The organism is Pseudoalteromonas fenneropenaei, assembly GCF_042643375.1.
GTDB classification, from domain to species: domain Bacteria; phylum Pseudomonadota; class Gammaproteobacteria; order Enterobacterales; family Alteromonadaceae; genus Pseudoalteromonas; species Pseudoalteromonas fenneropenaei.
In genome coordinates this window covers 115344-173014 of sequence record NZ_JBHRSD010000029.1, presented here as the reverse complement: position 1 = coordinate 173014, position 57671 = coordinate 115344, and the positions used below count along the sequence as shown (strand labels likewise).

Below are 57671 nucleotides of genomic sequence, written 5' to 3'. Positions count from 1 at the left end.
TTGTTCCTCTATTCCTGATGCCCAACGGCATACATCACATGGTCATTGTAACCTGTGATCACTTTTATAAAGCCACTTAATTCTTCGTCGAGTGAAGCATCACCTGTATCAGCGATCAGTGGACGGCCATTGAGAGCCTGTAATTTGGTTTTGGTTGCCACCACGATAATATTATCGCGGCCAACTTTGCGAATAAGCGCAGGACTAAGCTGCTGGTTACCACGGCCGAAAATGTGTCCTTGACCACCGATTAAGGTGATCACTAATTTGGTGGGGGCTTTATCCGCAAAGGCCAACAATTGCTGTGCGGTTAAATCGGCGCCAAGCAATTGCTGATCTTGAATAAGGTCAACACCGAGTAACGTGTTGTCCAGACCCAATTCCTCCATAATGGCTGCGACAGTAGAGCCTGAGCCCATAATATATTGCTCGTCCGCTGCCATATTGCCAATGACATACGCAGCAATGTCAGCAAGTACTAACTCGTCGCTTTCCTTACCGCCATTTTTGACGCTCTGCACATAGCGCAATTCACTTGGTACTTGCATTTCACCGTAGCGTTTAGCACGCACGGTACCTTGGCGAAACGCTTGCTCGTCAATGTCCATCACATCCGCTTCGGCGAGGGTAACTAATTCACCTTTGATCAGCATTTCAACCACACGCCCCGCCGCTTTTGGCGTAATAGCGTAGACTCCCGAATGGATTTTACAACCCGCAGGCACACCCAGCACCGCGATACTGTCCTCTATCGCGGCACAGATATTACGCGCAGTGCCATCACCACCTGCAAACAGAATCAAATCCACGCCCTTGGCTTTGAGTGCTTTAGCACAAGCTTCGGTGTCATCCGCTGTAGTCGTAACAGGTGCGTTGTAAATCACTTCAGTTTGAAAGCCAAGCTCAGTGGCAATTCGCTCCCCCATTTCACCGCTTGCAGTGTAGATGGTAAGCTGTGATTGATAGGCTAATAATTGGCTTAACGCCAATGCAGTACGTTGATTTGATAGGGGTGTTGCGCCAAGTGCTAAGGCTTGTGCCGCCGTATCCGCGCCATCACTGCCTTTCAAAGCCACACTGCCACCAAGACCCGCTACTGGGTTTACTATCAAGCCTAACTTAAACTGCATACCGCCACTCCTCGGAAAATCACCTTGTTTGGTGCGCTAATAAAAACTTAGCCAAACTCAAACTACGCACACAGGCCACCTCTGTGGGCGCAGATTGTACGGATTTTCCGAGCGGTTGTAAAAGTTACTCGCCAATAAAATGCTGCATATCTGGGTGATACAATACAGCCTGATTGCGGCCATTAGCCTTGGCTTGATAAAGGGCTTTATCCGCATCTTGCACGCAGATTTGCGGGGTGAGTTTGTCGGTCACTAAATCGTAAGCAGTAACACCAATACTCAGAGTCAGTTTCCAGTCGTTGCTACGCTCATAATCCTCAACCAACCGCAGTGCAAAACTAAGCGCGGCCTGGCGCCCTGTCTCAGGGCAGACCAACATAAACTCATCGCCGCCCCAACGCCCGACTACGTCACTTGGTCGTTTAGAATTGATCAAAAATTCACTGACATGCTGTAGGGCCAAGTCACCTTGTAAATGCCCTTGTTTATCATTTAAAGCTTTAAAGTGATCAAGGTCGATAATAAGCACACCCAGCCTACGATGATAACGATTGGCACGTTGTAGCTCTTCTAACAGCAAATCATCTAAATGGCGGCGGTTAAATACTTGAGTAAGATGGTCTCGTTCCGCTTTTTGCTGCAGCGCTTGCTCTGCCCGAATATCACGTACTATCGCAACGTTATAGGTCTGATGACCAAGCTCCACACTGCTAATGGCAATATCTACTGGGATCTCTTCTCCATTGCGATGCAATATGATCATGCGAAGACCCGATCCTGTAGTACGGCGTAAATTGGTTTTACCACTGAAAGTGCGCCTTTTATGCACATGATCGGCACGAAAACGCGCAGGAATGAGATCTTCCACCGTCATAGATAACAGCTCATGGCGGGTATAGCCGAACATTTTTGCGGCAATGTGATTTACTTCACAAATTTTGCCCTTTTGATTGGAATAAAAGAGTGCGTCCGGTGCGGCATCAAATAACATTTGCCGTTCACCCAAAAGTCGAAACACTTGCCAAAACGCTATCAAATTTAATCCAGCAGCAACCCATAGCAAAGGCACAACAAGCCACGCACCAAGTTCAGAGCGGCTTGTTACGCGCTGCATTATTCCTACTTGATCTTGTTGCGCTTGCACAAAGGCAAGCTCTAACTGTTGACGTAGCATCTGTAACGCATGCTCCGCAGGCGCGTCGTCGACTTTAACTAGCTTATCTAAGTCGTTAGTAGAAAGCATATTGTTTGTCTCTGAACGCGCTAACAGCAGGTTGTCTGTGTATAACATCAGAGTTTGGTGCAGCGCCAGCAAAGCTTCTCTTTCAAGGTCGGTTTGAGTCAATTGCGAGAAAGCATTAAAAGCGACATTTAGCTGTTGAATATCGTTCAATGCAGCTTGGTAATATCTATCATCGCGGCGCAGTATATAGTTTTTAAAGTGGTGAATAAAACCACCATAGCCAAAATGCCGTTCTAACTCAGCTAACCACTTAGCTTTATGCAGCGCATAGCTGGTATCGCTACGCCAAGCATTGTCTAATGTTTCAATGCCGCGGCTGACTTGAGAACTCCAATAAAACACCAGCGAATTTACGCCCAAAGTGAACAATACTATCGCAACTATCAGGGCATACATCCTTTTTTCCATAGCGTTTCCAGAATCCAACCTTTATCCGATAAAGTATAGACATGACTAAGAAAAAAAGAACAAAAAAAGCCGCGCGAGGCGGCTTTTAAATTGACTGCTTATAAATATTACTTAGTAATACTGCTTACCTGCTTGCGCCATTGCCATAAGTGGCTCAGCTGGCGTGAATACTGGATTGTCGGTAGCAAAAGTAGATAGCTCAGAGCACACTTTGCTGATCCCACGCTTATCGATATAGCTAAACGGGCCACCAAGGAATGGCGGGAAGCCAATCCCGAAAATTGCGCCTATGTCGCCATCACGAGCATTCGCGATAATGCCTTCATCCAAACAACGTGCTGCTTCGTTTAGCATTTGTGCCACACAACGATTCGCGATTTCTTGTTTGTTCAAACGTGGTGAAACCGTGACACCCAGTAAGTCATAGACAGATTCGTCCACTTTCTTACCTTTTTGCTCATACTTGTAGAAACCACGACCCGTTTTACGGCCTAAACGTTTGGCGTCGATTAACCGTGAAAACGCCCCTGGTGCCTTAAAGCGTGGACCTAATTCTTGTTCTAGAATTGGCGCTATCTTCGAGCCAATATCAATCCCCACTTCATCTAATAAAGCCAGCGGTCCCACTGGGAACCCAAATTCAACCAAAGCTTGGTCAATTTTCTCAATTGGCTCACCTGCTAGGAGTAAATTGGCGGCTTCATTGACGTATGGCGCAAGAATACGGTTAACATAAAAACCCGCGCAGTCTTTAACCACAATGGGTGTTTTACCCTGTTTGCGCGCAAAACTTACCGTGCGTGCAATGGTGCTTTCACTGGTGCCTGCATGCGGAATAATTTCCACTAACGGCATTTTCTCTACTGGCGAGAAGTAGTGTAGACCAATGACATTTTCAGGACGGGCCGCCTGCGCTGCAATTTGGCCAATTGGCAATGACGAGGTGTTGCTCGCAAAAATAATGTGCTCACCACATTCGCGCTCCACATCAGCCACCATAGATTGCTTCAGTTTTAAATCTTCAAAAACCGCTTCAATCACCATATCCATATGTTTAAAACCGCTATAATCGGTTGCACCAGTAATACGGTTCATCGCCAGTTGCAACTCGGCTTTCGACATAATGCGACGTTTTTGGCGCTTAGAAAGAATTTTATAGCTGTAGTTCAGCGCATTGCTGATCCCTTGCTGCGCAACGTCTTTAATGCGCACTGGGACACCGGCTTTTACCGCACTGACGTGTGCAATACCCGCGCCCATAAGGCCACCACCTAATACCGCCACGCGTGATGTTGGTGTTGCATCATCACTTTGCCACTCTTTTTTCATTTCTGTGGTTGCAAAGAAGATACCGCGCAGTGACTTAGACACCTCACTCATCACTAAGTCAGCAAAACCTTCCGCTTCGGTTTTATAGGCTTTCAATTCGTCTAATTCAACCGACGCACGTACCGCTTTGATAATAGCGAGTGGCGCTGGATAATGACCACCGGTTTTCTTCAGCACGTTATCTTCGGCTTTACGGAAGATAATATTGCGACCAAATGGGTTAGACTCTAGCAACTGCGACAATTTGTCGAGCTTCGGCTTAGTTGGTTTTGGTTTGCCAGCACGCGCTAAACGTACCGCGACATCTAACAAAATACTTTGCGGCACACAATCATCCACCAAACCTGCTTTTCTCGCTTGTTTAGCAAACACTTGTTTACCCGTTAGCATCCACTCTAAGGCTTTTTGAATACCCACTAACTTAGGTAAACGCTGTGTACCACCACCACCTGGCAACAAGCCTAATTGTACTTCTGGTAAACCTAATTTAGTGCTTGGACTGTCAGTACAAACGCGGTAATCACACGCCATCGCAAACTCTAAACCACCACCTAATGCGGCGCCATGAATAGCTGCAACGGTTGGGAATGGCAGCTTTTTCATGGCGAAAAAGGCTTGCTGACACATTTCAGATAACTTTAACGCGTCCGCTCTTGAAGTGGCGCTGTCGAGCATTTTAATGTCGGCACCCGCAATAAAGTTATCGCTTTTACCGCTGATAAACACCAAACCTGTAACATCATCGCTGCGGCTTTGCGTCAAAATCGCTTCTAAATCCGCCGCAAAACTGTCACGTAGGGTATTCATTTTCTCGCCTGGCACATCGATAGTCACGATAGCCACGCGGTGGTCATTCAGTTGGTAACTAAATACTGACATTATGCACTCTCCAATACAAAGGCTGCGCCTAAACCACCTGCCGCACAAGCAGTGGTTAAGCCAAGGCCGCCGCCACGGCGTTTTAGTTCGTATAAAGTTTGCGTGATAAGGCGCGCGCCTGTCGCTGCAAACGGATGACCATAAGCCAATGAACCGCCGTTAACGTTAAATTTATCCATATTAATTTCGCCAATCGCTTTACTGCGACCAAGCTTTTCTTGCGCGAATTTGTCAGATGCAAACATTTTCATGTTCGCTAGTGTTTGCGCTGCAAACGCTTCGTGCATTTCAATCAGATCTAAATCTTGCAGGGTAATACCGGCACGGTCTAACGCAATTGGCGTCGAGTGCGCAGGTCCCATTAGCATGTCTTCATGGACACCAATGGCCGAAAACGCAAAACTGCGGATATAACCTAAAATTTCGTAACCCATAGCTCTGGCTTTGCTTTCACTCATCAGCAGCACTGCTGCTGCACCATCAGTTAATGGCGTTGCGTTAGCTGCCGTTACTGAGCCGTGCTGGCGGTCAAATACCGGTTTTAACTTAGCGTAGCTCTCAAGCGTAGAGTTAGTGCGAATGTTGTTATCTTGATCAATAAAGCTCTTGTATGGCTCAACATGGGCTGCCATGACTTCATCTTTTAACAAACCTTCTGCCCACGCTTTGGCTGCTAAAGTGTGCGAACGGTGTGCGAGAGCATCTTGATCGGCACGGCTGATAGCATGGGTTTTCGCCATTTGTTCAGCTGTTTGGCCCATAGATAAACCGGTTGAGTATTCTGCAACCGCTGGCGGCACTGGCATTAAGTCTTTTAAACGCAGTTTTGAGAGAATTTGAAAACGCTGCCCAAAAGTACGCGCTTTATTTAGGTCAACTAGGCTGCCTGCAAGCTTTTTGCTCACGCCAATCGGCAATACCGAAGAAGAATCGGCACCACCGGCCACACCAACTTGCACGCTACCTGCAATAATAGATTCCGCCACGTTGGCAATCGCTTGGAAACTGGTTGCACAAGCGCGTGATACAGAGTAAGCATCAACCGATACCGGCATCCCTGTACCGAGCACGATTTCACGCGCAATGTTAGGCGCTTCGGGCATTTGCACTACTTGGCCAAACACCACTTGGTCAATTTCGTGTTTGTTGATGTTAAGACGCTCAAGCATCTCATTGACCACGATTTTACCAAGGTCAACCGCTGGCACATGATGAAACGCCGTTGCTTGCTTAGCAAACGGGGTACGTAGACCTGCAACAACCGCAATGCGGTCACCTTTTGTTGTTTTTAGAATATTTTGTTCAGACATTGACTTTGCTCTCCGCTGACAGGTCAGACCTGTTCTGATTTCTCCCGATTCTAAACAACCGCTCGACTAATGCCAATAGCAAATCGCATTTAGTGCAAAAAAACGGCACTCAAACGCTTTATTGCCGCTTTAATAAGCAAGTGTTCAGTGTAGCAAGCTTTTACGGAATTTAATCGGGAACTTTTTGTGGTTATTGAGTCTAATGGAGGCAGAACTCGTTATTGTGTTCATCTGGGAAAACTCTCGTGGCAACGCTTAGCGGCCGGACGATTATTAGTTACAGCGTTTTTTCCTAAGGCATGTTAGCCTTGAACGCAAAGTCTTGAACTCAATCGGGTTAATCCTTATATAAGGTTCACTTAGTTCGATTCATACAAATTAAATTTGTCACAGGGACAAAGCCAATGGCAGTAAATCAATTTATCGCATTAAAAAACTATCTCGATACGCAAATTCTGGGGCAACCGGCGCTGACAGAAGCTTTATTAGTTGCACTGCTCGCCGATGGTCACTTATTGGTTGAAGGCCCACCAGGGCTTGCCAAAACCCGTGCGGTTAACTCGCTAGCAAAAGGTATTGAAGGTAATTTCCAACGGGTGCAATTTACCCCAGACTTATTACCATCGGATATTACTGGCACCGACATTTACCGTCAGCAAACCAGCGAGTTTGTGTTTGAAAAAGGCCCGTTATTTCATAACTTAATCTTGGCCGATGAAATCAACCGTGCACCTGCTAAAGTACAATCTGCCCTGCTCGAAGCCATGGCGGAGCGGCAAGTGACGGTTGGTAAAAACACCTACAAGCTGCCTGAGCTATTTATGGTTATGGCAACTCAAAACCCGCTCGAACAAGAAGGTACTTATCCGCTCCCAGAAGCACAGCTGGACCGTTTCCTATTACATTTAAACATCGATTATCCCAAAGCGGACACTGAACTGGAGATTTTACGCTTAACCCGAGGCGAAGCGTTATCACAACAAGTTGCAGGCTACACGCCAATTAGCCAAAGTGATTTATTCGCGGCCCGCAAAGCTGTTTTATCGATGCATTTGGCCGAGCCCTTAGAGCGTTATTTAGTACAGCTGATCATTGCCACTCGCGATGCTGCCGCCCTTGACAGCAAACTCGGCGCTTGGCTTGAGTATGGCGCGAGTCCACGTGCCACTATTGCGCTCGATAAATGTGCGCGTGCTCATGGCTGGTTACAAGGGCGAGATTTTGTCACCCCAGAAGACATTCAAACTGTGCTACCCAATGTGCTACGCCACCGTATTATCTTAAGTTACGAAGCACAGGCCGATGGCATCAGTAAAGATGAAGTCATCAGTCGTATTCTTAATTTGGTACCAGCGCCGTAAGTTATGATGCACACTCAATCCTCTCAATCCTGGTTTGAAGCAGCCCACTGCAATGGCGTGCAAGTCGGGCTGAAGGAATTACTCTACTATAAAAGTAGAGCGCATTTGCTGTCGTTAAAGCCCAAAGTCAGCATCAAAAGCCCAACCGCTGGCCAATACTTGGCACCCCACAAAGGTCGCGGTATGGAGTTTGCGGAAGTGCGTCAGTATCAATATGGCGACGATATTCGCGCCATTGACTGGCGCGTTACAGCTCGCACCGGTGAAGCCCACACCAAGTTGTTCCAAGAGGAAAAGGAACGCCCAGTATTTGTCTTTTCTGATCTCAGTAACAGTATGGTGTTTGGCAGCCAACTCCTCTTGAAGTCCGTCCAAGCTTGTCACTTAAGTGCGCTCATCGCTTGGTCAGCTTGCAAGCGTGGCGACCGTTTAGGCGGCATTGTGTGCTCTGAGTTTGGTCATCACGAATTAAAACCTGCGGCACGTGATAAAGCAGTATTGGCGCTTTGTCACCAACTGTGCAATATGCACGACCTAGTGTTGACCAAGCGCGAACAAAGCGCGCCCTCTAAGTTTGCTGATAACTTAAAACGTTTGGCACACTTAGCCAAACCAGGCAGCCTAGTTTATTTGGTGTCGGACTTTAGTCAGTTGGATGAGGTGAGTTTAAAGCAGCTGGAACGTTTAAGCCGCCACTGCGAATTGATTGGCTGTCAGATAAGCGACCCGTTTGAACATCAATTACCTGCTTTTCAGCAAGCCATTCGTGTCAGCGCTGGCGCACAAGGTTGGACTTTGCCGTTAATGGACAGCAAGTTCCGTGCTCGCTATGCCGACGACGCTGCAGCACATTACCAACAGCGTTTAGCTCGCTTACGCCGTGCAGGTATGCAAATGCTGACTTTTAGCGCAGCGATACCGTTAGAACAACAACTTCTTGGGTAAAAACACCATGCAATCTTCTCCACTTGATGCATTACACGATGTGTTGCCACCAGAGCAAGTCAGTTGGTGGCCACTCTCTCCTATTGCTTGGCTTATCGTTGTGGCTGTGTTGTTGCTACTAGGCTTAACCGCTTGGTGGCTAATACGCCGCTATCGTTTTACAGCCGCGAAACGTGAGGCCATTAAAGCCAGCACTCAGCTCGATAATGCCCTCGCGTTACATACCCTATTGAAACGTTTAACCAAACATTATTACGGCATTCACTATGCCAGCCAATCACAAGCGCAGTGGCAAAAAATTCTTAATCACTTAGCTAAGGCAGACTTCAGTCATAATGAGTTACAACAGCTTTACAGCCCCTCAGGTGCAGAGTGCCTCAACGCAAAGCTAAAACTCGCCATAAAACACTTTAAGCCGCACGACAAACGTCTTAAGGAGGTGTTAGATGTTTGAGTTTGCTTGGCCTTACGCCTTTTTATTGTTGCCATTGCCTTGGCTTATCGCAAGGTTTCGGCCATTACCAGCCAAACAACCGCTGCGTTTACGCATGCCAAGTTATGCAAGCCGTGCCCACGGCACTGAAACCTTACAAAAAGCGCCAAGGTTATTGTCTTGGCCTGAAGCGGTTTTATGGTTGCTGTTGGTCATCGCTGCGGCCAACCCCACTTGGTTAGATGAACCTGTAGTGGTGCCAAACGAAGGCCGCGATATTATGCTCGCGGTCGATTTATCCGGTTCTATGATTGAAGAAGATATGGCTTACCAAGGCCGCTATGTTGACCGTTTATCGGTCGTTAAGGCCGTATTGAGCGATTTTATCGAAAAACGCGAAGGTGATCGCTTAGGTTTAATTCTCTTTGGCGACACCGCGTTTTTGCAAACGCCACTGACCCGCGACCTAAACACAGTAAGTAAAATGCTCACTGAGGCGCAAATCGGTTTAGTCGGAAAAGCCACCGCCATTGGCGATGCCATTGGTCTTGCGGTGAAGCGTTTTGAACAAAAAGAGCAAAGCAATCGCATTTTAATTCTGCTGACCGATGGTCAAAATACCGCAGGCAATCTGCAACCCGACGAAGCTTTAGTGCTAGCGCGCGACGCGGGCATAAAAGTCTACACCGTTGGCGTTGGTTCTGATGGCCGCGGCGGGTTTAGTTTATTTGGCATGGGAGGGGTCGGCAGTGGCAGCAGTATTGATGAAGCCAGCCTCAAGCGCATCGCCGAACAAACCGGCGGCTTGTATTTTCGCGCTAAAGACGTACAAGGCTTACAACAAATTTATACCGAACTGGATAAGCTCGAACCTATCAGCGATGACAATCAAACGTTTCGGCCAAAACTCGCGCTGTTTTACTACCCTTTGCTAGTTGCGATGGGTTGGTTAGTGTTGGTGCTGTTATGGCGGCAAGGTCAACAACTTTGGCTTAGGAGCAAAGCAGTATGAATGACTTAAGCTGGTTAAACGAGTTTACCCTCATTCGCCCTGAGTTACTGTGGTTGCTTGTGCCTTGGGCACTGCTTGTGGTGGCGCAATTCTTTAAGCACCAAGGGCAACAACAAACTACCCTAATTGCACCGCATTTAGCCGCGATTGTGTTAGAAGGTGAACAGCAAAGCCAACATAGCCAAAGTCATTGGCTGTTAAACAGCTTTTTGCTGGTCGCCATTTTCGCCGCTGCGGGCCCCAGTTTAGAGCAACAAAAAGTACCGGTATTTCAAGCCAAACAGGCCCGCGTACTGGTGTTTGATATGTCTTACTCTATGTACGCCACCGATATTGCGCCTAATCGCCTGACTCAAGCACGCTATAAACTGATGGATATGGTGGAGCAATTTAAAGAAGGTGATACCGCTTTAGTTGCCTATGCTGGCGATGCTTTTACCATCTCACCGCTGACCAACGATGCGGCAACCTTGAAGAACTTAATCCCTAGTTTAAGCCCGCAGATCATGCCTAGTCGTGGCGCGAATGTGATTGCTGGCATTGCCAGTGCTAAAGAGCTGTTAAAACAAGCCAGTTACTTACAGGGCGATATTATTTTAGTCACTGATGAGGTTGAGCAGGACGAACTTGCCGACATTAAAGCGCAGCTAGCAGATACCCAGTATCGTTTAAATGTGTATGCCATTGGCACTGAACAAGGCGCACCAATCAGTTTACCGGAAGGTGGCTTTTTGAAAGACAGTGTTGGTCAGATTGTTATGCCAAAAGTGAATATGGCACGCCTCAAAAGCCTTGCCACCAATAATGGCGGTGATTTTGCCCGTTATACAACAGGCCCAGAGGACATCTCGCATTTTAAACCACGCTTGCAAGTAGAAGCGCTCAGTGAAACACAGCAAAGCGATGTATTGTGGCGTGTTGATGCGGGTCATTTTCTCCTTGTTTTACTTTTGCCCTTGGCGCTATGGTTATTTCGCCGCGGGGTTTTGTCAGTCGTTGTGTTAGTGGTGATGGTGTCGACACCACCGCCCTCATTTGCTTTCGAGCTACCCAGTTGGCTGCAAAATACCGACCAGCAAGCCCTTTCCGCTTATCAAAAAGGGGATTATGCCGCTGCTCAGCAAGCACAGCTCAATGAATTAAAAGGCGCGGCACTTTATCAACAAGGGCAATTTGATAAAGCAGCTGAGCTATTTAAAACTGCACAAACTGCCGACGGTCGTTACAACTATGCGAACGCTTTGGCAAAACAAGGCAAGTTGGACGACGCCATTGCCGCCTATGACGAAGCCCTAAAATTGAACCCAGAGCTACAAGTTGCCAAAGATAATAAGGCTATTGTTGAACAGTTGAAGCAACAGCAAGAGCAACAGTCTCAAGAGCAATCGCAGTCTGAGCAACAAGGTGATAAGAGTCAGCAAGGCGACCAGCAACAACACGGCCAAAATCAGCAGAATAAGGGTGAGCAAGAAGGCCAACAGCAAGCTGGCGATAAATCCTCAAGTGAGCAACAGCAAAGTCAGCAACAAGATGACCAAGCCGGACAAAATGCCGCGGAAAATAACGAGCAGCAGAGCCAAACTGGAGAGCAGCAAGAACAATCCGAGCAAAATGCTGGCAGCAGTGGCGAGCAAAATAACCAACCTGATATGCAAGCGGCGCCAAAACAGCCGCAAGCTGCCAGTGAGCCATCTGCCGCTGATGAAAAACCCGATGCAGAGCCACAACCTGCCTTGGCGCAACCGCAAGGTGAGCCACAAAATGGTGAGCAACCACAACCTGCGGATGTAGCTAGCGCAGAGGCACGTCCGCTCACCCCAGAAGAGCGCGAAAAAGCGCAGCAAATTAAACAACTACTAAGAAAAGTCCCGGATGATCCGGCCATTTTATTGCGCAATAAAATGTTATTAGAGGCCCAGCAACGTGGCCAGCAACGCTATCCTCGAGGAGTTGAGAAGTCATGGTAAACCGCTTGTTTAGCGCGCTTAAAGTTGTCCTGTTAGCGGCGATATTTATCAGCCAAAGTGCAGCCGCTATTGATACACTGACCGCCAGCATAGATAAAAACCCGGTGCTAGTTGGTGAGTATTTTACCCTAAGCATTGAAGCTGACGGCAAAGTCAGTGGCGAGCGCCCTGATATCAGTGAATTGCAAAAATCTTTCACCGTGGGGCCGATGAGCACCAGCTCGCGTACAAACATGATCAACGGCAGCTTTAGCAGTTCAACCACTTGGCAAATGCAAGTGCTTGCGCGTCGTGCCGGTGAAGTGACCATTCCCGCCTTTACGGTTGCCGGCGTGAGCTCTAAACCCATCACAGTTAAAGTCGTAGAGCGCAGCCAAGATGCCGCTGAGCAAAAAAATATTTATGTCACTGGCACACTGGCTGAAGGTCCTTTATACGTCCAACAAGCGGTGTTATATACGGTAAAATTGTTTATTGGTCAGGAGCTACTCGAAGGCCAATTAAGTGAACCACAAGCCACCGATGCTACAATTACACAGTTAGGTAAGCAAAAAGAAGAGTACGAAGTCGTCGATGGCCGCCGCTATTTTGTTGTCACCCGCGAATATTTAGTGCAACCGCAAAAAAGCGGCCAGCTCACTTTAGACGGCGCGGTATTTAACGGCCAAGTTCGTGACGGTTATCGTCGTATGGCAGCATCTGCTATAGCGCCGAGCTTAGAACTTGATGTGCAACCTATTCCAGATACCTACCAAGGTGCTTGGCTGCCAAGCGAGTTAGTGCATTTAGGCGAAGAGTGGAAACCAAGCGACCAACAAGTGACAGTTGGCACTCCTATCACGCGCACCCTGACCTTGACCGCAACGGGTGTGACCCAAGAACAATTACCCGATTTAACTATGCCGCAAGTCAGTGGTTTTCGAGTTTACCCAGACGACAGTGAGCGCAAGCAATTAGCCCGTGATGGTCGTATTATTTCCCAGTTAATCTCATCAATTGCGCTCTTGCCACAGCATCCGGGTAAATACACATTACCTGCGGTAAAAGTCCCTTGGTTCAATACTAAACTGAAGCGCGTGGAGTTTGCCACTGTACCTGAACGTACTATTACAGTCGTTGCCGATCCGAATGCGCCACAGCTTGCAGTACAGCAACCGCAAAGCAGTGCGCCACCGCTCAATACCCAAGACAGTACCGCACCGCAAGCGGCCGCTTCTGTAGCTTCCCCTGCCCCTATCGCCTTACAGCCGACTAATGCAAAAACGTGGCAGGATTGGTTACTTATCAGCGGTGGTTATATTTTATGGCTAGTGACGCTGTTATTGTGGTGGTTTAAACGCCAAGCCCCATTAGCAAGCGCAGCACCAGCGAGCATTAACGTTAAACCTAAGGTGGTCGATGCGCCAAGTGCACTACAAAAAGCGGCAAAACAGCACGATACTCGGGCGTTTTATCAAGCCTTAGTCGCAGGGTGTCAAAGCCATGTAGGGCTCAGCTTAAGCCAATGGAAACAAACGCTACCAAATGACACGCTGAAGGCTGAGATTGCAAAACTAGAAGCCAGTCTCTATAGTTCAGAAAATCAACAGGCCGACCTCACCAACCTTGCGCGTTTGGTCGTACAGCATTGGCAACAACAAACACACAGGCAATCAGGTAAAGACATATTAGACCCTTTATACTGATTGAAATAAAAAAGCCAAAACTAAGGTCTCTTTAGCATGACCATAAAACAACAACGCTATGAACAAATGGTTCACAGCTACCACACGGAATTATACCGCTTTGCGTATTGGCTGTGTAATGACCCAAGCGTGGCAGAAGATCTCGTGCAAGAGACCTTTTTACGCGCTTGGCGCTCACTTGACAGCTTACAAGACGATAATGCAGTTAAATCTTGGCTGTTTACCATTTTAAGGCGGGAAAATGCCCGCCGCTTTGAACGCAAACAGTTTGATTATGCCGATGTAGAGCAAGACACTATAGTGGACAAACACTCAGTGACGCTCGACGAAGAGATGGAACAAATCGTTATTCAACGACATATCAATAAATTAGAGCCTGAATATCGCGAGCCACTGCTGCTGCAAGTTGTGATGGGGTGTTCAGGAGAAGAAATTGCAGAAATTTTAGAGCTGAATAAAAACACGGTCATGACTCGCTTGTACCGAGCACGTAATCAGCTCAAAGAGGCTTTAATGAACGTAAAACAACCAATCACAGGAGCGCGCACCGATGGATGAACTCGAATTTCGTCGCCGTCTTTATGCCGACCCCACTGATCGGGAAGTTCACGACTACGCAAAAAACCATCCAGAGGCACAAGCTCAGCTTGATGACATGCTGGCATTTGAACAAAGCTTACAAAGTGCTTTGCAAGTGCCGGTGCCTGAAGGGCTGGCAGAGCGCATTTTGGCTCACACCCATGCAGCGGAAAATCCAGAGCCCGCAGCTGTGGTCGCCAAAGTAAGCTGGTATCGTCGTCATATTGCACCATTTGCTATGGCTGCTTCGGTGCTTATTGCAACCACAGCTTATTTGTTCAGTGCCACCCAAGCCCCTGTGCACGCCAGTGAGTATGCGCTCAGTCATATTTATCATGAACTGGGGTCATTTAAACGCACTGATGCGATATCGCTGCAATTGGTCAATGAAAAGTTGGCAACGTTAGGTGCTAAACTTCAAGATCTTCCGGGTAAAGTCACCTATGTCACATTTTGCGACTACAAAGGCAAACGCAGCCTGCATTTGGTCTACCAAAGTCCACAAGGTCCTGTGACTGTGTTTGTGGTGCCAAAGCAAGATAGTTTTGGTGAGACTGCACGCGAATTTCAAGATGAGCGTTTTGTTGGCAAAATCAACACTGGTGACAAAGCCGATACCATTTTGGTTGCCAATTTAAACGCCCCAATTGAACTATTCAGTGATGCCTTTAATCAACAACTACATTGGTTGTAAAGATATTTCCACAAGGTGGCAATAACGCCACCTTTTTATTTAGTCGCATCGTCCCCATATTTAGTCCCATGGTCATAGGCATTACCTATCTATTTCGTTAGAATCGCTTCAGCTTTTAAAATTAAGAGGAACTGTATGAAACAGCTAATCGTCGTGTTGTCACTGATGACATTTTTATTTGCGACCAGCTTTGATGCCTTTGCCGCAAAAAAGTTTGGTAGCAAAAAATCTGGAACTACACATAAAACAGAAACCGCACAACCTAAACAACAGGTAGATACTAAAACCTTACCGACTAACACCGCCACTAAACCAACTTCGTCTAAAAAAGGCATTATGGCTGGTGTGTTAGGTGGCTTACTGGCAGGTGGTTTAATTGCCGCTATGTTGGGTGATGACTTTGAAGGCTTCCAATGGCTTGAAATGTTGATCCTTGCTGTGTTGGCTTTTGTAATTTTCAAAGTCATCAAAAGTGCTATGGCAAAACGCCAGCAACCCGCCTACGCGACTCAAGGTGCGTCACCTTTATCTGGACAATTTGGTCAGCAACAGCAACCCGCCTACCAACAGCCACAAGCGTTTACGCCAGCTAGCCAAGCCGGGTTTAGCAGCACCAGTGACGTGCCGTTTAACTTACCACGCGATTTTGATATGAAAGGCTTTTTAAGCATTGCGGAGAACCATTACCGCACCATTCAAAAAGCATGGAATGAAAACGACCTTAACACCGTAAACGAATACCTCAGCCCTGAGCTAATTGAAGAGTTTAAAGCTGAGCGTGCATCACAAGGCGATGTTTCCACTGACGTGTTGTTTGTTAGTGCTGAACTGGTGCGTGCAGATACCAGCCCAGTGTTATGGGAAGTGAGTGTGATGTTCCGTGGTAAATACCGCGACAATATCGCCGCAGAAGAAGCGCCAATTCATGAAATTTGGCATTTAGAGCGTAAAACTGAAGCGAATGCACCATGGCTAATTGTTGGTGTAGAAGATCTCGCCGCTGAGTAATGTTTTAACCAAGGCTGCACTCGCAGCCTTGGTTTTATCCAACCGCAATACAAGCCAGAAATTTGACCTTTCATCGCACATTTTTGCAAAGACTTCCTATTAGCCAATAGTCCCTATTGAAGAAACACTAAAAGTCACGTATAAAGCGGGTCCCGATGTAATCTAGTTGTTAGCACCGCTCTTATTATGGCTCTTCAATTCGAACAATTTCGCATCGCTATTTTAGGTGATTTCCCTTACCGAACCGCTTTGGAGGGAATGTTACGTGGCCTTGGCGTATTTCAGCTACACATTATGGCAGATACGCAACAATTGCGTTTAGCTGTACAAACCCAGCATTTTGAGATTTTGTTCGTTGCCCACAGCATCCATACTCTGAATAACCCTTATGATGTCATCGCCGATCTCATTGCGGCAAAACAAGTGCCGCTTTCAACTCGCATTGTCTACCTTTACGAAACGCAAGTCACATTTGACTATAGCTGTGAATACCCATTTCATCAGTCAGCCTGTTTTAAATTACCGTTAAAAACCGCGCAGCTAACAGACTTGCTGCAGCAACATCAGGCATTTTTACAATGCTTTGAAGTCACCTTAAGCTATCTTGAACTTAAGCAGTTTCGCCAAGCTATTCATGCCCTTAAGCAAATTCGCGGCAAAAACCTAGCTGCACATTTACTTAAAGCACGTAACCACATGATAGTTAATGCGCTAACCGAATTGGGCCATTACCGCTTAGCTGAGCGTTTCTTAGCGCCACTTCTGGCAAAAAAACATCATTGGGCGCAGTGGGCACAGTTTTCAATACACTATCGCTTAAAGGACTTTGCCGCTTGCTTGGCTTTTTTACAATGTGAAGAACGCCAAAGCCAATATCCAGTGCGCTGCTTTTATTGGCAGATCTATCTCGCTATGCAGCAGCAAGATCATCATACCGCCAACACCCTAATCAAAGCTTATCCTGTAGCGCATCTTTCTCCTATGATGCTTAGACTCAGCACTTTGGTGCTGACCGCAACAAGGGACGCTACGGGTGTTGCAACACTCTTGAGCGCCTATAGTAAATGCCATCCAGACGAGCCGAGTTTACAGCGTTTACGTCAGTTGCTAGAAATCAAAAGCGTGTTGTTTACTTTGCTCTTTGCCAACCCAGACTCTACCTACCCCCACAGCTTAGCGAGTTTGACAACACTGTTACAAACTTTGCCTTGCTACGGTGAAGGTGACCATCAACAACAGTTTCAATTACTGATGATGGGACTAATGCTGCTAAAAGGGCAACAACAGCAAGTGATGGCAAAACTCACCTTAATTGTTCCACATGACTGGCAAGATCCCCTTGATCTGACATTGCTGAGAGCTTATTGGGCAAAGCTGGATCAGCATGATAAAGCGCTCAGCTTGTTTGCCAAGTCACATCATTTACTTAGTACTCAGCTTAGAAATTGCCGTCATGTGCTGACCGGAGTTTACCACCGCTTGTTATTTGAGTGCGTTTACCCGCCAGAAGAACGTATCACACGTTATCGGCAATTGATTTTACAAGCCTTACAATGCCATCATTTTCAGGCGGCGCTTACCTTGTTCAAGCATGCACAAACTGCAGGCTTTGTATTACCAGATATTGAGACTACGTTGCTCGAACACCAGCAAATGAAACACCTTTATAGTGATTATTTGACTCAGTAAGCAGCAGATGCCGCTATACGGACTCCTCCTACCTGTATAAATTAGGTTCCTATTTCAGCTTCAGTCCGCTAGGCTAATGCAATACCTTGTTAGTAGTTTTGGTAAATAATATGTTTCGAATTTTACTTTGCTTGGCATTGTGGTGTGTGCCTGTTGCAGCTGAGGGATTATCAGACAAGAACTTCGAGACATTGCGACAAGAGTTACGCAGTCAATACCTGCAAGACCCACAAAAAGCCATTTTGCTGTGTGATAACGCATTAGCGCAACAGCCTTTAAATACCACCCAGCGGATCAAAGTTTTAAATTACAAAGCATGGTTTCAATTGGAAACCAACGCGTTAGCGGCGAGCATGCATACCATTGCCGACATTAAGCACCTACTGCGTAGCGTTGACGATCCGCGCCTCACTTATGTCTACTACAACTTGTCAGGTGGCGTGTTTGCCAAACTAGGTATGGATGAATTGGCGCTAGAGAATTACCAGCAAGCGTTAAAAATTTCTGAACAAATGAACGAAGCAATGTTCTACCAAACGCGCAACAATATCGCTGCGGTGCATCTTGCCTTAGGCCAACACAAACAAGCCTTGGACGCCTATTTAGGCTATTTACAATACCTTGATAAACGCGTAAAAAGCCAAGGACAAGACGAACATTTATCGCGCTCTTTAGTGCTAATAAATATCACCAAAACCTATTTAGCCGAACAACAATTTGCCAAAGCCAAACAGTTTTTACAGCAAGCCATTGCGTTGCAACAACAGCATCAGTTTACTTATCACCTTGCTTATTCTGCCCAGCTGACTGGCCGCTTAGCGCTTTTAGAACACGACTACAACACGGCCTACCAACAGCTGCAAGCTGCCTTAGAGACCTTACAAGCACAAGGAAATAAGCAAGAAGTAGATGACGTTAAACTGGATTTAATCAGTTACTACCGAGCCAACCACAAGCTCACCGCAGCACTACAGCTGTTACATGAAGTGCTTGACTCGGCAAGCAGTCGCGATGATAAACGGCTCCTGATTAAGGCCTTGGCGCTGCAATCACAACTACTTGAAGAGCAAGGTCAATACCAGGCAGCTGTGGGTTCATTACGGCGTTATAATCAGATTGAGCGACAATTGTTGCAGCAACAAAACAGGGTTGCCTTAGCGCGTACCAGCCATGAGCTGGAATTGACCGAAAAGGATTTACAGATTGATGCGTTGCAACAGGAAAATCGCCTTCAAGAGGCCAAAGCGGATACCAAAATAAAGCTTTTAGCAACACTACTGATGTTTATCGTGATTTATATCGCCTCCAGTAGTGTCGCGATTGTCCAAATCCGCCGTAAAAAACGCCATTTAGTAGAAGCCTTACAAAAATTGCAAAATACCCAACTGCAATTATTGGAAGCAGAAAAAATGTCAGCACTAGCGGCCATGGTGTCGGGTATGGCACACCATTTAAACACCCCGACTGGCCTTATCATTACCGCCAATTCTGCGTTTGCCAATAACTTGCGAGATATCGAAACGCAGTTACAACAGAAAACCTTAACCCCGCAAGTGCTGCGCCAGTTTCTAGCACATGGACAAGCCGGTGTCGCCATTGTGGAACGTAGTGCCCAACGTTTAAGCACTATGGTGGAGCGCTTTAAGGCCATCAATTTGACCATTAAAGGTGCTCAGCTCATACGCATTGATCTCAGCGCTTTTTTGAACTTACATGTCCGTGAAATTGCAGGTCGTTTCGACCGTCAGGTAACACTTACGCTCCCCCAGCAAGCTTTCTTTGTGGAAACCTACCCAAGCTTATTACATGAAATTTTGCTCGAACTGATCCAAAACTCCATGCAGCATGGTTTGCAAGATATCGCCAAACCTCATATTCAAATTGAGCTTAGCACGCTACCTAACGCTTGGCGCTTAACTTATGGCGATAATGGTACTGGCATTTCTGAACTGGCCTGTGGTCAAGTATTTATTCCTTTTTATGGCACTAACTTGAGCCAACAGTTAGGCTTGGGGCTGAGTATTGTTAATAACACAGTGCTGCATGTACTTGGCGGTAAAATAGAATGTATTTACTCACCAAATGGCGCTATTTTTGAACTTACCGTCCCGACCACCATACTACAACCCGTTACTAAATCTCAGGCTGTTACACATGAGTGAGCAGCAACTGCTAGTGAAACTCACGCGACTGAGGTTTAAGGCGCTGTAGTAACGGGCTTAAGTCATTTAAACGCCCCGCAATAACGTGGATCACCTCCCCTTCGCGCTCAACTATGCCTTTGATCTCTAACAACCGTGCGCTTAAATAAGGTTGTTGTTGCGCTCTTGCGGTGCCAGCCCAAACAATCACATTGATATTGCCAGTATCGTCCTCGAGGGTAAAAAATGTCACGCCACCAGCCGTACCCGGCGCTTGTTTTCCCGTTACTAACCCCACCACAGTGACGAGCGATTGATGGGGTTTACTGGCTAACTGCTGTTGGCGGGTAAAACGCGGTAAAACTCCAGCTTCATCTAACAACGTGACTGGGTGCTTACCTAAGCTTAAGCCAAGCGTCGCGTAGTCTTCGTGCAAGGTAGCAAATTCATCGGGCTGCGGCATAACGGTTTCGAGCAATTGTGCCTGTGCACTAAACAAAGGTAACGTGACACTGTTGTCTAATAGGGCCCAGCGGGTGTTGTAGCGGTCTTGGCCAAAGCCGCGCAATGCATCCGCTGATGCCAGTTTAGCTAAAGTAGCCGGTTCGACTCCCGCTTGTCGTAGCGCCGATAAACTCCCAAACCCTGCTGCCGGACGCTTGGCAACCAAGTGGGCTGCGGCTTGTTGCGATAGCCCTTTGATCAAACGTAGCCCTAAGCGTAGCGCATTACCTTGCGCCGTTTTGACTACACTATGGTCTACTTCAGAAGCTTCCACGCAAACAGGCAACACCTGCAAACCATGGCGTTTGGCATCTTGCACTAATTGTGCTGCGCTATAAAAGCCCATCGGCAAGCTATTTAAAATCGCACAGTAGAAAATCTCTGGATAGTGGTATTTTAGCCAAGCCGATACATACGCCAGCACTGCAAAAGAAGCAGAGTGGCTTTCTGGAAAACCATACTCACCAAAGCCACAGATCTGGGCAAATATTCGCTCAGCAAACTCGGCACTATAGCCACGCTCACGCATGCCATTAAGGAGCTTGTCTTTAAACTGCAGTAGCTCTCCATTTTTCTGCCAAGAAGCCATCGCACGGCGTAAACGGTCAGCCTCACCACCAGAAAAGCCCGCAGCCACCATCGCCAACTTAATCACTTGCTCCTGAAAAATTGGCACGCCCATGGTTCTGGCTAATACCGCTTTTACCCCTTCTGATGGATAGCTCACAGGCTCCTTACCATCACGGCGCAGTAAAAATGGATGCACCATATCCCCTTGAATTGGCCCAGGTCGCACAATTGCAATTTGAATGACTAAGTCGTAATAATTGGCGGGTCGCAAGCGTGGTAGCATGCTCATTTGTGCACGAGACTCAATTTGAAACACCCCTACGGTGTCTGCACGCTGGATCATCGCATATACTTCAGCATCGTCCTGCTTGCGGGTGATCTCGGCAATACTGAGGGAGCGACCGGTATGCGCTTGCACCATAGCAAACGCTTTACGAATGGCACTTAGCATGCCAAGTGCAAGGACGTCCACTTTCATCAGTTTCAGCGTTTCTAAGTCGTCTTTATCCCATTGGATCACCGTACGCTCTGCCATTGCGGCATTTTCAACCGGCACTAATTCATACAAAGGGCCTCGGGAAATCACAAAGCCACCCACATGTTGCGACAAATGCCGCGGCATCCCCATAATCTCGTTCACCAAACGAATAAATTGCTGGCCTTTTAACGACTCAGCAGCAAGTCCCAGCGCCATTAATTGACTCTGCCAAGCTTGGCTACGGTCGCGGCGGTTAACGTTTTTGATGAAGTATTCCAATTGCGGCTCTGCAATGCCCAGTGCTTTACCTACATCGCGCACCGCACTCTTAAAGCGATAGCAGATCACCGTTGCCGCGAGCGCTGCGCGCTCACGGCCGTATTTCTGATACAAATATTGGATCACTTCTTCGCGCCGTTCATGCTCAAAATCAACATCAATATCGGGTGGCTCATTGCGTTCACGGCTAATAAAACGCTCAAACAACACCGCGATTTGGCGCGGATCGACAGCCGTAATCTCTAGGCAATAACACACCACCGAATTGGCCGCTGAACCTCGTCCTTGGTATAAAATGCCGCGCTCTTTCGCAAATTGCACCACATCGTAAATGGTTAAAAAAAAGTAGGGATAGTCTAGCTCTTCAATCAAAGCCAGCTCTTTGTCTATGGTGGCTTGAATGCTACTAGGCACCCCTTCAGGAAAACGCAACTGCTGGCCTTGATGCACTAAATGCCGCAACCACGCCATGGCAGAAACGCCCTCCGGCACCACTTCCTCAGGGTATTCATAGCGCAGCGTGCTTAAACAAAACTCACAACGCGCCGCCAGTGTTTGCGTCTCCTTAAGCAAAGCGTTGGGATAGAGTTTGGCGAGCTTTTCTTGGCTACGTAGAGCGCGCTCAGCATTGACCAGCAGCGCCCCTGTGACCTCACTGACGGGATGGTTCAAACGAATAGCGGTTAAGGTATGCTGTAATGGTAAACGCTCTGGGTGATGCATAAGCGCCCCTGTGCACGCAACCATAGGTAAGGAAAATTGGCGACTGAGCGCTTCACATTGCGCCAAATAATGATGCTCACCACTACGCAGCTGCCTTAATACGCCAAGCCAAAGACGGGTTGCGTGGTGCTTAACTAGCCATTCGCCCCAATGATAGTCTTGCGCGCTGCCTGTTGGTAACCACAGCACCAAACAATGCCGCAGTGCCATTAAGTCCCACTCTGCCAACTGGTAAGTGCCTTTTTCACCGCGCCTGCGTGCCGCAGTGATCACTCGGCATAATTCTGCATAAGCTGCGCGTGTTGGGCATAGTAATACCAGCTGTAAGTCATTCAAACGCATCATGCTGCCCACCACAAGTTTAAGTGGTAGTGCTTGGTCGCGAATGACCCGATAAGCACGTACTACCCCCGCCACAGAACATTCATCAGTAATTGCTAAAGCGCTATACCCTAATGCGGCTGCTGCACGAACTAGCTCCTCAGGGCTGGACGCACCGTGTAAAAAGGAAAAATAACTCTGACAATATAATTCTGCGTACGCCATCAGCTAAATATTCCGTGTATAAACCAGCCGCTGTCACGCGCTTTAAATAGCCATAGCCAACGGCCATCTGCGGCTCTGGCAATAAAATAATCCCGCGCCAGCTCCGCACCGTCCCACCACCCTGTGTAGATCCGCTCAGGGCCATGCAGTATGGCCACACTTTCTTGCAACCGCTCTGGGGTGGCTAATAACCAAGCTGGCCGTAACGGCAGCGCTGTAGGGTGGTAATTACCTCGTTGTAATGGGCGACACCACTGGGAAGCCAGTTCAGGACGTGGATCAGGCTGAATACTCACACCTTGAACAGCCCCCCGCCCCAGCTTAGCTTCTAAAATAGAAAGCAGCGCTTGCTCACTTAAAGCCCCGACTGCATTACTGAATAGGTCTTGCTCTGCATTGTGGTGCGTACGGCTTTGTAGCACCTTTAAGCTCACCGCTTGTATCGGCGCACTCAAACGCAACTGACTTAGTCGCAGTGAACATAAGCGTAACCATGCAGCACTGCGGTACTCACCTTCTGCGGCGCCAACCATAAAGGTGATGGCGTCACTATCGCGTAAGGTTAAGGTGATCTCAATTTCATACGCCAGCAAGTTACGTAAACGCAAAAAGCGCGCTTGTTGCTCTAATAAAAGACTCAGCGGCCGCTCTAGCCACGCGAGGTTCTCCAGCTCAAATAGCAAAGCTAAATGACTATTAAACTGCTCTGGCGGCTGATAAAACTCAAGCTTTACCGGCGCTTCTCCCAACAACTGCGCTATCCGCTGCACTAAGCTGAGATCAAAGCGGCGCGCTAGCTCTGCTCGCGGCAAGGCAAATAATTGCGCTACCGTCTGCACCCCCAAGCGCATCAGTTGCTCCTGCTGTAACACCGGCAACGCTAGGCTGTGTAAAGGCTGCGCGGCAAGCTGTGCTTGTAACTGTTTAGCATCATCGCTTAGCACGGTAATCCCATTACGCGCCAACACTTGTGCTGCCAGAGGGGAATAGCCTGTTGCTGCGGTGTAAGACACACCAAACAGCGCTAGTTGCTCACGCAGCACTTGCCAATAATGCTGCAAGTTACCGTACAAGTTCAGCATTGGTGTCACACGTAGCGCAATGCCGGTGCCCTCACATAGGCTTAAATCGGCACTAAATTGATATAACCACTGGGCAATTTCTTGTAACTTATGCAACGTGAGCGTTTCATCATACGCCACCACCTGTAATTGTGGACATAAGGCCGCCGCCGCGCCTAACCCCATATCAAGCTCGACCCCTTGAGTTTTGGCAACTTGGTTACACTGCACAATCCGGTTTTTTTGCCCTGCTACTATCACCACAGCTTGCTCTGCATGGCACGCTTTTGCAGATGCTGTGTCGGCAAGTTTATCTGGGGCTGTCAGCCCAGTTAGCAAAGTATCTAATTGCAAAGCGGGAAAATGTAAATAAAGCCACAACGCCATTGCCAACTCCGCTTTAAGCTTGCCGTGGCATGCCAGCTAAGGGCAAAACTTGAGCCTCAGGCAGCGCCACGGGCAGGATAAGATCAGGCCAGCTTTCGTGAAAAGCGATGCGAAACGGCGCGCCAGCCCAGCCCCCTTTACGTTTTAAAATTTGCACTTTTAAGCCTTCAGCATCTGGCTCTAAAGCCAAACTCAATGACAACGGCAAACCACTATTTTGCAATTGCGGCGCGCGCACTAACCACACTTGCGTTTGCCCTTCTTGTGCGGCCAGTTGTAAGCGTTTAACTTGATGAATTGCCAATGCTTGATGCCACAGCAACACGCTACAACACACACCACTTTTGGCACACCATTCTGCCGTCCATAACGCTTCTTGCGCTGAGCGCTCTGCAATGACCCAAAGCCGCTCTACTGCTACCCCTGCGGCTTGCCAATATAAAGCATTCACTTGTGCTGGCGGGTTTATCAATACCACCAAACGCGTCTCACTACTTAGGCTTGGCAACAACAATCGCAGCTCACCTATCCCCACAGGTGTGCGCAAGTCCATCACGCCACATTGCGGAAACCCCCCTTGCAATTGCGCATCTAATTCGGCAAAGCCACTGCTGCGTACATTGCCAGCAACTAGCCCGCGTTTGCCCTGCCACACCAGTTGGCGATGCGTTAATAAATCAATGAGCTTATTCATAACAACACACTTACTGTATATATGTACAGTATATTTCAGTTGGGAATTTCTGCAAGTGCTATCACCGTTGGCAGCTTGGCAATGGCCATTAAACGAGGTGCAATAAATTGATTTAAAAAGACTTTGGCTGTAAAACAAAACGGCGCAAGTAACGCGCAAAAAGGCCCAGATATTATTACTACAACGCGTGCTGGCTAAGCGCCTTTACCAGCCTCATGTTCATTGACCAATTCAAGGTATTTGGATTCAATGAACTGCTTTTCCTTACTGAGGTGTTTGAGTGCATGCTGGGTTTGCGCCAGTTCTTTTTTTATTTCGGTCAGTTGGGTTTGATTCACTGTGGTGTCTTTTTGCACCATTAGCTGTTCCAAAGCCTGATTTTGTTCTTCAATTTGGCGCCGATAAGACTGCAACGTTTGCAGCATTTCTTGCTTTTCCTGCTCAAAAGTCATTTCTAACTTTTGCATCGCCATTGGACTTTGCCCAGACTGCAATTGCGCCGACAGCTGCTGGTTTTGCTGCAATAACTCTTCACGCTCTTTTTGCAAAGACTCAACCGTATCGTATTGCTCGTATAACTTACGGCGCGCTACTTTCAGCTTTTCTAGGCTCTTATCTAAATCGCCTTTGAGTTTGCGCACCAAAGCATGAGCGCGCGCCAGTTTTTTATTGAGCTCATCTATATCATTTTGCTGTTGTGGTGATACCTGATTTTTGCTGCTGTGCCGCAGCTCAGCCAGTTGTGTTTCAAGGCTCAGCTGTATTTTAGCCAACTCACTAATGGTGTCGCTGTGTGATTTTACATAGTTAAGCGCGTTATCTACTGACTCGCGGCACATCGTCAGCATGGCGTTATCTTGCCCGTCATGAGTTCGCCGACTAGTTTGAATAAACATGCGTAACTCTTTTAATATCAACAATAAAATAAGGAACCACGCTGCTAAAATAAGCAATCCCAACTGACCAGCCAAGGCATCTAAAATTCGGCTCGACAGGCTTTCTTGCCACATAAAATCACCACTATTTTTATTCAGATATCATGAGTTTAGTTTTCCTCACAAAATATGCCTATACTAAATTGGTACTTGTTGTAAGGAGCCTATGTGAAGATCCTCATCGTTGATGACAGTTTGGCAACACTTGAAATCGTCCGCCGTGGTTTAGAAAAGTTTGGTTACCGCAGGCTTGTGATCCGTAAAGCAGACCGAGCACGCAAGGCGCTGCAACTAATTGGCCAATGGCAACCGGATATTGTCCTGACGGATTGGAATATGCCTGATATGTCGGGCTTACAATTACTTAATGCCATTATGCAGCGGCGGCTAAATATGAAAGTCGCGATGATCACCACAGTTGACGATCAGGCACAAATTGCGCTGGCGTTACAGGCTGGCGCCGCTTTTGTGCTCAGCAAACCGTTTAGCGATGAAACCTTACATGAACATATCCTACCTTTAGTACAAGGCGCCGAAGACAGCGAAGTACTGCTCAATAATGTTGAAGTGGCTATCGACAGTGAACTGGCACTACCAAAACTAAGCCAACTCACCAAATTGATCCACAAACACATCGACAGCAATATGGCGGTACACACCTTAAAACCGCAGCAGTTTGACGAGACTAAAGTCCCTTGCGTGATGGTCGTGTATGAAGATGTCGAAACCCAACGTGTGCGCGCGGTGGGGATTCTTGATATCTATGCCACCTGCGTGATGGCCAGTAGCTGCCGCGTGATTCCAAGCGAAGAAGCACAAGCCGCCATTCACCAACACCAAGTGTCTGACGATATTCTCGAAGCCGCAAGAGAGGCACTTAACGCTACCGCCTACGCCTTTTTAGATAAACGCACCCGAAAAAGCCTACGCGTTAAAACCATTAAATTTGTACCGCGCGCTTTTGCCAAATTAGAACAAGTGTTTGCCACCGAAATCACTCGGCGTTTAGACTTTAGCTGCCAACGCGAAGGCATGGCACTAGGTAAGATATTATTGGTAGGCTATTAACCTAGGATATTTAGCCTTTATCTGCTTGATTGGCTAGTTGGATAAGGGCTGTCGACTAACAAGTGTGTATTTTTATATATCAGGTAAAAAATGCAGGCAAAGCGTCAGAAGTAGATGGTGGTAAGCCGCATCATAAAGCAGAATGCAAGACTTTACTCTAAGCCTCCATTACTCCACTAAATTTTACGAAACATGCTATCCAAATAGTCATAATTTCGATAGCCGTTAGCCCAATTAAAGCCAGCCAACATTTCCCAAAGCAATCGAGATAGTTTCTTCAAACTCTCATCGTCAACACTGACGCCTTTTAGGGTTACAGATATAGTATTTATCCTATGCAGAAATGAAAACACTTCGTCATCATCGACTTGCACGTTATCTAGTAAATAAGATGTAGCTTCTTTAAATGCCTCAAATTCATTAAGAATGTCAGCCAAGAGGGTTTTATCGAGATTATTTAAAAATACATGCCAACGATCTTGGTTTGCTGTTACTTTTTCTTTGAAATAGTCTTTAAATACCTGAGGCTCCATCAAATTGCATATTAAGTCAGCATTATAAGACTCACGACATGCACCAACGATATGCATAATTAGATGACGTTTAAACTCCACATATTGAGAAATAAAGTGATTTTTTACCCGCTTTTTGTTCTTTATCTCTGGGAACCAAACAACCAAAAAATAAAACCAAATGCTGATGAGCATCCCACATGACAAGTTAAAGACAATCTCATTCCCTAACTTAAATTGCTGAAAAACAAACTCAGTACTTTCAAAAAGGAGCCTTTCTTCACTGCTTTTTAGCACTAAAAAGAGGCAAAGAACGCTAAGAACCAGCAAACCTTTGTTCAAAAACTTCAATAAAGTACTTCCTAAAACATAATGTTAGCTTTTATACAACCATCATTATTAAGTGGGGTCACATCTTGATTTTGCACTTTGATACACGTTTTATCAACGCCCGCTCAGTTTCTTCTCGAACAAAGATACTGCCTACATCTAACCATGCGAGGCATAAAGCCTCGCCTACAAATCAATATCCACTTAAACGCAAGTGAACGTATGCCCAAATTAAAGCTTAATTTAGTAAGGATAACGGCATGGAATGATCACCATGGCTTTGTCATCAACGGCATACACTAGCCTATTTGTATCATCTATACGGCGAGACCAAAAGCCTGAGAAGTTTTCTTTTAATGCTTCGGGCTTGCCAATCCCTTCAAATGGGGAACGCCTAATATCATTAGTTAACTTGTTAATGCGCTTTAATGAGAACAAAATAGCACAGCGGTTAAGCTGCGCTATTTGCGGTTAAATGACTGCTCAAGCTATTCGACTTAAGGCTGCTTGGGGAAGCTTTTAACGCCTTCTGGCAGCTCAAACCAGCTGACTTTTTCGCTGGTCCAAACATGAGCGGTAGGGGTAAATAACGCATCGTATTTACGGTCTGTGGGTTTTAACTTTAGTTTCAGCAGGTGCGCATCATCAGGGTTAAAATGCAGCACGCGATTACCACAGCCTGTGCAAAATTTAGCGCGGTTACGATTACCACTTTCGGCCATGCGCTCCCATTCTTGCATTTCGCCACTAATTTCAATATCGTCGGCCGACACCAAAGCAGTTACACTAAATGGCGCGGTTGCTAAGGTTTGGCATTCTTTACAATGACAGGCCAATACCATTTTCGGCGCCGCAAACAGTTTATAGGTCACTTGCCCACATTGGCATGCCGCATGAATTGGAAATTCCATTTATTACTCCTTTTGCACTTGATGATAATTCGCTTTGTCTACCAGACTAACTATTCGCGCTTGAATACACGATGCTAAAAAGTTGAGTTAAAACACACTGACAATTTAAAACCGCACCAACAAAAAAGGCGCCCTTAGGCACCTTCTTGTTTATTCCTGTACTACAGTTGTCTGCGGTACCTTCACCTCTGCACCCGCTTTAAGTGCATCTAGCAAAGCGAGGTAGTTTTTGTTCGCTTGTGCCATGGCTAAACTTTGTTTTTGCTGCTCATTCGCGTCAGCTGCTTGCTCAGGTTGTTTCACTGCAAGTAATTGCACCACTGCTGCATCACCATTGCTCAGCTCTACAACTTGCACTGGCTTCACGCTATCAGTTGGGTGTGGCATTTTGAATGCTTCACGCACTACCGCTGGGCTTACTGTAAAGGCACGGCGCGTTAACGCGTCTTCATGCTTCACTTCCATCTCACCTGCGGCAGTTGCAAACACTTCACCTTGCTGCACTTTAGCTAGCATAGCTTCTGCTTGTTCTTTAACAAGTGCAGATGCTTTGTCCGCTTTTAAGCGCGCGACAATACTGTCTTTTACTTCATCCAAGGCTTTGGTGGTTGCCGCTTTGTAATCGGTTACGCGTACAATCACCACATGCTCAGGACCAACCTCTAGTACTTCTGAATTAACACGGTCTTCTAACACTTCTGGTGTTGCAAGCGCTGTGCTTACTGCAGGTACATTAAGCGGTGCTGGCAATTCACTTTTAGCAGTTAGCGCTTGTTGCTTGACGCTTACACCAGCCACTTCAGCGGCATCTTGTAAAGTATCAGAGATCTCAAACGCTTTTTCAGCCAACTGGGTTTGCTTTTGGTAGAAAGCTTCAATTCGTGCAGTACGCTCAAGTTCAGCAAAAATGGTATCACGCACCGCTGCTAGCTCTTTTACTTTCTCCGCTTGCAGGTCGGTTAACTTGATAATGTGGAAACCGAATTCAGACTGTACTACGTCCGATACGTCACCTTTTGCTTGTAGTGAGAATGCCGCATCTTCAAACGCTGGGTCCATCATATCACGTTCAATCCAGTCAAGGTCGCCGCCATTTTCTGCAGACACTACGTCTGAAGACTCAGTTTCAGCTAGCTTGGCAAAATCTTCACCCGCTTTGATACGGGCTAATACCGCTTCTGCTTTGGCTTTTGCCGCGGCTTCATCGTCACCACTTTCAATTAAAATATGTGCCACACGACGACGCTCAGTATCCACGTATTGTGCTTTGTGCTCGTCGTAATAAGCTTGTACATCTTCTTCAGATGGTGGCGTTGCTAACTGAATGTCAGCCGCTTGTAGCTCTACATAGTCAACCGCGATTTGCTCTGGCGCCTGAAACTGCGCTTGGTTCAATGCATAATAATCTTGAACTTCTTCATCGCTTACCACTACACTTTCGAGCACTTGATTTTTATCAAACACGACATAATCGATGGCTCGTTGTTGTTGCTCTAGCGCCAATGATGACTGTACTTCGTTATCCAGAATAAAGTCTGTACCCGCTAACGCTTGTACTAACTGGCTACGAGTCATATCAGTGCGAAGGAATTCGCGGAAGCTATCTGGTTGGAAATTCATTTGGCGGATCACTTGCAGGTAGCGATCATTATTGAACTGACCACCGATTTGGAAATAGGGCATTTCCACTATGGTCTTTTTCAGTTGCTCGTCACTGACGCGCATACCTAATTCTTTTGCCAATTGTACTTGCAGTTCGTCTTGAACTAAACGGTCTACAACACTTTTACGTACTTGCGCCATATAGTTTGGATCTGCGGCGATTTGGTTAAAATACTCACCAAATTGTTGCTCTAAACGAGCACGCTCATTTTCAAATGCGCGTGAAAACTGGGCTTGGCCAATGACAACGCCATTCACTTCGGCAACAGGCTGCTCTGTGGTTCTACCTAAATAACCACCAATCCCTGCTAAAGCGAAAGACAAAATCACTAAGCCCAAGATAATTTTCACGACTAGGCCTTGTGAGCCTTCTCTGATCTTTTCTAGCATGTGTTTTTCTCTTTATCTACATCTAAGCAGCACTGTGTGCCTTGCTCGCTGTACTTGGGTTTCATGCGTTTAAGCATGTAAAAAAAGCGTATCTTAGCAGATACGCTTTTTTTCTTGAAGCAAGTTGCGCAAAGTTGTTGTCAGGCAATCAACTTTGTACTTGCCAACGCAGCTTAGTTTACTGCGTCTTTAAGCGCTTTACCTGCTTTGAAAGAAGGAATATTTGCTGCTGCGATTTGAATAGTTTCGCCAGTTTGTGGGTTACGGCCAGAACGCGCTGCACGCTCACGTACAGAGAAAGTACCAAAACCAACAAGAGCAACAGAATCACCTGCTTTAAGAGCGCCAGTTACTGATTCGATGAATGAATCTAGAGCACGACCAGCAGCCGCTTTAGAGATATCAGCATCAGCTGCGATTTGATCGATTAATTGAGATTTATTCACAATATCATCCTCTTACATTGTTATTATCAAGAGCGATTGTTTTTTTAATAACATCACTGCAAGTTTAAATTTTAGAGACATCAAGGCGACTCTCTAATCCTAAATTCTTTCTCAAGCCTAGACCCCACAAGGGCTAGGCTTGATGCCAGTGCCTAACTTAACACACCTTTTAGATTTGAAAAGCCTTTTAACCGACTTTTTTAGCTTTTTTTATCTGCTTGTGCATTTTCTGGCGAAAATTGCTCAAGCGGGTTAGCTAAAGCCAGCTTTAACACGTCGTCAATCCAAGTAACTGGGTGAATTTCAAGCCCTTCCAACACGTTAGCTGGGATCTCTTTCAAGTCACGTTCGTTGGTTTTTGGAATTAATACACGCTTAATTCCCCCGCGATGTGCCGCCAGTAACTTCTCTTTTAAACCACCGATAGGCAATACTTCACCACGTAAAGTGATCTCACCTGTCATTGCTACATCAGAGCGCACAGGGTTGCCCGTTAAGCTTGATACTAAGGCGGTAACCATCGCGATACCGGCACTTGGACCATCTTTTGGTGTCGCACCTTCTGGCACGTGAATGTGGATATCACGTTTTTCGTAAAAATCGGCATTCACACGTAGCTTCTCAGCGCGACTACGCACCACTGTCATGGCTGCTTGAATTGATTCCTGCATGACGTCACCAAGCGAACCGGTGTAAGTCAACTTGCCTTTACCAGGCACCGCCGCACACTCAATGGTCAGCAAATCGCCGCCGACTTCTGTCCACGCTAGACCCGTAACTTGACCGATACGGTCACCGTCTTCTGCTTTGCCGTAATCGTAGCGTTGTACGCCTAGATAGTCGCCTAAGTTGGCACCGTCGATGGTAACGTGGCTAATGCTCTTATTGAGTAAGATTTCCTTCACGGCTTTACGGCACAGTTTCGACAATTCGCGCTCAAGGTTACGCACCCCAGCTTCACGGGTATAGAAGCGAATGATACCTATGATGGCACTGTCTTCAATGGTAATTTCTTGCTCTTTCAAGCCATTGCGCTTGACCTGTTTTGGGATCAAGTGTTGTTTGGCAATGTTAAGCTTTTCATCTTCGGTATAACCCGATAAACGGATCACTTCCATCCGGTCTAACAATGGCCCTGGAATGTTAAAACTATTCGAGGTTGCCACGAACATCACATCGGAAAGGTCGTATTCTACTTCCAGATAATGGTCGGAAAACGAACTGTTTTGTTCTGGATCTAACACTTCCAATAACGCTGATGCTGGGTCGCCACGCATATCCGACGACATTTTGTCGATTTCATCTAATAAGAACAGTGGGTTTTTAACCCCAACTTTGGTCATGCTTTGGATAAGTTTACCCGGCATAGAGCCAATGTAAGTACGGCGATGACCACGGATCTCCGCCTCATCACGCACGCCGCCAAGCGCCATACGCACGTACTTACGGCCAGTCGCTTTGGCGATAGATTGACCTAAGCTGGTTTTACCCACGCCCGGTGGTCCCACTAAACACAGGATTGGGCCTTTGAGTTTATTGGTACGTTGTTGGACCGCTAAATACTCAATAATACGTTCTTTGACTTTTTCTAAGCCAAAGTGATCAGAATTCAGAATTTCTTCCGCGCCAGCTAAGTCTTTCTTCACTTTTGAACGCTTTCTCCATGGCACGTTAAGTAACGTATCAATGTATGAGCGCACCACCGTGGCCTCTGCTGACATCGGTGACATCATCTTCAACTTATTCAGTTCAGCATTGGCTTTGTCTTCGGCTTCTTTTGGCATTTGCGCATCAGAGATACGCTTTTTCATGGTCTCGAATTCGTCAGGTACGTCATCAAGCTCGCCAAGTTCTTTTTGGATAGCCTTCATCTGTTCGTTGAGGTAATACTCGCGCTGTGATTTTTCCATTTGTTTTTTCACACGGGCGCGAATTTTCTTCTCAACTTGCAGTAAGTCGATTTCACCTTCCATGAGTGCCATTAAATATTCTAAACGCTCTGTGACGTCAGAAACTTCCAGCACTTTTTGCTTTTCTGCGACCTTCAACGGCATATGTGCTGCCATGGTATCGGCAAGACGTGCGGCTTCATCAATGCCAGAGATAGAAGTTAAAACTTCTGGCGGAATTTTTTTATTGAGCTTGACGTAGCCTTCAAATTGGCTGATGGCGCTACGAATAAAAATATCCTGCTCTTGTGAATCGACATGTGTAGACGCAATGAATTCCGCTTCAGCAAGGAAGAATTCATCGGTATTGATAAAGCGTTCAATTCGCGCACGTTGATTACCCTCAACCAGCACTTTGACTGTGCCGTCAGGTAGCTTTAGTAGTTGCAAAACCGTCGCGATAGTCCCTACTTGATATAAATCATCAATACTTGGGTCATCGACGGTGGCATCTTTCTGTGCAACCAAAAATATCTGTTTGTCCGCTTCCATTGCCGCTTCAAGGCAACGAATAGATTTTTCACGTCCCACAAATAGTGGGATCACCATGTGTGGATAAACCACAACATCGCGCAGAGCCAGCACTGGGATTTCTACTCGATCCGTTCTTTCAAGCGTCATTCTACTCTCTTCGCACAGTTATTCTAAAATCAATACTCAGCTATATGGGGCCTAGCCAAGTCAGTTTCAACACATTGATAAAAAAAGGAGCCTGAGGCTCCTATGGTCTAAGTGTACCCTTGCTATTTGACGTTGCAGCGGTGTTGGCTGCACTCCCTCCCCCTAATCACATAAGATATCTATGCTCAGGGGAATTTGCTTACTTGTCGCCGACCCGCACGCAAAAGTAGCTTGGGTATAGAACTCTTACTCAGACACAGCTTTACTTTGATTGTTGTGCTCGTATATCAAAATAGGGTCAGATTCACCTTTAATTACAGTTTCATCGATGACCACTTTGGATACGTCTTCCATTGATGGCAATTCGTACATAGTATCAAGCAAAATGCCTTCTACGATTGAACGTAGGCCACGAGCACCAGTTTTACGCTCCATCGCTTTAGTCGCAATGGCTTTTAGTGCGTCTTCACGGAACTCAAGATCCACCCCTTCCATCTTGAATAATGCCGCGAACTGTTTAGTTAGGGCATTTTTCGGCTGGCTTAGGATTTGAATCAGTGCCGCTTCATCAAGCTCACCAAGCGTTGCAACAACCGGTAAACGACCAATAAATTCTGGAATTAACCCGTATTTGACTAAGTCTTCTGGTTCAACTTGTTGGAAAGTTTCAGTCAGCGAACGTTTACTGTCTGCACCTTTCACTTGTGCACCAAAGCCAATCCCAGCATTTTTATGACTACGTTGCTCAATTACTTTATCAAGACCAGCAAACGCACCGCCACAAATGAACAAGATTTTTGAAGTATCTACTTGCAAAAACTCTTGCTGCGGGTGTTTGCGACCACCTTGTGGTGGCACTGAAGCAATCGTCCCTTCAATCAATTTCAAGAGTGCTTGTTGCACGCCCTCACCTGATACGTCGCGAGTAATAGACGGGTTATCAGACTTACGAGAGATCTTGTCGATTTCGTCGATGTAAACAATACCACGCTGGGCTTTTTCTACATCGTAATCGCACTTTTGCAACAGCTTTTGGATGATATTTTCAACGTCTTCACCCACATAACCGGCTTCGGTCAAGGTGGTGGCATCAGCCATAGTAAATGGCACATCCAGTAAACGCGCTAAGGTTTCCGCCAATAGGGTTTTACCACTACCCGTTGGGCCAATTAGCAAAATATTACTTTTGCTGAGTTCAACATCAGCTTTGACATCATGGCTACGTAAACGTTTATAGTGGTTATATACCGCAACTGACAACACTTTTTTAGCGTGATCTTGGCCGATAACATAATCGTCCAAATGACTGCGGATATCTTTCGGCACTGGCAATTTGTCTGCTGCGGCCTGCTTGGGAGCGATGTCTTTAATCTCTTCCCTGATTATGTCGTTACACAGCTCGACGCATTCATCGCAAATATACACTGAAGGGCCAGCGATAAGCTTGCGTACTTCGTGTTGGCTCTTACCGCAAAATGAGCAGTACAAGAGTTTATTGCTTTTGTCGCCGCCTGTAGGAGTGTCGGACATTCAACTACCTCTTAAATTCGATGGTTATCAAAGGCTGATAACTTGAAACATGATCCAACTATACCAAATAAATCTCAGTTTGGCATAGTCAAGGAAGCGCTCAAAGAGCGCTTCGCGGGGAATTTACGCCCTTAACGGCGTTCAAATACCGCGTCGACCAAGCCATATTCAACTGCCTGCGCTGCGCTCATAAAGTTGTCGCGGTCAGTATCACGTTGAATTACGTCTAACGGTTGGCCTGTATGCTCAGCCATTAGGCGGTTTAATTTATCTTTGATAGAGAGAATTTCTTTTGCATGAATTTCAAAATCAGAAGCCTGACCTTGGAAACCACCTAGCGGTTGGTGGATCATCACGCGTGAATTTGGCAAACAGAAACGTTTACCTTTGGCACCACCAGATAATAGAAATGCGCCCATTGAAGCCGCTTGGCCAACACACACTGTGCTTACATCTGGTTTGATAAAATTCATGGTGTCGTAAATTGACATACCCGCCGTCACTGAACCGCCTGGCGAGTTAATATATAAATGAATATCTTTTTCTGGACTTTCAGATTCTAAAAATAGTAACTGGGCCACAATCAGATTGGCCATATGATCTTCAACCTGACCTGTCAGGAAAATCACACGCTCTTTTAACAGGCGAGAGTAAATATCATAAGAACGCTCCCCTTTAGCAGTTTGTTCCACTACCATTGGCACCAACGCGTTCTGCGGGTCAATCATACCATTCATCATCTTTTTAAATTCCTTATCGCCGTACCCTTGAGGTACGTAGGTTAGGGCCGACGCCACAAACTAAAATGGCCCGGACACCTTGCTAATTGCACTGTATCTCGAGCCATTAAAACGTCCACTTGGGCTTAAGTCAACGACTTATCACGCACCTTTTTGTGGGTTCATGATTTCGTCGAAAGACTTATTGATTTCAGTTACGCTTGCTTTTGCAAGGATAGCATCAATCGCTTGCTCTTCCATTGCAACGTTGCGCATTTGCTGCATCAACTGGTCGTTTGACTTGTAGTAAGCAACTACTTCAGCTGGATCTTCGTAAGCAGAAGCTACAGTTGCAATTAACTCGTCAACTTTGCTTTCGTCAAGTTTCAATTCAGAAGACTTGATCACTTCGCTTAGTAATAGACCAGTTTTAACGCGCTTAACAGCTTGGTCATGGAACAGCTCAGCTGGTAGCTCAGGCATGTTCTTAGCGTTACCGCCAAAACGTTGTGCAGCTTGTTGACGTAGCGCGTCAACTTCTTGCTCAACTAGTGCTTTTGGCACGTCAACAGCGTTAGTTTCTAGAAGACCAGCAATAGCTTGCTCTTTAACCTGCGCTTTAACCGCTTGGCCAAGTTCACGTGCCATGTTTTTCTTCACTTCTTCTTTAAGTGCGTCAACGCCACCTTCAGAAACACCAAACTTAGTTGCGAACTCTTCGTTCAACTCTGGAAGTTGTTGCGCTTCAACTTTCTTCACAGTGATTTTGAACTGAGCAGCTTTACCTTTAAGGTTTTCAGCGTGGTAATCTTCTGGGAAAGTTACGTCAGCAACGAACTCTTCACCTGCTTTTTTACCAACGATACCGTCTTCAAAACCTGGGATCATACGACCTTGACCAAGTTGTAGAGGGAAATCTTCCGCTTTACCGCCTTCGAACTCTTCGCCGTCGATAGAACCAACGAAATCAATAGTTACACGGTCTTGCTCGCCTGCAGCAGCGTCAACTTCTGCCCAACTTGCGTGTTGCTTACGAAGCGTTTCAAGCATGTTAGCTAGGTCTGCGTCAGACACTTCAACTACTGGCTTCTCAACTGCAATCTTCTCAAGATCTTTCAGCTCAACTTCTGGGTAAACTTCGAAAGTTGCTACGAACTCTAGATCTTTACCAGCTTCTAATGCTTTTGGAGCAAAAGTAGGTGCGCCAGCTGGGTTGATTTTCTCAGCAATGATTGCCTCGATATAGTTACGTTGCATTAAATCGCCAGCAACTTCATGACGTACTGCTACGCCATAACGCTTGTTGATTACTGCTACTGGTACTTTACCTGGACGGAAACCATCAATACGCTGTGTTTTTGACAGTTGTTGTAAGCGTTTTTTAACTTCAGTCTCAACGTTCTCTGCAGGAACGGTGATGGTCAGACGGCGCTCAAGGCCTTGAGTCGTCTCAACAGAAACTTGCATGATTTACCTCAATCTTCAAATTTGGCGACAGTGCGCCCTTCCTTACAAACAAGTTGTTCATCACGGCAAATTCTCACGCCTAAGGCATCGGCCTAAAAACGCTAAGAATGGATGTGACCCCTTGCTGCCTGCCCCGACAGGGCTCTAGTTAAACAATTAGACGCGGCATTATAACCGATAAAATACGAGAGTCGAGCAATACAGGGAAATAATTACGGGAAAGCGTTTGTTCGCGTGAAAAAGAGACAATTTGCAGGGGAAGTGGTCGGCGATGCAGGATTTGAACCTGCGACCCCTAGTACCCAAAACTAGTGCGCTACCAAGCTGCGCTAATCGCCGATAAGATATGTGTTTTTTGAGAAGATGGTCGGCGATGCAGGATTTGAACCTGCGACCCCTAGTACCCAAAACTAGTGCGCTACCAAGCTGCGCTAATCGCCGAACAAAAGTTATGTAGATGGGGCGACTGATGGGGATCGAACCCACGACAACCGGAATCACAATCCGGGGCTCTACCAACTGAGCTACAGCCGCCGCTACATAAAGATTTAAAGTTTAGAATGGCGCACCCTGAAGGATTCGAACCTTCGACCGACGCCTTAGAAGGGCGTTGCTCTATCCAGCTGAGCTAAGGGCGCAAACTCGAAGTAAACATCAAGATGTTACTTTTCCAACTTTAAAAAAGTGGTCGGCGATGCAGGATTTGAACCTGCGACCCCTAGTACCCAAAACTAGTGCGCTACCAAGCTGCGCTAATCGCCGATGTTGTTGTTAGCGAGTCTCCTCGTTGACAACGGGGTGCATAATAGTGATTTGCCCCTTTGAGGTCAAACATTTTTTTCATAAAAACGTTTAACTGCTCAACTTTTCTTCACACCGCTGAAATAATGGCTAAGTATGCTGAAAAATAAGCAGTTATTAAATTAATCTCAGCAACTGCGGACATTTATCCTAGATATTTCCGATTGCCGCTTGGCGACCCTGTCCTTTTCTGAGAAAATAGCGCCCCGAAAGTGCTTGTCATAAAAAGCACTGGCGTAACCCCAAAAAACGCCATATCGTTCAAGTTATTCAATCCGAAACAATTAAGGTCAATCATGACAGCAAACATCATTGATGGAAAGGTAATCGCCAAGCAAGTTAGAAATAATGTTGCCAAGCGTGTTGCTGAGCGTGTCGAGCAAGGCTTGCGTGCTCCCGGTCTCGCGGTCGTTCTTGTCGGCCAGGATCCTGCCAGTCAAGTCTACGTAGGTTCAAAACGTAAAGCGTGTGAAGAAGTCGGCTTCGTTTCTAAATCTTACGATTTACCTGGTGACGCCAGCCAGGACCAGTTGTTAGAGCTGATTGATAACTTAAATCAGGACCCAGAAGTCGATGGTATCTTAGTTCAGCTGCCACTGCCTGCCGGTCTTGATGCCGAGAAGATCCTCGAGCGTATCCACCCACATAAAGATGTAGATGGTTTCCACCCTTATAACATTGGCCGTTTGGCACAGCGTATGCCGGCATTGCGCCCATGTACACCAAAAGGCATTATCACGCTGTTAGATTCTACGGGCGTACGCTATAAAGGCATGCATGCGGTAGTAGTAGGTGCATCTAATATCGTAGGCCGTCCCATGTCTTTAGAACTATTGTTAGCGGGTTGTACCACGACCGTCTGTCATAAATTTACCCAAGATTTAGAATCGCATGTGCGCCGCGCTGATCTACTGGTCGTTGCTGTAGGTAAACCAGAATTTATTCCTGGCGACTGGGTAAAAGAAGGCGCTATCGTAATTGATGTTGGGATTAACCGTTTAGAAAGCGGCACGCTTGTGGGCGACGTGCAATACGGCGTGGCACAAAACCGCGCCAGCTTCATCACCCCAGTACCGGGTGGTGTCGGCCCAATGACAGTCGCAAGCTTAATTGAGAATACTTTAGAAGCGTGCGAAAAATATCATAGCTAAGCGCTACTCGTTAAGCGACAAAAGGCACCTGAGGGTGCCTTTTGTCTTTCTATTGATTTGCGTTTGCTCACTGTTTGGTTAGATCAGTACGAATATGTAAGTCTCGCTGCGGGAATGGTATTTCAATATTGTATTTACGAAATGCGTCATCAATTGCCCACAAGTAATCCGACATCAAGGAAGTCGGCCGCTTGACTTGATCAGGCTGCACCCAGACCCCTAAAGTAAAATTCAAACTGCTGTCGCCAAACCCCGTCATCCATACCAACGGCTCTTTACCTGCTTCTTGCAAAGTGTATTCAACATTCGCTGCGGCTTCGAGAGCGGCTTTCCTGACCATTTCTTTGTCCGATCCATACGCCACCGAAAATGGAATACGAAATCGTCTGACGTTATCGGCCAACGTCCAATTCGTTACCATCCCCGCAGTTAACACCGCATTAGGGATAAGAATATCAACATTATCATTGGTGCGAATCAGCGTGGCACGCATTTGAATTTCTTTGACTTCGCCCACCAACCCGTTATCAATTTCAATAAAATCACCAACTTTAAGACTTTTCTCTAATAAAATCATTAAGCCAGAAACAAAGTTATTGACCAAACTTTGTAAGCCAAGCCCTATCCCCACCCCCAGCGCACTGGCAACCAATGCCAATTCGGTCATTTTGACGCCAAGTGCCATCAGCGCAATTAAGAAGCCAACGAATAACACCAGATAGTGAATAATGCGACCAATCACATACGCTGAGGTATGGGTGACCATACCTTGGCGACTAGCAAGGCGATTAAAAGCTCGGCGCAATATTTTTGAGATGATAAAAGTCGCCAATAGCACAGCTAAAAACGATAAAGCTTCACCCACCAACAAGGTGAAATCGCCCACCTTAATGAGGACGTGATTAAATAATTCAGAAAATGTCATAGTGATTTACTGCGTAATGTTTTTTTAATTAAAAACAAAAAGGCCGCATAAAGAAACCCTTATGCGGCCTTTTCTTGTGATTTTACGCTTACGCCTTGCGCCAAGTGGTTTTACCCGCGCTGTCCTCAAGCACTACACCGAGTGCGTTGAGCGCATCACGCGCCGCGTCTGCCGCAGCCCAATCCTTGTTGGCCCGTGCGGTACGGCGCTGTTCAATCAAAGCTTCAATTTTAGCCACTTCATCGGCATCTTGCTCACCTTGTAAGAAGCTTTCAGGGTCGCGCTGAGCAATGCCAAGCACCGCAGCCAATTGCACTAGAATATAGGCAACTTCACCCGCTTTCGCTGGCTCTTCTTCCTTAAGGCGATTCACTTCTTTTGCCAATTCAAAAATCACCGGCAAGGCTTCTGGGGTATTAAAATCGTCGTTCATTGCCGCTTCAAAACGCGCGACATATTCATTACCGGCTAGCTCTACTTTGCTTAGCGTAACGCCACGCAGTGCAGTATAAATGCGCTCAAGCGACGCGCGTGCTTGCTCTAAGTTTTCATGTGAGTAGTTTAACTGGCTGCGGTAATGGCCGTTAATCAAGAAATAGCGCACCGTTTCTGCATCAAACTCTTTTAATACATCGCGCAGAGTAAAGAAGTTGCCTAGTGATTTAGACATTTTTTCTTTGTTTACTTGCACCATGCCAGTGTGGATCCAAGTATTCACGTACTGACCGTGGTTAGCACAGCAGGATTGGGCGATTTCGTTTTCATGGTGTGGAAATTGTAAATCAGAGCCGCCACCGTGAATATCGAAGTGTTCACCCAAATGTTTAGAGCTCATCGCACTACATTCAATATGCCAGCCAGGACGGCCTTCCCCCCAAGGCGAGGCCCAAGACGGCTCACCCGCTTTGGCTTTTTTCCACAGCACGAAATCTAAAGGGTCGTCTTTGCCCTCAGCCACTTCAACACGCGCACCGGCTTGCAACATGTCTAAGTCTTGCTGTGACAACTTGCCGTAATCGGCAAAAGTAGACACATCAAACAGCACATCGCCGTTACTGGCGACATAAGCATGACCTTTCTCAATTAGGCGTTCCACCATGGCGATGATCTCATCCATATGACCCGTTACAGTCGGCTCAATATCCGCACGCAGCATGTTTAACGCATCAAAATCTTCATGCATGGCTTTGGTCATACGTACCGTCAAATCATTAATGGCCTCATTGTTTTCATTGGCACGCTTAATAATTTTATCGTCAACGTCGGTAATGTTACGCACATAAGTCACGTCATAGCCGACATGGCGCAAATAACGGTTCATGACATCGAAAGAGACATAAGTCCGAGCATGGCCCACATGGCAGTAATCATAAATTGTGATACCACACACATACATGTCGACCTTGCCCGGCGTTAACGGTTTAAAGGGTTCTTTTTGACGTGATAATGTGTTGTAGATCTGCAACATGTAAGCTCTTTCCTAAATAAAATCTGAATTTACCTAATAATAACATCGCCCCTGAGCTGGCACTATCCCCATTTTCAGGTTGTGGCGCGATTGTTTGGTTTTTCACCAGCTTGTCTGACGATTTTGACTAAACAACACCCATATTCCCGAGCGTTTTAGACTGGCAGCAAGCAAGCGCACCCTATAAGTATCGATATCCTATATGATTGGGTGAGCGAATATAGCCAACGCAACTGCAAGGATATAGCTAGGGCTTTGTACAATCTCACAATGTGCTGTAAACTAAAACCCTTTTCTGACAATAATTCGAGCAAGGGCTATCATGGTTGTATTGCACACTAATTTCGGTGAGATCCGTTTAAATCTGTTCGCGGACAAAGCACCTATCACAGTTGAAAACTTTTTAAAGTATGCCAAGTCAGGTTTTTATGACGGCACTATCTTCCACCGTGTTATCGACGGTTTCATGGTTCAAGGCGGCGGTTTTGAGCCAGGTATGAAACAAAAGTCGGTACAAGATCCGATTAAAAACGAAGCCAACAATGGTGTCAGCAATAATAAAGGCACTATCGCAATGGCGCGTACGCCGGATCCACATTCAGCAACTGCACAATTTTTTATCAACGTAAACGATAACAAATTCCTTAACTTCAGCAGCGAAACCTCGCAAGGCTGGGGCTACTGTGTGTTTGGTGAAGTAGCTGAAGGCATGGATATAGTAAACAAGATCAAAGCCGTTGCGACTGGCTCACACGGCTTCCACCAAGACGTGCCGCTAGAAGACGTGATCATCGAAAAAGTCACTGTAGAATAAGTGCCTGAGTGCGGATAAGGTAATTTATCCGCACTTCACACCTCATAATTTATGCGCAAAAGCTATTTTATTTCCGACCTGCATTTAAGTGAAAATCGTCCTGATATCGTCAGCGCGTTTTACCGCTTTTTAGACCAGCATATGACAAACGAGGTCGATGCCCTCTATATCCTCGGTGATTTTTTTGAAGTTTGGGTCGGTGATGACTATCAAACGCAGTTTACCCAAGACATCGCGACACGCTTAAATGCCCTCAGCCAACGCGGTATTGCTCTGTATTTTATCCATGGTAACCGTGACTTTTTGCTCGGTAAACGCTTTGCACAGCAAGCAGGTATAGCACTATTACCAGAGCAAAGCGTGATTGACCTCTATGGCACCCCAACACTGATATTGCACGGCGATGAAATGTGTACGCAGGATTTAGCATACCAGGCCTTTCGCAAAAAAAGTCGCGGTTGGTGGTGGCCAAGGCTGATGCTCGCCCTACCCCTTTGGTATCGTCAGCGCGTGGCGCGTAACGCGCGTGAAAAAAGCAAACTCAGCCAGATGAATAAACCCCCAGAAGTGCTGGACGTAACGCAAACTGGGGTCAGCGAGATGTTTAGCCGTTTTGCGGTAAAAGACATGATCCACGGCCACACTCACAGGCCTAAAGTACATCACAATGAAATTTTGGGCAGCACGCGCACCGTACTTGGCGACTGGTACAATCAAAGTAGTTACTTGATGGCGAGTGAAAACGGCCTAGAACTTGTCTTTCAGCCGCTTTAAGCATCGTTTTAAAATTGGGGTGCAATATAAAATGCTACCCCTAACCCGCCATTGCTAATTTTGGTCGTCCGGAATGAAATTTAAAATCTTCATCAATTGATGAGATAAGCTCAGCTTCCACTCGACCAAAGTAAGCCACTCGCTCACTGATATCATGGCCAGCGATTTCCTCAGCCAATTTCAAGTAATCTTGATAATGACGCGCTTCAGAGCGTAACAATGAGATATAAAACTCACCGAGTTCAGCATCAACCAGTGGCGCTAATTTAGCAAAACGCTCACACGAACGCGCTTCAATGTAAGCACCACAAATCAGTTTATCAATCAGTGTGTGCGGCTCATGAGTAGTGACATGACGTAATAACCCTTTGGCATAGCGACTGGAGGTAATATTGTCATAAGCAATACCTTTATTGGCCATAATCTCCAGTACTTGATAAAAGTGATGCAGCTCTTCTTTAATTAATAACACCATTTTATCTATCAAATCTTGCCCATAAGGTGTGCCAGATTTGGGCAACATAGCTTTGCTCAGATTATTGAACTTTAACAGCTCCTGCCAATTACCTTCTTTGCGATAAGTAAAGTCTTCAAACGGCTTAAGCCAATTCAATAGCGCCTCACCGCTTTGTGCGTCTACTGCATATTTGCGGATTAAATACATTGCCGATTGCGCGGCTTTCAGCTCACAGACCAAGTGATCGGTCAAAACCACAGGTAAATTTTCCGGTTTGCGTGCTTCATCTAACCACTCAGCAGGAGTTTCACACTGCAAAAATTCATGAATAGGCGCCAGTAACGCGCTGTACTTATCTAACATAAACTACCTGAACTCATGTGCAATCAGCTAACTAAAACAGCGCCAGTTTAACACAAGTTGACAAGAAACCTCATCTCTAGGATACAGAACATTTTGTATCGAGTCTTGTTGACCACATAACGTATCGACCAACCTTTGTTTAGAATAAGTTTTAAATTAAGAGGTTACGCTTTTACTCAGCTCAGATTGCAAAATTTTTGCGTATTCCAAACATGTCTAGACAAAAAAAGAACGCTCCAACAAGTTGACGTTAACGTAAAATGTCGAAATTTCACCCAGTAACATTTACGTTAACGTTTGTAACTTTATTCCCTTGACAAAAAATCAACGGTCGCTCATACCTAATTTAAGCTGTATAAAAATAAAACAGCATTTTTTGATTTAAGGGGCTAAATATGATTCTAAATCACCTATGGGGCTTATATGCCCATCCGATTGAAGAATGGCAAACCATCGACAATCGCCATGAAAACGTGAAATACAGTTTATCTCACATTGCACTTATCGCTTTGATCCCAAGTTTAATGGGCTACTATTCTTCGGTTTATCTTGGTTGGAGTATTGGCACTGGCGACCCTGTATATTTGACCCATGAAAGTGCGCTATTAATTGGTGTTGCAATGTATTGTGCGCTGATCTTAGGAGTGTTTGCACTTTCGTATCTTGCCCATTGGATGGCGGTCACTTTTGGTGCAGCACCCACCTTTACTCAAACGCTTGAGTTAGCAGCCTACACAGCAACCCCAATGTTTATGTCAGCCTTTGCGGCGTTTTATCCAGAGTTATGGTTTGTCGCGAGCGTGGGTATGCTTGCGTTAGGTTACTCGGTGTATTTACTGTACACAGGCGTGCCAATTTTAATGCATATCCCAGAAGAGCGAGGTTTTATTTATGCCAGTTCAGTGGTGACCTGCGGCCTCATTTTATTGGTGATCATTCTCGCCGCAACGGCAATTTTGTGGACAAATGGCATTGTCAGTCCTACATTTACCTGATATACCCTGTTTTAGGCTGGCTGATAACTATGAGCTGTTTAGAGCTAGCTTGAGTGTAGCTAGGCAAGTAAACAGGAATTGAATGTAACGGAATACAATCAGTAAAGGATTACGTTGTTATAAGCAGAACAACGTGAGACCAACTTTAGAGCTTTTTGTTGCAGCATGTGTCATACGTTGTGGCAAATGGCGATGTAAGTTGGTAAGCAGTAAGCAAAGTCTAACGTCCTTAGCAACAAAAAAGGAGCGCCTTGCGCTCCTTTTTCATTTGCTATAAGCAAGCCGAGTGTGGCTATGCATTATTCGTTGTTATCAGCTTCCTGATTATGTAATTCAAGACCTGATGACATCGCCTCTTCTCGCTCAGTTTTAGCGGCGTCATTACGCTGCGCGTCAATACGATTGAGGTAAGCCTGATCAATATCACCTGTAATATACTTGCCGTCAAACACAGCGGTTTCAAACCGCGTTACTTCGGTGTTTTCCTGTCCAACAGCGGCGATTAGGTCGCTCAATGATTGATAGATAAGACCATCAGCACCAATATAAGCATTAATGTCTTCTACTTCACGGCCGTGAGCAATTAATTCAGTCGCCGATGGCATGTCGATACCATACACGTTCGGGAAACGTACTTCTGGCGCTGCTGAGGCAAAATACACTTTCTTCGCACCAGCTTCACGGGCCATTTCAACGATTTGTGCCGAGGTAGTGCCTCGCACAATCGAATCGTCTACTAACAGGACATTTTTGCCTTTGAATTCACGGTCGATGGCATTGAGCTTACGACGTACTGACTTCTTACGTAGCTCTTGGCCCGGCATAATGAAAGTACGGCCGATATAGCGGTTTTTCACAAAACCTTGGCGGTATGGTAGTTTTAACTCAGACGCGATTTCTAGTGCGATATCACATGAGGTTTCTGGGATTGGGATAACCACATCAATTTCTTTGTCTGCCCACTCACGCGCAATTTTCTTACCAAGCTTAGTACCCATGTTCACGCGCGTCGCATAGACCGACATTTTATCGATAACAGAGTCTGGGCGAGCGAAATACACAAATTCAAAAATACATGGTGCAAGCATGGTTTTTTCTGCACAGATCTGTGAGTAAAACTCACCATCTTCTGTAACATAAATTGCCTCGCCTGGCGCTACGTCACGGATAAACTCAAAACCGTCTGTTTGCAGCGCAACGCTTTCTGAGGCAAACATATACTCAACACCCAGTTCAGTATCACGCTTACCAAACACCAACGGACGAATACCATGTGGGTCGCGAAACGCCAACATACCGTGGCCGATAATCATCGCGATTGTGGCGTAACCACCAGAAATGATTTGGTTTAAAGCGCTAATGGCTTTAAACATATCTTCAGCATCAAGCTGCATCTTGTCGCTCTTACCAAGCTCGTGCGCTAGCGCATTAAGCAGGATTTCAGAGTCAGATGTGGTGTTCACGTGGCGGCGCGCTTGCTTAAAGATCAATTCTTTAAGCTGCTCGGCATTGGTTAAGTTACCATTGTGAGCCAGTGCGATACCGTATGGCGAGTTAACGTAAAAAGGCTGCGCTTCGGCTGAACTCGAAGAGCCTGCAGTAGGGTAACGAACGTGGCCGATACCTATGTTGCCCTGTAGACGCTTCATATGGCGCGTATGGAAAACGTCTTTTACCAAGCCGTTGTCTTTACGCAGACTAAATGTATTGTTGTTTATGGTAATGATGCCAGCTGCATCTTGGCCGCGATGTTGCAAAACAGTTAAGCCATCATAAATCGCCTGATTTACTGGCGACTTACCGACTATCCCAACGATACCACACATTAAATATTTCCTCGCCGATTAACGGGTTACTGGATTCAGAAAGCTTGAGTTGTGTTCTAGATAAGAAAAGAACCACTCAATAACAAAGCCGAATTCAGGAATTAATTTAGAAGACGACCACCAAGTTGTTTGCGGCGCATTGGTGAAAGCATCCAGGAAGAACAATAAGGCGCTAACGACTAACACGCCTCTAAGTGCACCAAATACTAGGCCAAAGACCCTATCAGTGCTGGATAATCCCGTTCGTTGCACAAGCTCGCTAAGAACGAAATTAATAAACCCTCCCAACAGGATAGTCGCAATAAAAAGTATGGCAATTGCGGCTGCATTTCTTAAAAGGGGTTCTGAAATGAATGTCAGGAAGGTAGAGAGATATTGATAGAACATGCTGGAGATAAAGAATGCGCCGATCCATACGGTCAAAGCCATTGCTTCTTTTACAAAGCCGCGGATCAATCCATAAAATGTGGACAATCCAACTAAGCCGAGTATGGCGTAATCAACCCAATGCATAATTACCAACAAGTCGTCAATTTGGGGCGCATTCTATAAGACGACATGGCAAATTACCAGATCATTTTGCAGCTTCAAACTCAGTGAGTCTACCATTTAGTTTGGTTAACTTCTTAAGTTCCAACAACTTAGACTCAAGAGCGGCTTTATCTGTGGTCGGCCCGACAAACACTTTAGTCAGCGTGCCGTTCGGCGTTTGTACAGGTTTAGTGAACGTGTCAAAGCCATTATCACGTAACTTCTTCACCAAGGCGTCTACATTTGCCTTATGTGAAAAGCTACCAAGTTGAATGACATAGGCTGATTTATCAAGATTGGAGTTGCGCGTACTCGGACGTTTTACTTCAGGCATGATAGGTTTTACTTCTGGTTGTGGCACAGTCGCATCACTGAGATTTTCTGTTGTTGCTTGCGCCTGTTCTTCGCTCGTTGTAGTTACACCGTCGTCCACAGGTTCATTTAATGCGGCGACAAAATCTTTGCCATCCGCATCAAGCGCCGTTTCATCTTCAATTGCGACTTCATTTGGTGCCTTTGCGGCGTCCGCTTTTGCATCAACCTCAGCTTGAAGATCTATGGTAGTGAATTCTGGCCTATCAGGAATAGCTGGAAACGTTTCTTGATGGTGCACTTTTTCACCGTCCAGAATGTTTGGGATAAACACCACCGCGGCGACGACCACGATACAGGTTCCGACTAATCGATTTACGAATGCAGAATTCACTTAGTTGCCTCTTTTACTGCCAGTATTCAATGGCTTCCGCCACTGTAAAAAATGAGCCAAAGATAATCAGCAGAGTTTTATCATCCATAGATGGCAAAATATGCTTAAGCGCGCTCGTTACGTCAGAGTACTCACCTGCAACATGCTGCTCAACGTTCCCTAGCATTTGCGCTATCACACCAGATGACTCACCTCGTGGGCCAGACAAACAGGCCACAGACCAAGTATCAACTACATCAGTCAGTGCTGCAATGGCATTGGCTTTGTCTTTATCCGCAAGCATAGCGACTAATGCGTGGATTTTAAAGCCTTTGTTGGCATAGTCTGCCAACTTGTAGGCAAGATAGCGGGCAGATTCAGGATTATGTGCCACGTCGGTATAGACCAGCGGTGCTGCACTTAGCTGTTGAAAACGCCCTTCAACTTTAAGATTTGCCAGCACATTGCTAATGATATCAAGCTCAGGCAATAAATTTAGTTTAGCCAGCACAGTTAATGCCGTAGCCGCATTTTGCGCAGGAATACCTGGGTTAACAAACTGGTACATCAATCCTTGGTAGTGCCATTCAAAGGTCGCTTCATGTGGAATAAAGCGAAAATCTTGGCCACTTAACACCATATCTGCCGAGATTGCTTGGCCATAATCTGTCACTGTGTGCGGAATGTTTCGCTCACCAACGATAGCAGGCACGCCTGTACGGAAAATGCCCGCCTTTTCATAGCCAACTAGCTCTCGGGTATCACCTAAATATTCTTTGTGGTCAAGATCTATGGTCGTTATCACAGAAGCAATAGGCGTCACGATATTAGTTGCGTCAAAACGCCCACCTAAACCTACTTCAAGTACCACATAATCCACAGCAAAGCGCTTGAATATCGCAAGCCCGCCCAAAGTACCATACTCAAAATAGCTTAAGCTGGTATCACCTCGGCCTTGTTCAATCTCGCAAAACGCATCTACGTGATATTGATCTGCGACTTCTTGACCATTAATACGCACCCGCTCGTTGTAGCGAATTAGATGCGGCGAAGCATAAGTCCCAACCGAATAGCCTTGCGCTAGCAGTAAAGCCTCTAAACAGCGTGCAGTGGTGCCTTTGCCGTTAGTGCCAGCAACGAGGATGATGTTACTAAATGGTTCAAGCAAACCGATTTGACGAGCAACCTGTTCAACTCGGGTTAGACCCATGTCGATGGTTTTAGGGTGAATACGTTCTAAATAAGCAAGCCAATCACCGAGCGACGATGATTGGCTAGGAATGTTTTGTGACATAGTAGCTTTGTACTGCGATGAAAAAGTTACGCTACTCTATGCTCTTGTTCAGGAGATGGCAAGTTCATGAACTTAGCAAGAATACGCGCTAGACTGTCACGCATCTGACGACGGTCAATTATCATGTCAATCGCGCCATGCTCTAGCAAAAACTCACTACGCTGGAAGCCTTCTGGCAACTTTTCACGCACGGTTTGCTCAATAACACGAGGACCAGCAAAGCCGATAAGCGCTTTTGGTTCAGCCACGTTAATATCGCCAAGCATGGCAAGTGAAGCCGATACACCACCCATAGTTGGATCAGTTAATACCGAAATAAACGGCAGGCCACGCTCACTCATTTTTGCAAGCGCCGCACTGGTTTTCGCCATTTGCATTAAAGACATCAATGCCTCTTGCATACGTGCGCCGCCCGATGCTGAGAAACACACTAACGGCATATTGTGCTTTAAACATTCGTCTACAGCGTCAACAAAACGCGCACCAACTACAGAGGCCATCGAGCCACCCATAAAGTTGAACTCAAACGCCACTGCCGCAACTGGAATACCTTTTAAACGGCCTTTCATTGCCACTAGCGCGTCTTTTTCGCCACTGGCTTTTTGCGCTTGCACAATACGGTCTGAATATTTTTTTGAATCTTTGAATTTCAGCACGTCTTGCGGTTCATGTTGTACGCCAAGTTCAACACGGTCGCCCTCATCGAGGAAATGCTCAAGACGCTTACGTGCCGTCATACGCATGTGGTGATCGCATTTTGGACAAACATGCAGGGCTTTTTCTAGCTCGGCCTTGTATAAAATCGCATCACAATCCGAACATTTTGCCCATACGCCTTCTGGGATTTCTTTTTTCGTCGAAGATTTAGACGTCTTAGGTAAAATCTTTTCTAACCAACTCATTTGCAACTCTCTCGTGCTTAAATCTGTGTCGCGGTCTTTGCAGACAAACTGCAGCAATTAAATCACGGATTAACCTTAAGTAATAGCAAAAACTGGTCGGTTTAGTCCTTGAAAAACTAGTCGATGTCCTTATTGGGTAAGAATAAAGGACCAAGTGGCTGCTTAGGAATGGCAAATTCCGCTGGATAGTCAACGTCTACTAAGTATAGTCCATTGGCTTTGGCTGTCGCGCTGGCTTTAGTACGGTCTTTTAACGCCAGTAATTCACTCATCCATTCTATCGGCAGTTTACCACTACCAATATCAAGCAAAGTCCCGGTGATATTGCGCACCATATGGTGTAAAAAAGCGTTGGCTTTAATATCAATCACCACGTAATCGCCTGTGCGACTCACATCAACATGATGAATATTGCGAAATGGCGTATGCGACTGGCAATGTACCGCGCGAAATGAGCTAAAATCTTGCTCGCCAAGCAGTGCTTGTGCAGCTTGGTGCATACGTTCAGCATCTAATTTTGGATAGTGATGAGTGATACCGCTACGTAAAATCGCAGGTCGAAACGCGTGATTTAGGATCACATAGCGATAACGGCGCGCGGTAGCGCTAAAACGGGCATGAAAATCGTCACTAACCACAGTGGCAAAGCGCACCGCGATATCGTCAGGCAGCTGCGAATTGACGCCTAAGGTATAAGCAGGCATGTCACGATTGGCATCGGTATCAAAATGCACCACTTGGCCTGTAGCATGTACCCCAGCATCGGTCCTACCTGCACAAAAAACCTCAACCGGATGAGCGCAAATTCGCGATAGCACAGTTTCCAGCTCTTGCTGCACACTGTTGACGTGGTTTTGTCGTTGCCAACCGCTGTAGTTAGCCCCTTGATATTCGATACCTAACGCGATACGCATATTTCTCACTCATCCTCAAAACTCAGGCGCGCATTGTATGCAAATCCGCACAACTTTAAAAGTAAAGGGCCTGATTTGGCCCTTTACTCATGATTACCACCGTAGGCGTCACAGCTCTTCGAGCTTAACTCGGTTTGATTTGCTCCATTAAAGTTTGAGCTTCTGCTTGAATGTGCTGCGGCCCATCGTTAATGACTGCTTGCAAGCTTTCCATTGCGGCTTCCAAGTCGCCAATTTCAAGATACGCTCTGGCAAGGTCAAGCTTTGCAGAGAAGCCACCGTCTTCGGCATCAACATCCACAGGGTTATCACCCGCCAAAAATTCCTCAAAATCACCAAGACCGACATCCATATTAACCGCGTCATAAGGTTCATGATCAAGTTCAGCTTCATCGCTTTGCTCTAGCAAAGACTCAATATCTAAAAACGCTTCGCTGGCAATTTCTGGCGTGTTTGAGGCGAGTTCGGCTTTTGAAGGTAAATCTTCGTCAGCGAGTAACGCATCAAAATCTACCGCAAATTCGTCAGCATCGGCATCCAATACCACTTCAGGCTCAGCCAGCTCATTTAGTAAAGCGTCGAAATCCGTCTGCGAGAAATCAGCCATGAACTCCTCGTCAATGGCCGCCTCATTAATATCTAATGCGACATCAGGCTGCTTAGCGGGTTCAGTTGCTGCTGGCTCTGTAACAGGCGCATCAGTGCCATTATGAGCTGTTGCCGTGCTATCAGGGGTGTCTTCATGCTCTTCTTCCTGCGTTGCATCGTCTGCTTCCCATTCAAACTCAGCACCATCTTGTTCTAAGGCGGCATCCAGATCGGCTAAAAAGTCTTCTGGTGATTTTGAGACTTTCTCCGCAGGCTCCGATGCAGGGGCTGCACCTTCAACTTCGCTGAGCTCGTCTGCAAAATCATCTTCGAGCGCAAATTCAGCTTCTGCTAAATCATCTTCGTCCATGATCAGCGCATCATCAGAGAATTCATCTGAGTCTAAAGCTGCAAGTAAATCATCCTCTAATGCTTCTGCCGATGTTTCCTCAAGTTGGCTGTCTGCAATGGCAAATTCGTCGTCTTCGCTTTCAGACTCAGCTACTGGCGCCTCTTCCTCAGTATCCGTGTCCTCTTCAGCTAGCAAGACTTCGTCAGCAAACTCATCTGAGTCTAAAGCTGCAAGTAAATCATCCTCTAATGCTTCTGCTGATGTTTCCTCAAGTTGACTATCTGCAATGGCAAATTCGTCGTCTTCGCTTTTGGGCTCAGCTACTGGCGCTTCTTCCTCAGTATCCGTTTCCTCTTCAGCTAGCAAGACTTCGTCAGCAAACTCATCTGAGTCTAAATCAGCAAGTAGGTCATCCTCTAATGCTTCTGCTGATGTTTCTAAGGCCGCTGGTGTCTCGTTGTCCAAGTCAAATTCATGCAGATCCAGTGTTGGTTCTTCACCCTCATCGACATCAACTAACTCACCTAAAGTAGGCTCTTCGGGTAACGTCGTGTCATCTGCCACTCGTTCATCTAAATCATCAAGGTTGAAGCTTTCTTCAGCGGCAAGCTCAAGCTCAGGGTAATCATCTAGCTCTTTGCTGGGCGTTACAGCGTCTTCAATACGCTCTTCTTCTTGCAATAAATCTATGTCTTCGACTAGCGGATCGTCGCCCAAGTCGATTTCTTGCTCAGCAACATCGGCGTCTAGAGGGTCGTCCCAAGCTGGAGCAACAGGCAATTCTTCCTCTTGTTGTTGTAATTCGTTCAGCAGTTCCTCAACGCTTTTAAGGCCTGCACTGTCGAATTCTTCTTCCGGTTCGCTTGAGTCAACAAAATGCTCGTCAAACTCTTGGGCATTTAGTTCTTCTGACAGTTGCTCCTCGGACGATTTTTCGCTTGGCAACCCTTCAGAACTGGCATCACTGCTCGTGTCTGGCACAGATGCGGTTTGCTGTAACGCATCCAGCTCAGCTAAAAGTTCACTACCATCAACTAAATCTTGATCTTCACCCTCTGCAAGTGGATCAAAACCCAACGCCTCGCGCGTCTCGTCCTCATCTTCATCACCGCCCAGCTCTTCACTACCGAACTCATCTTTACTAAGCTCTTCGCCACTAAGTAGTGCGTCAATTTCGCTGATAAGCGCTTCATCATCGTCATTAAGTTCAGAGTCCTCACTCAATACGGGTGATAACTCATCGGTGTTGCTTAACTCATCTTCTGCTGCTTCTAATAAAGCACTGATGTCCTCGTCGTTATCAAGCTCATCTGTGTCTGGCTCTAACAGTGAATCTAAGTCTTCTAGATCTAAGTCATCTAACGAATCGTCTTCTTCGAGAAGCTCAGGTAACGCCTCATCATCGGCTTCAGTGAGCGCAGCTTCTTGTTGTGGCGCTTCGTCTTTTGCTTTCAGTTCTTCCGATTCTGGCTCTAGCAATGAATCCAAATCATCAAGATCTAAGTCATCTAACGCATCGTCCTCTTCGACAAGCTCAGGTAAAGCCTCTTCATCAGCTTCAGTAAGCGCAGCTTCTTGTTGTGGCGCTTCGTCTTCAGCTGTCAGTTCTTCCGATTCTGGCTCTAGCAATGAATCCAAATCATCAAGATCTAAGTCGTCTAACGAGTCGTCTTCTTCGATAAGCTCAGGTAACGCTTCATCATCGGCTTCAGTGAGCGCCGCTTCTAGTTGTGGCGCTTCGTCTTCTGCTGTCAGCTCATCCGATTCTGGCTCTAGCAATGAGTCCAAATCATCAAGATCTAAGTCATCTAACGAATCGTCTTCTTCGACAAGCTCAGGTAACGCTTCATCATCGGCTTCAGTGAGCGCGGCTTCTTGTTGTGGCGCTTCGTCTTCTGCTATCAGCTCATCCGATTCTGGCTCTAACAGTGAATCCAAATCATCAAGATCTAAGTCGTCTAACGAGTCGTCTTCTTCGACAAGCTCAGGTAACGCTTCATCATCGGCTTCAGTGAGCGCGGCTTCTTGTTGTGGCGCTTCGTCTTCTGCTTTCAGTTCTTCCGATTCTGGCTCTAGCAATGAATCCAAATCATCAAGATCTAGCTCGTCTAATGACTCATCTAACGAATCGTCTTCTTCGACAAGCTTAGGCAACGCCTCTTCATCGGCTTCAGTGAGCGCAGCGTCTTGTTGTGGCGCTTCGTCTTCTGCTATCAGCTCATCCGATTCTGGCTCTAACAGTGAATCCAAATCATCAAGATCTAGCTCGTCTAATGACTCATCTAACGAATCATCTTCTTCGATAAGCTCAGGCAACGCTTTGTCATCAGCAACAGCGACCTCTTGTTGTAGCGCTTCGTCTTCTGCTGTCAGTTCTTCCGATTCTGGCTCTAACAGCGAGTCCAAGTCATCAAGATCTAAGTCGTCTAACGAGTCGTCTTCTTCGATAAGCTCAGGTAACGCATCTTCACGTAGAGCCGCGAGTGCTTCATCAGTTACTTCAGCGTGTTGCTCATCAGCAGCCGAATTTAGCAGCGCATCAATATCTTCTAGGTCAAAATTATCATCGTCCAGATTCGTTGGTGTTAGCTCACTCTCGTCCTGAACTCCATCAAGCAATGCATCTATATCTGCTTCGTCTTCTAGTTCGGTCGCTATTGCGTTTCCTTCATCAACCGACTCCTTTGTCGCGGCAACCTCGTCCAACAGCGAATCGATATTGTCTAGATCAAACTCTCCTTCATCATCTGCCGCATCGTCGAGAATGGCATCAATATCTACATCGTTATGCACATCAGTCGCCAGCTCTTCGCTAAGTGCAGCAAGGGCATCGTCGCTCACATCTAAAGTGTTATCGTCACCAATGTCTAAAGCATCGTCTTCGGCAGCTAATTCATTGAAAAGGTCGTCAATATCATCGGCACTTAAAATATCGCCTGAGTTATCTGGGCCTGCATCCAAATCGAGGTCAATCTCGTTTTCATGCTCTTCGTCAAAATTTTGTTGTAAGAAGTCGTCTAAGTCACCGTCATCACCGAGGATATCGGTGGAGGTGTCAATATCGGCGTCATCATCAAACGAAATATCGTCGCCAAGCAGGCTGTTAAGTTCGTCTTGATTGAGCGTATTGCTACCTTCTTCAAATGCATCTTCGTCTAAGTCATCGAACATGATGTCGTCGTCCGGCAGCATGTCGTCGTCAAGTTGCACGCTTGGCTCTGCGCTTGCCGCCATGGCGGCACCAGCAACTGCACCAACAGACGCAGCACCTGCTGCAGCTGGGCCTAAATCAAGCGGATCGGGGTCAGCTTTACGTGGTGATTGTGGGAGGAATTCATCATCGTCATCGGCAACCGCATTTTTAGCTTTGCGCTTGCGTAAAAATAGCACTAAGCCTGTTATCGCTAACAAGCCTGGGATAGTTGCCAGTAAAGCAATGGCAAGTGGACTGGTTAAGTCTAATCCGAGTTCAGTCCCCTGTTTTTTTTTTGCCTCTTGCTGCGCAATGAGTTCATTTTGAAGGTCAATCACTTCCTTCAATTGCTTTTGAATCTCACTGTCTTCACCAAGTTGTTTACGTACAGTTTCTAGCTCTTTCGAAATGGAGCCTAAATGCTTTTTCAGCTTGCCATTTTCTTCAAGGATTTCTTCAACGCTTTTGACTGAGTTCTTAAATTGATTTTGTAGCTCGACTAAACGCGCGTCTTGTTCGATACGAATGTCTTTGATCGCGGATTCAAGCTCTTGCTTGGCTTCTTCAACATCCACTTTACGGGCTTGGGTGACCTTTTTCTTAGCTTGCTCTATGGTGGCATTATCTAGCATGCCATTTTTTTTCATTTCCCATAGTTCATCGTCTTGCTCTGAACGCTGGCGAGCTAAATTGGGATTGATTTGTCTGATCTCGCCCATCGACGGGATCTGTAGATAGGCGCCACTGCGCATGTGATTGAGGTTTTGATCCAAGAAAGAATCAGGATTTTTCTCGTACAGAGCCACCATCACCTGATAAATAGTAACCGACTCGTCAGGACGCACTTTTGCGGCAATACGCCACAAGGTATCGGTGGGCTTAATTGGCCCGACTGCTCGCCCTTGCATGCCATAATCGACTCCTTTAGGGCCCTTAAGTGGGGTGCCCTCTTGGGCATGGCCCGGAGTCACTAGCAGTGCAGACGCTAAGATACAAAATAAGGCTAAACCGCGCATGCTGATCCTTTCTGTTCAAACATTTAAAATGGCAGCATTGCTCCACCATTTTAAAAAACTCATTGCAAACTACCAACACAGCAAGCTGATTGCCGTGGTATTGTTATTATTTCTATTAGCAAGCTCTATTCCACATGCAAACTATAAACCAGAAAGTGCTGAATATCCATTGCAACATATTGAAAATTAACATCCTTATCAGATAAAAGGATGACTCTCAAAAAGCAACTGTATTTCAAAAAGATAACGGGATAGCGAGGGTTGCCGCAAAGCGGCAATTTTTTGACAACCACTGAGCTGTTTGCCAGCTCAGTGGTTAAACTGTTACAGGTAAGATTCGATTAAAGCTTCAGCAATTTGCACGCTGTTGGTCGCCGCGCCTTTACGGATATTGTCAGACACAATCCATAAGTTTAACCCATGCGGGTGTGATAAATCCTGACGCACACGGCCGACGTAAACTGCATCGCTGCCGCTGGCGTCGCTCACTGGCGTTGGATAGTCTTGCTCGTCTTCAATCAATTCAACCCCTGGTGCGTCACGTAGCAAGTCTTTGACGTGTTGCAAGTCATACGGCATACGTGTTTCTAAATGAACCGCTTCAGAGTGACCATAAAATACCGGCACTCGTACCGCCGTTGGGTTCACCATCACTGTGCTATCACCCAAGATTTTTTGCGTTTCCCAAATCATTTTCATTTCTTCTTTGGTATAGCCATTCTCTTGGAATACATCGATTTGCGGAATGACGTTAAACGCGATTTGCTTTGGAAACACTTCGTTGTCCATCGGGCGACCATTCATCAAATTCGCCGTTTGGCGCACTAGCTCTTCGACAGCTTCTTTGCCCGCACCAGATACCGACTGATAAGTAGAGACGTTAATACGGTCAATACCATAAGCTTCATAAATTGGTTTAAGTGCCACCAGCATTTGAATGGTTGAACAGTTTGGGTTGGCAATGATGTTACGATTACGAAAATCCGCCAGCGCTTCTTTGTTTACTTCCGGCACCACTAATGGCACA

At 46.3% G+C, this 57671-nt stretch carries 44 protein-coding genes, 5 tRNA genes and 1 pseudogene (1 of these 50 only partly in view); 17 read left to right on the top strand and 33 right to left on the bottom strand.

Annotated features, from left to right (window positions below; all coding sequences use genetic code 11):
- Positions 1-8: 8 nt before the first annotated feature.
- The 4 genes from ACFOEE_RS15960 to fadI all read right to left on the bottom strand — a co-directional run bounded on the left by ACFOEE_RS15960 (position 9) and on the right by fadI (position 6299).
- Positions 9-1130: an ATP-NAD kinase family protein gene (locus ACFOEE_RS15960; RefSeq protein WP_377126469.1), complete on the bottom strand. Its 1122-nt coding sequence runs from the start codon at positions 1128-1130 to the stop codon at positions 9-11.
- Positions 1131-1254: 124 nt separating this feature from the next.
- Positions 1255-2781, bottom strand: coding sequence for a GGDEF domain-containing protein (locus ACFOEE_RS15955; protein WP_377126466.1), 1527 nt, complete (start codon positions 2779-2781; stop codon positions 1255-1257).
- A 111-nt stretch (positions 2782-2892) separates the two neighbouring features.
- Complete coding sequence (gene fadJ, locus ACFOEE_RS15950; protein ID WP_377126462.1) at positions 2893-4989, bottom strand: fatty acid oxidation complex subunit alpha FadJ; 2097 nt, start codon at positions 4987-4989, stop codon at positions 2893-2895.
- The gene (gene fadI, locus ACFOEE_RS15945) at positions 4989-6299 is read right to left on the bottom strand and encodes an acetyl-CoA C-acyltransferase FadI (protein ID WP_377126459.1); all 1311 of its coding nucleotides are present in this window, start codon (positions 6297-6299) and stop codon (positions 4989-4991) included. The genes fadJ and fadI overlap by 1 nt, the downstream gene beginning before the upstream one ends.
- Positions 6300-6703: 404 nt before the next feature.
- On the opposite strand from fadI, the gene ACFOEE_RS15940 reads away from it, so the two are divergent.
- From ACFOEE_RS15940 to ACFOEE_RS15890, 11 genes are all read left to right on the top strand, one after another.
- The gene (locus ACFOEE_RS15940) at positions 6704-7660 is read left to right on the top strand and encodes an AAA family ATPase (RefSeq protein ID WP_377126457.1); all 957 of its coding nucleotides are present in this window, start codon (positions 6704-6706) and stop codon (positions 7658-7660) included.
- Positions 7661-7663: 3 nt separating this feature from the next.
- A complete protein-coding gene (locus ACFOEE_RS15935; protein WP_377126454.1) occupies positions 7664-8605 on the top strand; it encodes a DUF58 domain-containing protein in 942 nt (313 codons plus the stop codon).
- A gap of 7 nt (positions 8606-8612) precedes the next feature.
- Complete coding sequence (locus ACFOEE_RS15930; RefSeq protein ID WP_377126451.1) at positions 8613-9059, top strand: DUF4381 domain-containing protein; 447 nt, start codon at positions 8613-8615, stop codon at positions 9057-9059.
- A complete protein-coding gene (locus ACFOEE_RS15925; RefSeq protein ID WP_377126448.1) occupies positions 9052-10050 on the top strand; it encodes a vWA domain-containing protein in 999 nt (332 codons plus the stop codon). Before ACFOEE_RS15930 ends, ACFOEE_RS15925 begins: the two co-directional genes overlap by 8 nt.
- On the top strand, positions 10047-12017 hold the full coding sequence (locus ACFOEE_RS15920; RefSeq protein WP_377126445.1) for a VWA domain-containing protein: 1971 nt from the start codon (positions 10047-10049) through the stop codon (positions 12015-12017). Before ACFOEE_RS15925 ends, ACFOEE_RS15920 begins: the two co-directional genes overlap by 4 nt.
- On the top strand, positions 12011-13702 hold the full coding sequence (locus tag ACFOEE_RS15915; RefSeq protein WP_377126442.1) for a BatD family protein: 1692 nt from the start codon (positions 12011-12013) through the stop codon (positions 13700-13702). Before ACFOEE_RS15920 ends, ACFOEE_RS15915 begins: the two co-directional genes overlap by 7 nt.
- Positions 13703-13738: 36 nt before the next feature.
- Positions 13739-14260, top strand: coding sequence for a sigma-70 family RNA polymerase sigma factor (locus tag ACFOEE_RS15910; RefSeq protein WP_377126439.1), 522 nt, complete (start codon positions 13739-13741; stop codon positions 14258-14260).
- Positions 14253-14975, top strand: a complete 723-nt coding sequence (locus tag ACFOEE_RS15905) for a DUF3379 family protein (RefSeq protein ID WP_377126436.1) — start codon at positions 14253-14255, stop codon at positions 14973-14975. The genes ACFOEE_RS15910 and ACFOEE_RS15905 overlap by 8 nt, the downstream gene beginning before the upstream one ends.
- A 135-nt stretch (positions 14976-15110) precedes the next feature.
- Complete coding sequence (locus tag ACFOEE_RS15900; RefSeq protein ID WP_377126433.1) at positions 15111-15983, top strand: Tim44 domain-containing protein; 873 nt, start codon at positions 15111-15113, stop codon at positions 15981-15983.
- A gap of 186 nt (positions 15984-16169) precedes the next feature.
- Positions 16170-17672, top strand: a complete 1503-nt coding sequence (locus ACFOEE_RS15895; RefSeq protein ID WP_377126430.1) for a hypothetical protein — start codon at positions 16170-16172, stop codon at positions 17670-17672.
- Between the two features lie 110 nt (positions 17673-17782).
- On the top strand, positions 17783-19834 hold the full coding sequence (locus tag ACFOEE_RS15890; RefSeq protein WP_377126427.1) for an ATP-binding protein: 2052 nt from the start codon (positions 17783-17785) through the stop codon (positions 19832-19834).
- Between the two features lie 10 nt (positions 19835-19844).
- On the opposite strand, the gene ACFOEE_RS15885 is transcribed toward ACFOEE_RS15890, so the two are convergent.
- From ACFOEE_RS15885 to ACFOEE_RS15870, 4 genes are all read right to left on the bottom strand, one after another.
- Positions 19845-22913 (bottom strand): error-prone DNA polymerase, encoded by a 3069-nt coding sequence (locus ACFOEE_RS15885; RefSeq protein ID WP_377126424.1) that lies wholly within the window; start codon positions 22911-22913, stop codon positions 19845-19847.
- Entirely contained in the window at positions 22913-24361 is a 1449-nt protein-coding gene (locus ACFOEE_RS15880) for a Y-family DNA polymerase (protein WP_377126421.1), read from the bottom strand. Before ACFOEE_RS15880 ends, ACFOEE_RS15885 begins: the two co-directional genes overlap by 1 nt.
- 13 nt (positions 24362-24374) lie before the next feature.
- Complete coding sequence (gene imuA, locus ACFOEE_RS15875; protein ID WP_377126418.1) at positions 24375-25055, bottom strand: translesion DNA synthesis-associated protein ImuA; 681 nt, start codon at positions 25053-25055, stop codon at positions 24375-24377.
- A 194-nt stretch (positions 25056-25249) separates the two neighbouring features.
- The gene (locus ACFOEE_RS15870) at positions 25250-26065 is read right to left on the bottom strand and encodes a chromosome partitioning protein ParA (RefSeq protein WP_377126415.1); all 816 of its coding nucleotides are present in this window, start codon (positions 26063-26065) and stop codon (positions 25250-25252) included.
- Positions 26066-26158: 93 nt separating this feature from the next.
- On the opposite strand from ACFOEE_RS15870, the gene ACFOEE_RS15865 reads away from it, so the two are divergent.
- Entirely contained in the window at positions 26159-27058 is a 900-nt protein-coding gene (locus ACFOEE_RS15865; RefSeq protein WP_377126412.1) for a response regulator, read from the top strand.
- Positions 27059-27234: 176 nt separating this feature from the next.
- On the opposite strand, the gene ACFOEE_RS15860 is transcribed toward ACFOEE_RS15865, so the two are convergent.
- The 14 genes and pseudogenes from ACFOEE_RS15860 to ACFOEE_RS15795 all read right to left on the bottom strand — a co-directional run bounded on the left by ACFOEE_RS15860 (position 27235) and on the right by ACFOEE_RS15795 (position 38357).
- Positions 27235-27921 (bottom strand): hypothetical protein, encoded by a 687-nt coding sequence (locus tag ACFOEE_RS15860; protein ID WP_377126410.1) that lies wholly within the window; start codon positions 27919-27921, stop codon positions 27235-27237.
- Positions 27922-28143: 222 nt separating this feature from the next.
- A pseudogene (locus ACFOEE_RS15855) lies at positions 28144-28332 on the bottom strand (Txe/YoeB family addiction module toxin); the annotation flags it as partial.
- Between the two features lie 65 nt (positions 28333-28397).
- Positions 28398-28811 (bottom strand): GFA family protein, encoded by a 414-nt coding sequence (locus ACFOEE_RS15850; protein WP_377126407.1) that lies wholly within the window; start codon positions 28809-28811, stop codon positions 28398-28400.
- A 150-nt stretch (positions 28812-28961) separates the two neighbouring features.
- Positions 28962-30863 carry a SurA N-terminal domain-containing protein gene (locus ACFOEE_RS15845; RefSeq protein ID WP_377126404.1) on the bottom strand — a complete coding sequence of 634 codons (1902 nt, stop codon included), beginning with the start codon at positions 30861-30863 and terminating at the stop codon, positions 28962-28964.
- A gap of 173 nt (positions 30864-31036) precedes the next feature.
- Positions 31037-31309: a nucleoid-associated protein HU-beta gene (hupB, locus tag ACFOEE_RS15840; protein WP_208843625.1), complete on the bottom strand. Its 273-nt coding sequence runs from the start codon at positions 31307-31309 to the stop codon at positions 31037-31039.
- 200 nt (positions 31310-31509) lie between these two features.
- Positions 31510-33879, bottom strand: coding sequence for an endopeptidase La (lon, locus tag ACFOEE_RS15835; protein WP_377126401.1), 2370 nt, complete (start codon positions 33877-33879; stop codon positions 31510-31512).
- 246 nt (positions 33880-34125) lie between these two features.
- Entirely contained in the window at positions 34126-35409 is a 1284-nt protein-coding gene (gene clpX / locus ACFOEE_RS15830; protein WP_377126398.1) for an ATP-dependent protease ATP-binding subunit ClpX, read from the bottom strand.
- 131 nt (positions 35410-35540) lie between these two features.
- On the bottom strand, positions 35541-36149 hold the full coding sequence (clpP, locus tag ACFOEE_RS15825) for an ATP-dependent Clp endopeptidase proteolytic subunit ClpP (RefSeq protein WP_377126395.1): 609 nt from the start codon (positions 36147-36149) through the stop codon (positions 35541-35543).
- Positions 36150-36290: 141 nt separating this feature from the next.
- Positions 36291-37595, bottom strand: coding sequence for a trigger factor (gene tig / locus ACFOEE_RS15820; protein WP_377126392.1), 1305 nt, complete (start codon positions 37593-37595; stop codon positions 36291-36293).
- Positions 37596-37857: 262 nt separating this feature from the next.
- Positions 37858-37934, bottom strand: a tRNA-Pro gene (locus tag ACFOEE_RS15815).
- 25 nt (positions 37935-37959) lie between these two features.
- Positions 37960-38036, bottom strand: a tRNA-Pro gene (locus tag ACFOEE_RS15810).
- Positions 38037-38053: 17 nt separating this feature from the next.
- Positions 38054-38129: transfer RNA gene (locus ACFOEE_RS15805), tRNA-His, on the bottom strand.
- Positions 38130-38156: 27 nt separating this feature from the next.
- A tRNA-Arg gene (locus ACFOEE_RS15800) sits at positions 38157-38233 on the bottom strand.
- Between the two features lie 47 nt (positions 38234-38280).
- Positions 38281-38357: transfer RNA gene (locus ACFOEE_RS15795), tRNA-Pro, on the bottom strand.
- Positions 38358-38692: 335 nt separating this feature from the next.
- Here ACFOEE_RS15795 and folD point away from each other — a divergent pair.
- On the top strand, positions 38693-39547 hold the full coding sequence (folD, locus tag ACFOEE_RS15790; protein ID WP_377126389.1) for a bifunctional methylenetetrahydrofolate dehydrogenase/methenyltetrahydrofolate cyclohydrolase FolD: 855 nt from the start codon (positions 38693-38695) through the stop codon (positions 39545-39547).
- 67 nt (positions 39548-39614) lie between these two features.
- Here folD and ACFOEE_RS15785 read toward each other — a convergent pair whose 3' ends face one another.
- Positions 39615-40472 (bottom strand): mechanosensitive ion channel family protein, encoded by an 858-nt coding sequence (locus ACFOEE_RS15785; RefSeq protein WP_377126386.1) that lies wholly within the window; start codon positions 40470-40472, stop codon positions 39615-39617.
- Between the two features lie 88 nt (positions 40473-40560).
- On the bottom strand, positions 40561-41940 hold the full coding sequence (cysS, locus tag ACFOEE_RS15780) for a cysteine--tRNA ligase (protein ID WP_377126383.1): 1380 nt from the start codon (positions 41938-41940) through the stop codon (positions 40561-40563).
- A 322-nt stretch (positions 41941-42262) separates the two neighbouring features.
- On the opposite strand from cysS, the gene ACFOEE_RS15775 reads away from it, so the two are divergent.
- Positions 42263-42754, top strand: a complete 492-nt coding sequence (locus tag ACFOEE_RS15775; protein WP_377126380.1) for a peptidylprolyl isomerase — start codon at positions 42263-42265, stop codon at positions 42752-42754.
- Between the two features lie 51 nt (positions 42755-42805).
- On the top strand, positions 42806-43528 hold the full coding sequence (locus ACFOEE_RS15770; protein WP_377126377.1) for a UDP-2,3-diacylglucosamine diphosphatase: 723 nt from the start codon (positions 42806-42808) through the stop codon (positions 43526-43528).
- A 40-nt stretch (positions 43529-43568) separates the two neighbouring features.
- Here ACFOEE_RS15770 and miaE read toward each other — a convergent pair whose 3' ends face one another.
- Entirely contained in the window at positions 43569-44348 is a 780-nt protein-coding gene (miaE, locus tag ACFOEE_RS15765; protein WP_377126374.1) for a tRNA isopentenyl-2-thiomethyl-A-37 hydroxylase MiaE, read from the bottom strand.
- A gap of 395 nt (positions 44349-44743) precedes the next feature.
- On the opposite strand from miaE, the gene ACFOEE_RS15760 reads away from it, so the two are divergent.
- Positions 44744-45343 (top strand): Yip1 family protein, encoded by a 600-nt coding sequence (locus tag ACFOEE_RS15760; protein ID WP_377126371.1) that lies wholly within the window; start codon positions 44744-44746, stop codon positions 45341-45343.
- A gap of 299 nt (positions 45344-45642) precedes the next feature.
- Here the strand turns inward: ACFOEE_RS15760 and purF are convergent, their stop codons facing one another.
- The 7 genes from purF to ACFOEE_RS15725 all read right to left on the bottom strand — a co-directional run bounded on the left by purF (position 45643) and on the right by ACFOEE_RS15725 (position 56644).
- Positions 45643-47169 (bottom strand): amidophosphoribosyltransferase, encoded by a 1527-nt coding sequence (gene purF, locus ACFOEE_RS15755; protein ID WP_377126368.1) that lies wholly within the window; start codon positions 47167-47169, stop codon positions 45643-45645.
- 18 nt (positions 47170-47187) lie between these two features.
- Positions 47188-47682 (bottom strand): CvpA family protein, encoded by a 495-nt coding sequence (locus ACFOEE_RS15750; protein WP_377126366.1) that lies wholly within the window; start codon positions 47680-47682, stop codon positions 47188-47190.
- Between the two features lie 61 nt (positions 47683-47743).
- Positions 47744-48406, bottom strand: coding sequence for an SPOR domain-containing protein (locus tag ACFOEE_RS15745; RefSeq protein ID WP_377126363.1), 663 nt, complete (start codon positions 48404-48406; stop codon positions 47744-47746).
- A gap of 13 nt (positions 48407-48419) precedes the next feature.
- Positions 48420-49679, bottom strand: a complete 1260-nt coding sequence (folC, locus tag ACFOEE_RS15740; protein WP_377126361.1) for a bifunctional tetrahydrofolate synthase/dihydrofolate synthase — start codon at positions 49677-49679, stop codon at positions 48420-48422.
- A gap of 26 nt (positions 49680-49705) precedes the next feature.
- On the bottom strand, positions 49706-50581 hold the full coding sequence (accD, locus tag ACFOEE_RS15735) for an acetyl-CoA carboxylase, carboxyltransferase subunit beta (RefSeq protein ID WP_377126358.1): 876 nt from the start codon (positions 50579-50581) through the stop codon (positions 49706-49708).
- 116 nt (positions 50582-50697) lie between these two features.
- Positions 50698-51495: a tRNA pseudouridine(38-40) synthase TruA gene (truA, locus tag ACFOEE_RS15730; protein ID WP_377126355.1), complete on the bottom strand. Its 798-nt coding sequence runs from the start codon at positions 51493-51495 to the stop codon at positions 50698-50700.
- Between the two features lie 124 nt (positions 51496-51619).
- Positions 51620-56644, bottom strand: coding sequence for a FimV/HubP family polar landmark protein (locus ACFOEE_RS15725; RefSeq protein WP_377126352.1), 5025 nt, complete (start codon positions 56642-56644; stop codon positions 51620-51622).
- On the opposite strand from ACFOEE_RS15725, the gene ACFOEE_RS15720 reads away from it, so the two are divergent.
- The gene (locus ACFOEE_RS15720) at positions 56643-56834 is read left to right on the top strand and encodes a hypothetical protein (RefSeq protein WP_377126349.1); all 192 of its coding nucleotides are present in this window, start codon (positions 56643-56645) and stop codon (positions 56832-56834) included. The genes ACFOEE_RS15725 and ACFOEE_RS15720 overlap by 2 nt on opposite strands.
- Positions 56835-56968: 134 nt before the next feature.
- On the opposite strand, the gene ACFOEE_RS15715 is transcribed toward ACFOEE_RS15720, so the two are convergent.
- Positions 56969-57671: the 3' portion of an aspartate-semialdehyde dehydrogenase gene (locus tag ACFOEE_RS15715; RefSeq protein ID WP_377126346.1), read on the bottom strand. 314 nt of this gene lie beyond the right edge of the window; the window shows 703 of its 1017 coding nt (coding positions 315-1017); its start codon lies off the right edge, out of view; it ends in the stop codon at positions 56969-56971.

Coding starts and splice junctions, on each gene's coding strand:
- cysS (WP_377126383.1), bottom strand. CDS start 41,940: ATGTTGCAGATCTACAACACATTATCACGTCAAAAAGAACCCTTTAAA.
- folC (WP_377126361.1), bottom strand. CDS start 49,679: ATGTCACAAAACATTCCTAGCCAATCATCGTCGCTCGGTGATTGGCTT.
- folD (WP_377126389.1), top strand. CDS start 38,693: ATGACAGCAAACATCATTGATGGAAAGGTAATCGCCAAGCAAGTTAGA.
- ACFOEE_RS15900 (WP_377126433.1), top strand. CDS start 15,111: ATGAAACAGCTAATCGTCGTGTTGTCACTGATGACATTTTTATTTGCG.
- ACFOEE_RS15940 (WP_377126457.1), top strand. CDS start 6,704: ATGGCAGTAAATCAATTTATCGCATTAAAAAACTATCTCGATACGCAA.
- ACFOEE_RS15870 (WP_377126415.1), bottom strand. CDS start 26,065: ATGTGGCAAGAAAGCCTGTCGAGCCGAATTTTAGATGCCTTGGCTGGT.
- ACFOEE_RS15850 (WP_377126407.1), bottom strand. CDS start 28,811: ATGGAATTTCCAATTCATGCGGCATGCCAATGTGGGCAAGTGACCTAT.
- fadI (WP_377126459.1), bottom strand. CDS start 6,299: ATGTCTGAACAAAATATTCTAAAAACAACAAAAGGTGACCGCATTGCG.
- ACFOEE_RS15920 (WP_377126445.1), top strand. CDS start 10,047: ATGAATGACTTAAGCTGGTTAAACGAGTTTACCCTCATTCGCCCTGAG.
- ACFOEE_RS15785 (WP_377126386.1), bottom strand. CDS start 40,472: ATGACATTTTCTGAATTATTTAATCACGTCCTCATTAAGGTGGGCGAT.
- clpP (WP_377126395.1), bottom strand. CDS start 36,149: ATGATGAATGGTATGATTGACCCGCAGAACGCGTTGGTGCCAATGGTA.
- ACFOEE_RS15880 (WP_377126421.1), bottom strand. CDS start 24,361: ATGGCGTTGTGGCTTTATTTACATTTTCCCGCTTTGCAATTAGATACT.
- ACFOEE_RS15760 (WP_377126371.1), top strand. CDS start 44,744: ATGATTCTAAATCACCTATGGGGCTTATATGCCCATCCGATTGAAGAA.
- ACFOEE_RS15770 (WP_377126377.1), top strand. CDS start 42,806: ATGCGCAAAAGCTATTTTATTTCCGACCTGCATTTAAGTGAAAATCGT.
- ACFOEE_RS15905 (WP_377126436.1), top strand. CDS start 14,253: ATGGATGAACTCGAATTTCGTCGCCGTCTTTATGCCGACCCCACTGAT.
- ACFOEE_RS15890 (WP_377126427.1), top strand. CDS start 17,783: ATGTTTCGAATTTTACTTTGCTTGGCATTGTGGTGTGTGCCTGTTGCA.
- tig (WP_377126392.1), bottom strand. CDS start 37,595: ATGCAAGTTTCTGTTGAGACGACTCAAGGCCTTGAGCGCCGTCTGACC.
- ACFOEE_RS15925 (WP_377126448.1), top strand. CDS start 9,052: ATGTTTGAGTTTGCTTGGCCTTACGCCTTTTTATTGTTGCCATTGCCT.
- ACFOEE_RS15935 (WP_377126454.1), top strand. CDS start 7,664: ATGATGCACACTCAATCCTCTCAATCCTGGTTTGAAGCAGCCCACTGC.
- ACFOEE_RS15720 (WP_377126349.1), top strand. CDS start 56,643: ATGCTGATCCTTTCTGTTCAAACATTTAAAATGGCAGCATTGCTCCAC.
- ACFOEE_RS15930 (WP_377126451.1), top strand. CDS start 8,613: ATGCAATCTTCTCCACTTGATGCATTACACGATGTGTTGCCACCAGAG.
- ACFOEE_RS15960 (WP_377126469.1), bottom strand. CDS start 1,130: ATGCAGTTTAAGTTAGGCTTGATAGTAAACCCAGTAGCGGGTCTTGGT.
- lon (WP_377126401.1), bottom strand. CDS start 33,879: ATGACGCTTGAAAGAACGGATCGAGTAGAAATCCCAGTGCTGGCTCTG.
- ACFOEE_RS15955 (WP_377126466.1), bottom strand. CDS start 2,781: ATGGAAAAAAGGATGTATGCCCTGATAGTTGCGATAGTATTGTTCACT.
- ACFOEE_RS15915 (WP_377126442.1), top strand. CDS start 12,011: ATGGTAAACCGCTTGTTTAGCGCGCTTAAAGTTGTCCTGTTAGCGGCG.
- imuA (WP_377126418.1), bottom strand. CDS start 25,055: ATGAATAAGCTCATTGATTTATTAACGCATCGCCAACTGGTGTGGCAG.
- fadJ (WP_377126462.1), bottom strand. CDS start 4,989: ATGTCAGTATTTAGTTACCAACTGAATGACCACCGCGTGGCTATCGTG.
- purF (WP_377126368.1), bottom strand. CDS start 47,169: ATGTGTGGTATCGTTGGGATAGTCGGTAAGTCGCCAGTAAATCAGGCG.
- ACFOEE_RS15895 (WP_377126430.1), top strand. CDS start 16,170: ATGGCTCTTCAATTCGAACAATTTCGCATCGCTATTTTAGGTGATTTC.
- ACFOEE_RS15910 (WP_377126439.1), top strand. CDS start 13,739: ATGACCATAAAACAACAACGCTATGAACAAATGGTTCACAGCTACCAC.
- ACFOEE_RS15845 (WP_377126404.1), bottom strand. CDS start 30,863: ATGCTAGAAAAGATCAGAGAAGGCTCACAAGGCCTAGTCGTGAAAATT.
- miaE (WP_377126374.1), bottom strand. CDS start 44,348: ATGTTAGATAAGTACAGCGCGTTACTGGCGCCTATTCATGAATTTTTG.
- ACFOEE_RS15885 (WP_377126424.1), bottom strand. CDS start 22,913: ATGGCGTACGCAGAATTATATTGTCAGAGTTATTTTTCCTTTTTACAC.
- clpX (WP_377126398.1), bottom strand. CDS start 35,409: ATGTCCGACACTCCTACAGGCGGCGACAAAAGCAATAAACTCTTGTAC.
- ACFOEE_RS15775 (WP_377126380.1), top strand. CDS start 42,263: ATGGTTGTATTGCACACTAATTTCGGTGAGATCCGTTTAAATCTGTTC.
- ACFOEE_RS15725 (WP_377126352.1), bottom strand. CDS start 56,644: ATGCGCGGTTTAGCCTTATTTTGTATCTTAGCGTCTGCACTGCTAGTG.
- truA (WP_377126355.1), bottom strand. CDS start 51,495: ATGCGTATCGCGTTAGGTATCGAATATCAAGGGGCTAACTACAGCGGT.
- ACFOEE_RS15750 (WP_377126366.1), bottom strand. CDS start 47,682: ATGCATTGGGTTGATTACGCCATACTCGGCTTAGTTGGATTGTCCACA.
- accD (WP_377126358.1), bottom strand. CDS start 50,581: ATGAGTTGGTTAGAAAAGATTTTACCTAAGACGTCTAAATCTTCGACG.